At 70.6% G+C, this 52,260-nt stretch carries 68 protein-coding genes and 1 pseudogene (1 of these 69 only partly in view); 26 read left to right on the top strand and 43 right to left on the bottom strand.

Annotated elements, in window-relative coordinates; translation table 11 throughout:
* The 39 genes and pseudogenes from MFF64_RS26935 to MFF64_RS26755 form a co-directional block, all read right to left on the bottom strand.
* A protein-coding gene (locus MFF64_RS26935; RefSeq protein WP_238192831.1) for a hypothetical protein crosses the window boundary here: on the bottom strand, positions 1-992 show its 5' portion. It extends 238 nt beyond the left edge of the window; only the first 992 of its 1,230 coding nucleotides appear in the window; it begins with the start codon at positions 990-992; its stop codon lies beyond the left edge, outside the window.
* Positions 993-1,016: 24 nt separating this feature from the next.
* Positions 1,017-1,775 (bottom strand): hypothetical protein, encoded by a 759-nt coding sequence (locus MFF64_RS26930; protein WP_099900433.1) that lies wholly within the window; start codon positions 1,773-1,775, stop codon positions 1,017-1,019.
* Between the two features lie 18 nt (positions 1,776-1,793).
* Positions 1,794-4,208 (bottom strand): SwmB domain-containing protein, encoded by a 2,415-nt coding sequence (locus tag MFF64_RS26925; RefSeq protein WP_238192830.1) that lies wholly within the window; start codon positions 4,206-4,208, stop codon positions 1,794-1,796.
* A 15-nt stretch (positions 4,209-4,223) separates the two neighbouring features.
* Positions 4,224-4,481, bottom strand: a complete 258-nt coding sequence (locus MFF64_RS26920; protein ID WP_099898691.1) for a hypothetical protein — start codon at positions 4,479-4,481, stop codon at positions 4,224-4,226.
* Positions 4,478-5,917: a hypothetical protein gene (locus MFF64_RS26915; protein WP_099898693.1), complete on the bottom strand. Its 1,440-nt coding sequence runs from the start codon at positions 5,915-5,917 to the stop codon at positions 4,478-4,480. The genes MFF64_RS26920 and MFF64_RS26915 overlap by 4 nt, the downstream gene beginning before the upstream one ends.
* 10 nt (positions 5,918-5,927) lie before the next feature.
* Positions 5,928-6,944 carry a hypothetical protein gene (locus tag MFF64_RS26910; RefSeq protein ID WP_099898695.1) on the bottom strand — a complete coding sequence of 339 codons (1,017 nt, stop codon included), beginning with the start codon at positions 6,942-6,944 and terminating at the stop codon, positions 5,928-5,930.
* Positions 6,945-6,983: 39 nt separating this feature from the next.
* On the bottom strand, positions 6,984-7,391 hold the full coding sequence (locus MFF64_RS26905) for a hypothetical protein (protein WP_099898697.1): 408 nt from the start codon (positions 7,389-7,391) through the stop codon (positions 6,984-6,986).
* A 5-nt stretch (positions 7,392-7,396) separates the two neighbouring features.
* Positions 7,397-8,101, bottom strand: coding sequence for a hypothetical protein (locus MFF64_RS26900; RefSeq protein ID WP_099898699.1), 705 nt, complete (start codon positions 8,099-8,101; stop codon positions 7,397-7,399).
* An 83-nt stretch (positions 8,102-8,184) separates the two neighbouring features.
* Positions 8,185-9,153 (bottom strand): putative phage tail protein, encoded by a 969-nt coding sequence (locus tag MFF64_RS26895; RefSeq protein ID WP_099898700.1) that lies wholly within the window; start codon positions 9,151-9,153, stop codon positions 8,185-8,187.
* Between the two features lie 19 nt (positions 9,154-9,172).
* Positions 9,173-10,297, bottom strand: coding sequence for a baseplate J/gp47 family protein (locus MFF64_RS26890; RefSeq protein ID WP_099898702.1), 1,125 nt, complete (start codon positions 10,295-10,297; stop codon positions 9,173-9,175).
* Positions 10,284-10,820, bottom strand: coding sequence for a phage GP46 family protein (locus MFF64_RS26885; RefSeq protein WP_099898704.1), 537 nt, complete (start codon positions 10,818-10,820; stop codon positions 10,284-10,286). The genes MFF64_RS26890 and MFF64_RS26885 overlap by 14 nt, the downstream gene beginning before the upstream one ends.
* Before the next feature lie 5 nt (positions 10,821-10,825).
* Complete coding sequence (locus MFF64_RS26880; RefSeq protein WP_099898706.1) at positions 10,826-11,314, bottom strand: phage baseplate assembly protein domain-containing protein; 489 nt, start codon at positions 11,312-11,314, stop codon at positions 10,826-10,828.
* Positions 11,314-12,408, bottom strand: a complete 1,095-nt coding sequence (locus tag MFF64_RS26875; RefSeq protein ID WP_099898708.1) for a phage baseplate assembly protein — start codon at positions 12,406-12,408, stop codon at positions 11,314-11,316. The genes MFF64_RS26880 and MFF64_RS26875 overlap by 1 nt, the downstream gene beginning before the upstream one ends.
* Before the next feature lie 12 nt (positions 12,409-12,420).
* Positions 12,421-13,161 (bottom strand): hypothetical protein, encoded by a 741-nt coding sequence (locus MFF64_RS26870; protein WP_133122952.1) that lies wholly within the window; start codon positions 13,159-13,161, stop codon positions 12,421-12,423.
* Between the two features lie 13 nt (positions 13,162-13,174).
* On the bottom strand, positions 13,175-13,672 hold the full coding sequence (locus MFF64_RS26865; protein WP_099898710.1) for a DNA circularization N-terminal domain-containing protein: 498 nt from the start codon (positions 13,670-13,672) through the stop codon (positions 13,175-13,177).
* A 1-nt stretch (position 13,673) separates the two neighbouring features.
* On the bottom strand, positions 13,674-16,475 hold the full coding sequence (locus MFF64_RS26860) for a phage tail tape measure protein (protein WP_099898712.1): 2,802 nt from the start codon (positions 16,473-16,475) through the stop codon (positions 13,674-13,676).
* A 115-nt stretch (positions 16,476-16,590) separates the two neighbouring features.
* Positions 16,591-16,935 (bottom strand): phage tail assembly protein, encoded by a 345-nt coding sequence (locus MFF64_RS26855; protein ID WP_099898714.1) that lies wholly within the window; start codon positions 16,933-16,935, stop codon positions 16,591-16,593.
* Positions 16,936-16,939: 4 nt separating this feature from the next.
* Entirely contained in the window at positions 16,940-17,308 is a 369-nt protein-coding gene (locus MFF64_RS26850; RefSeq protein WP_099898716.1) for a phage tail tube protein, read from the bottom strand.
* A gap of 76 nt (positions 17,309-17,384) precedes the next feature.
* Positions 17,385-18,929, bottom strand: a complete 1,545-nt coding sequence (locus MFF64_RS26845; protein ID WP_099898718.1) for a phage tail sheath C-terminal domain-containing protein — start codon at positions 18,927-18,929, stop codon at positions 17,385-17,387.
* Positions 18,930-19,005: 76 nt separating this feature from the next.
* Entirely contained in the window at positions 19,006-19,236 is a 231-nt protein-coding gene (locus MFF64_RS26840; RefSeq protein ID WP_099898719.1) for a hypothetical protein, read from the bottom strand.
* Positions 19,237-19,249: 13 nt separating this feature from the next.
* The gene (locus MFF64_RS26835; protein ID WP_099898721.1) at positions 19,250-20,032 is read right to left on the bottom strand and encodes a hypothetical protein; all 783 of its coding nucleotides are present in this window, start codon (positions 20,030-20,032) and stop codon (positions 19,250-19,252) included.
* Positions 20,029-20,442 (bottom strand): hypothetical protein, encoded by a 414-nt coding sequence (locus MFF64_RS26830; protein WP_099898723.1) that lies wholly within the window; start codon positions 20,440-20,442, stop codon positions 20,029-20,031. The genes MFF64_RS26835 and MFF64_RS26830 overlap by 4 nt, the downstream gene beginning before the upstream one ends.
* Before the next feature lie 5 nt (positions 20,443-20,447).
* Positions 20,448-20,786 (bottom strand): DUF2190 family protein, encoded by a 339-nt coding sequence (locus MFF64_RS26825; protein ID WP_099898725.1) that lies wholly within the window; start codon positions 20,784-20,786, stop codon positions 20,448-20,450.
* Positions 20,787-20,887: 101 nt separating this feature from the next.
* Positions 20,888-22,942: a prohead protease/major capsid protein fusion protein gene (locus tag MFF64_RS26820; RefSeq protein WP_238192829.1), complete on the bottom strand. Its 2,055-nt coding sequence runs from the start codon at positions 22,940-22,942 to the stop codon at positions 20,888-20,890.
* A 19-nt stretch (positions 22,943-22,961) separates the two neighbouring features.
* Positions 22,962-24,494, bottom strand: a complete 1,533-nt coding sequence (locus MFF64_RS26815) for a phage portal protein (protein WP_099906375.1) — start codon at positions 24,492-24,494, stop codon at positions 22,962-22,964.
* A 3-nt stretch (positions 24,495-24,497) separates the two neighbouring features.
* The gene (locus MFF64_RS26810) at positions 24,498-24,698 is read right to left on the bottom strand and encodes a phage head-tail joining protein (protein ID WP_099906377.1); all 201 of its coding nucleotides are present in this window, start codon (positions 24,696-24,698) and stop codon (positions 24,498-24,500) included.
* A 13-nt stretch (positions 24,699-24,711) separates the two neighbouring features.
* A complete protein-coding gene (locus tag MFF64_RS26805; protein WP_099906379.1) occupies positions 24,712-26,769 on the bottom strand; it encodes a terminase gpA endonuclease subunit in 2,058 nt (685 codons plus the stop codon).
* 5 nt (positions 26,770-26,774) lie between these two features.
* Entirely contained in the window at positions 26,775-27,362 is a 588-nt protein-coding gene (locus MFF64_RS26800; protein ID WP_133123658.1) for an ArsR family transcriptional regulator, read from the bottom strand.
* A gap of 122 nt (positions 27,363-27,484) precedes the next feature.
* Positions 27,485-28,069, bottom strand: a complete 585-nt coding sequence (locus tag MFF64_RS26795; RefSeq protein ID WP_099906383.1) for a phage tail protein — start codon at positions 28,067-28,069, stop codon at positions 27,485-27,487.
* Entirely contained in the window at positions 28,066-28,239 is a 174-nt protein-coding gene (locus MFF64_RS26790) for a hypothetical protein (RefSeq protein ID WP_165795828.1), read from the bottom strand. Before MFF64_RS26790 ends, MFF64_RS26795 begins: the two co-directional genes overlap by 4 nt.
* Positions 28,240-28,406: 167 nt before the next feature.
* Positions 28,407-29,240, bottom strand: coding sequence for a hypothetical protein (locus MFF64_RS26785; protein ID WP_133123659.1), 834 nt, complete (start codon positions 29,238-29,240; stop codon positions 28,407-28,409).
* A gap of 375 nt (positions 29,241-29,615) precedes the next feature.
* A complete protein-coding gene (locus MFF64_RS26780) occupies positions 29,616-31,430 on the bottom strand; it encodes a DNA primase family protein (RefSeq protein WP_099899136.1) in 1,815 nt (604 codons plus the stop codon).
* Complete coding sequence (locus MFF64_RS38200) at positions 31,427-31,729, bottom strand: DNA methyltransferase (RefSeq protein ID WP_099899138.1); 303 nt, start codon at positions 31,727-31,729, stop codon at positions 31,427-31,429. Before MFF64_RS38200 ends, MFF64_RS26780 begins: the two co-directional genes overlap by 4 nt.
* Complete coding sequence (locus MFF64_RS38195) at positions 31,642-31,881, bottom strand: HNH endonuclease (protein ID WP_369010720.1); 240 nt, start codon at positions 31,879-31,881, stop codon at positions 31,642-31,644. The genes MFF64_RS38200 and MFF64_RS38195 overlap by 88 nt, the downstream gene beginning before the upstream one ends.
* A 538-nt stretch (positions 31,882-32,419) precedes the next feature.
* Positions 32,420-33,529 (bottom strand): annotated as a pseudogene (locus MFF64_RS38190) (DNA methyltransferase); the annotation flags it as partial.
* Entirely contained in the window at positions 33,526-35,004 is a 1,479-nt protein-coding gene (locus tag MFF64_RS26770) for a DNA cytosine methyltransferase (RefSeq protein ID WP_099899132.1), read from the bottom strand. The gene MFF64_RS26770 and the pseudogene MFF64_RS38190, both read right to left, overlap by 4 nt.
* Entirely contained in the window at positions 35,001-35,282 is a 282-nt protein-coding gene (locus MFF64_RS26765) for a hypothetical protein (RefSeq protein WP_099899130.1), read from the bottom strand. The genes MFF64_RS26770 and MFF64_RS26765 overlap by 4 nt, the downstream gene beginning before the upstream one ends.
* Positions 35,283-36,482 (bottom strand): DUF7146 domain-containing protein, encoded by a 1,200-nt coding sequence (locus MFF64_RS26760; protein ID WP_133122981.1) that lies wholly within the window; start codon positions 36,480-36,482, stop codon positions 35,283-35,285. It abuts the gene before it with no gap.
* 4 nt (positions 36,483-36,486) lie between these two features.
* Positions 36,487-36,972, bottom strand: coding sequence for a hypothetical protein (locus MFF64_RS26755; RefSeq protein WP_133122979.1), 486 nt, complete (start codon positions 36,970-36,972; stop codon positions 36,487-36,489).
* Positions 36,973-37,507: 535 nt separating this feature from the next.
* On the opposite strand from MFF64_RS26755, the gene MFF64_RS26750 reads away from it, so the two are divergent.
* From MFF64_RS26750 to MFF64_RS26640, 23 genes are all read left to right on the top strand, one after another.
* Positions 37,508-38,308 carry a LexA family protein gene (locus MFF64_RS26750; RefSeq protein WP_099899122.1) on the top strand — a complete coding sequence of 267 codons (801 nt, stop codon included), beginning with the start codon at positions 37,508-37,510 and terminating at the stop codon, positions 38,306-38,308.
* Positions 38,309-38,404: 96 nt separating this feature from the next.
* Positions 38,405-38,920, top strand: a complete 516-nt coding sequence (locus MFF64_RS26745) for a hypothetical protein (protein WP_133122976.1) — start codon at positions 38,405-38,407, stop codon at positions 38,918-38,920.
* Positions 38,917-39,192, top strand: coding sequence for a hypothetical protein (locus tag MFF64_RS26740; RefSeq protein WP_099899118.1), 276 nt, complete (start codon positions 38,917-38,919; stop codon positions 39,190-39,192). Before MFF64_RS26745 ends, MFF64_RS26740 begins: the two co-directional genes overlap by 4 nt.
* Entirely contained in the window at positions 39,192-39,806 is a 615-nt protein-coding gene (locus MFF64_RS26735) for a hypothetical protein (RefSeq protein WP_099899116.1), read from the top strand. Before MFF64_RS26740 ends, MFF64_RS26735 begins: the two co-directional genes overlap by 1 nt.
* Positions 39,807-39,845: 39 nt before the next feature.
* Complete coding sequence (locus tag MFF64_RS26730) at positions 39,846-40,190, top strand: hypothetical protein (RefSeq protein ID WP_133122974.1); 345 nt, start codon at positions 39,846-39,848, stop codon at positions 40,188-40,190.
* Between the two features lies 1 nt (position 40,191).
* The gene (dnaN, locus tag MFF64_RS26725) at positions 40,192-41,328 is read left to right on the top strand and encodes a DNA polymerase III subunit beta (protein ID WP_238192827.1); all 1,137 of its coding nucleotides are present in this window, start codon (positions 40,192-40,194) and stop codon (positions 41,326-41,328) included.
* A 47-nt stretch (positions 41,329-41,375) separates the two neighbouring features.
* Complete coding sequence (locus MFF64_RS26720) at positions 41,376-41,954, top strand: hypothetical protein (protein WP_165795500.1); 579 nt, start codon at positions 41,376-41,378, stop codon at positions 41,952-41,954.
* Positions 41,948-42,358 (top strand): helix-turn-helix domain-containing protein, encoded by a 411-nt coding sequence (locus MFF64_RS26715; RefSeq protein WP_165795499.1) that lies wholly within the window; start codon positions 41,948-41,950, stop codon positions 42,356-42,358. The genes MFF64_RS26720 and MFF64_RS26715 overlap by 7 nt, the downstream gene beginning before the upstream one ends.
* Positions 42,358-43,395, top strand: coding sequence for a hypothetical protein (locus tag MFF64_RS26710; RefSeq protein ID WP_099899110.1), 1,038 nt, complete (start codon positions 42,358-42,360; stop codon positions 43,393-43,395). Before MFF64_RS26715 ends, MFF64_RS26710 begins: the two co-directional genes overlap by 1 nt.
* Positions 43,395-43,610, top strand: a complete 216-nt coding sequence (locus MFF64_RS26705; protein WP_099899108.1) for a hypothetical protein — start codon at positions 43,395-43,397, stop codon at positions 43,608-43,610. The genes MFF64_RS26710 and MFF64_RS26705 overlap by 1 nt, the downstream gene beginning before the upstream one ends.
* Positions 43,601-44,053 carry a hypothetical protein gene (locus MFF64_RS26700; protein ID WP_238192826.1) on the top strand — a complete coding sequence of 151 codons (453 nt, stop codon included), beginning with the start codon at positions 43,601-43,603 and terminating at the stop codon, positions 44,051-44,053. Before MFF64_RS26705 ends, MFF64_RS26700 begins: the two co-directional genes overlap by 10 nt.
* Before the next feature lie 67 nt (positions 44,054-44,120).
* Complete coding sequence (locus tag MFF64_RS26695) at positions 44,121-44,552, top strand: nucleoside triphosphate pyrophosphohydrolase family protein (protein WP_238192825.1); 432 nt, start codon at positions 44,121-44,123, stop codon at positions 44,550-44,552.
* Positions 44,549-45,193: a hypothetical protein gene (locus tag MFF64_RS26690; RefSeq protein ID WP_133123608.1), complete on the top strand. Its 645-nt coding sequence runs from the start codon at positions 44,549-44,551 to the stop codon at positions 45,191-45,193. The genes MFF64_RS26695 and MFF64_RS26690 overlap by 4 nt, the downstream gene beginning before the upstream one ends.
* A 2-nt stretch (positions 45,194-45,195) precedes the next feature.
* Positions 45,196-45,414 carry a hypothetical protein gene (locus MFF64_RS26685; RefSeq protein ID WP_099905138.1) on the top strand — a complete coding sequence of 73 codons (219 nt, stop codon included), beginning with the start codon at positions 45,196-45,198 and terminating at the stop codon, positions 45,412-45,414.
* 64 nt (positions 45,415-45,478) lie between these two features.
* Positions 45,479-46,021, top strand: a complete 543-nt coding sequence (locus MFF64_RS26680) for a 3'-5' exonuclease (protein ID WP_099905140.1) — start codon at positions 45,479-45,481, stop codon at positions 46,019-46,021.
* Complete coding sequence (locus MFF64_RS26675) at positions 46,018-46,206, top strand: hypothetical protein (RefSeq protein WP_099905142.1); 189 nt, start codon at positions 46,018-46,020, stop codon at positions 46,204-46,206. Before MFF64_RS26680 ends, MFF64_RS26675 begins: the two co-directional genes overlap by 4 nt.
* A complete protein-coding gene (locus tag MFF64_RS26670) occupies positions 46,206-46,445 on the top strand; it encodes a hypothetical protein (RefSeq protein WP_099905144.1) in 240 nt (79 codons plus the stop codon). The genes MFF64_RS26675 and MFF64_RS26670 overlap by 1 nt, the downstream gene beginning before the upstream one ends.
* On the top strand, positions 46,442-46,675 hold the full coding sequence (locus MFF64_RS26665; protein ID WP_099905145.1) for a hypothetical protein: 234 nt from the start codon (positions 46,442-46,444) through the stop codon (positions 46,673-46,675). The genes MFF64_RS26670 and MFF64_RS26665 overlap by 4 nt, the downstream gene beginning before the upstream one ends.
* Positions 46,676-46,728: 53 nt before the next feature.
* Complete coding sequence (locus MFF64_RS26660) at positions 46,729-46,962, top strand: hypothetical protein (protein ID WP_133123610.1); 234 nt, start codon at positions 46,729-46,731, stop codon at positions 46,960-46,962.
* Between the two features lie 125 nt (positions 46,963-47,087).
* A complete protein-coding gene (locus MFF64_RS26655) occupies positions 47,088-47,507 on the top strand; it encodes a hypothetical protein (protein ID WP_133123611.1) in 420 nt (139 codons plus the stop codon).
* Positions 47,504-47,659 carry a hypothetical protein gene (locus tag MFF64_RS26650; RefSeq protein ID WP_165795793.1) on the top strand — a complete coding sequence of 52 codons (156 nt, stop codon included), beginning with the start codon at positions 47,504-47,506 and terminating at the stop codon, positions 47,657-47,659. Before MFF64_RS26655 ends, MFF64_RS26650 begins: the two co-directional genes overlap by 4 nt.
* The gene (locus MFF64_RS26645; protein ID WP_099905151.1) at positions 47,644-47,913 is read left to right on the top strand and encodes a hypothetical protein; all 270 of its coding nucleotides are present in this window, start codon (positions 47,644-47,646) and stop codon (positions 47,911-47,913) included. Before MFF64_RS26650 ends, MFF64_RS26645 begins: the two co-directional genes overlap by 16 nt.
* A gap of 55 nt (positions 47,914-47,968) precedes the next feature.
* Positions 47,969-48,226: a hypothetical protein gene (locus MFF64_RS26640; protein WP_099905153.1), complete on the top strand. Its 258-nt coding sequence runs from the start codon at positions 47,969-47,971 to the stop codon at positions 48,224-48,226.
* 54 nt (positions 48,227-48,280) lie between these two features.
* Here MFF64_RS26640 and MFF64_RS26635 read toward each other — a convergent pair whose 3' ends face one another.
* The gene (locus MFF64_RS26635) at positions 48,281-48,475 is read right to left on the bottom strand and encodes a hypothetical protein (protein ID WP_099905155.1); all 195 of its coding nucleotides are present in this window, start codon (positions 48,473-48,475) and stop codon (positions 48,281-48,283) included.
* A 274-nt stretch (positions 48,476-48,749) separates the two neighbouring features.
* On the opposite strand from MFF64_RS26635, the gene MFF64_RS26630 reads away from it, so the two are divergent.
* Positions 48,750-48,959 carry a hypothetical protein gene (locus tag MFF64_RS26630; protein ID WP_099905157.1) on the top strand — a complete coding sequence of 70 codons (210 nt, stop codon included), beginning with the start codon at positions 48,750-48,752 and terminating at the stop codon, positions 48,957-48,959.
* Positions 48,960-49,167: 208 nt separating this feature from the next.
* Here the strand turns inward: MFF64_RS26630 and MFF64_RS26625 are convergent, their stop codons facing one another.
* Together MFF64_RS26625 and MFF64_RS26620 are read right to left on the bottom strand one after the other, a co-directional pair.
* Entirely contained in the window at positions 49,168-49,356 is a 189-nt protein-coding gene (locus MFF64_RS26625; RefSeq protein ID WP_238192824.1) for a hypothetical protein, read from the bottom strand.
* Between the two features lie 49 nt (positions 49,357-49,405).
* Positions 49,406-49,984: a recombinase family protein gene (locus MFF64_RS26620; RefSeq protein ID WP_238192823.1), complete on the bottom strand. Its 579-nt coding sequence runs from the start codon at positions 49,982-49,984 to the stop codon at positions 49,406-49,408.
* Positions 49,985-50,326: 342 nt separating this feature from the next.
* Between MFF64_RS26620 and MFF64_RS26615 the strand changes: the two genes are divergently transcribed.
* A complete protein-coding gene (locus MFF64_RS26615; RefSeq protein ID WP_238192822.1) occupies positions 50,327-51,004 on the top strand; it encodes a nucleotide-binding protein in 678 nt (225 codons plus the stop codon).
* Positions 50,997-51,296, top strand: a complete 300-nt coding sequence (locus tag MFF64_RS26610) for a hypothetical protein (protein ID WP_238192821.1) — start codon at positions 50,997-50,999, stop codon at positions 51,294-51,296. Before MFF64_RS26615 ends, MFF64_RS26610 begins: the two co-directional genes overlap by 8 nt.
* Before the next feature lie 91 nt (positions 51,297-51,387).
* Here MFF64_RS26610 and MFF64_RS26605 read toward each other — a convergent pair whose 3' ends face one another.
* On the bottom strand, positions 51,388-52,137 hold the full coding sequence (locus MFF64_RS26605; protein WP_238192820.1) for a hypothetical protein: 750 nt from the start codon (positions 52,135-52,137) through the stop codon (positions 51,388-51,390).
* Positions 52,138-52,260: the final 123 nt, after the last annotated feature.

The raw sequence follows: 52,260 nt of genomic DNA, 5'->3' as shown, positions 1-52,260 counted from the left end.
ATCGGCGTGCCGGTCGAGGCCGCCCTGAACACCGAGTAGTCGTAGAGCGTATTGGCGGAGCTGTTGGCAAACGTGGCAAGCGCTCCTTGGTCGCTCGCAAACGTAACGCTTCCTGTTCCCTTGGCTGCGAAGTAGCACCCGACGTTTGCGTTGACGCCGTCACAGCGCAGGCGCCCCGCATTAGTATCCGATGGCGCAAACTCGACCCACGAATTGCCCGTTGTCGCGCTGGTCGAGTTCCGGACCTTGCCGGCGAGTACGCCGTTCACGGAAAATGCGGTTTCCTTGCCGGCCGGCGCATCGATCTGGAGACCTTCGGCCGCGTCGATCTTCGCCTTGCCACCGGTCACGCCGGACAACACCCGAAGCGGGTTTACTGCGGGCGCGCCAGGATCAAGCACCTGCAATCCAATCCCGGACCCATTGCCTACGTTGATCCGCCCGCGACCCTGAGCGATTACGTTGCACGCCGCGTCGGCGTTGGCATCGTCCTGGCAGGAATAGGTCGCCCCAGTCCCCAGGTTGCCGCCGATGGCGTGCGTATAGGCGGTTGCGGCAGGAAACCATCCGATGCGCATCTGCTCGGCGTCGTCTGGCCCGCGGAAATGAGCCGCGCCCGATGCTACGCTGTGATCGCCGTGGTTAGCTTGTGTTCCGCCGTTGACCACTGTCTGCGTGCTGCCAGCGATGGTGCTGTTGGGCGGAGAGAGGATGCTCAAGGCGCCGGTGAACGCCGGGCTGGCGAGCGGGGCCTTGCCCCCCAGGATGGCCGAAATCGCGGTCCCACCGACGGTCATCCCGTCGGCCGGATCGGTCGGCCGCAGCACCCGTGTCCAGGTCTCGCCTTGGCGCACACACGGCACCCGCGCCCCGCTCCCGCCCTGGGCGTAACACAGCCCCGACGGGGCATCGCCGACGGGCACGAGGCCGTCGGCACGGACGGCGCCCAGGGACGCGATCAGCAGCAGAGCTGCCGCAATCTGGCGGATCATGGTGATGTCCTGCACTGGAGACGGTCAGACGAACAGGCCGTTTCGCTCGTCGAGGTACTGCGCCATGAGCGTCCGCAGGTCGGCGTTGGCTGCGTCGAGCAGGCTCGCGTTGAAGAGCGCGATGAGATCGATGCTACCCCCGAACGGGATGAACTGGTTGCCGACCCTGAAGACGGTCGCCGTCGAGTTGTTGTTGTTGCCGGCCGGCGCGCCGGTCGCCACTGGTCCTTCGTTGGCCTGTGCGATCGGCTGCCCCAGACCGATATTGATGCCCATGATCCGGTTCCAGCCCTCGCGTCCCGTGACGTCGACGGCTGCGCCGCGCGCCTGAATGCCGGTATGGACTTGGTAGGTGATCCGGTCGTTGACGGTGTTCAGGCCGACGAAATTCGGGTCCAGGAACTCTCCGGCGATCATGTGAAAGTCGGCCGTATTCGTGCCGACGGTGGTCTTGACGATCGCGATCATCGTCCACGGGAAATCGCTGTTCCACGTGAGCCCCGTCGCCGTGAGGAACTGGCCGCCCGCCGGGTTGAACGCTAGCACCTGCCGGCGCAGCTCCTGATCGTAGACCGTGCCCGGGCGACGCGCCGAGTCCGTCTGCACTAAAGGCACCCCGCCGGCCTTGAAGTTCTCGACGCGGCTGACGCCGCCCACGTCCTGGGTGACGTCATCCGCCGTCCAGATGCCGTGGCATCGGACGTCGTTGGCGATCAGGGCCCGGTAGTCGGTCAGGCCCGCATAGCCCGCCGCGGCGTCGATCTTGCTGTCGATGATGATCATGGGTCAAGTTTCCCAAGTTTAGGCCGCGGTGACGGTCTGGCGGAACACGGTCAGCCACGTGTCGATCGTGTATCCGCTGAGGATCAGGCTCGGCGGCCCGACGCGCTTGACGTTGCCCCACACGCCGCTGTGGACGCCCGCTGTCGATCCGGGGCCGTAGAACGCGTAGGACACCTCGGCAGAGGCGCCGGACGCCACGGGCGTCGCGAGCGTGAGCGTGACGGTGTCCGCCGCGACGGCGACGGCGCTGACCGCGATCTCGCTGCCGCCGACCCGGACGTGGAACCCGAGCTGCGGCGCGGCCTCGATGATGTCCGCGTCGATCGCGAGATCGCCCATGCCGTGGGGCCGGGCGACCGTGATGGTGACGGTGCTGCCGGAGACCGCGATCGCCGTGGGGCGCGCCGGGGTCCAGGCTTGCCCGAGGTCGAGGACCACGTGCTTGACGTAGCCCTCGAGGTCGCCGATCAGCGCCGTGCCCATCGCCGTGTGGTGGATGTTGTCCTGGAACGGGTACGGGTAGCGCGGCCCGATCAGGTGAACGCGGCCCGCATTGGCGAGCGCGAACGCCGCCTGCTGCAGGATCGCGGTCGGCGCCACCGTCTTCTCACTTACCGGCGCGGTCTGGTCGGTGAAGAAGTGGAGGAGCTTCCCGCCCGCCCCAAGTTGCTGGGCATCGAACGACGCGACCATCTCCGTCAGGGCGGCGTAGTAGTCGATCACGTTGCCGGCGCCGTCGACCCCGCCGTCATCCGGCGCGCCATGGGTCCAGCCGACGGCCCGATAACGCAGGCTCGCGCCGTACATGGCCGCGATCTGGGCCGCCCGCGCCCGCATCGCGATCCCGCTCGCCCACGGGTCGGTGCCGGGGCGGAGCTGGTCCCAGCGATACCCCGGGTAGCTCGGGTTGACGTCCACGATGGCGGCCACGTGGAGACCCGCCCGGCTGCGCAGGCGCTGCCGGCTCATCGCGGCGACGAGCCCGATGGTCATCCGGGCGGACGGCGCGAGTCCGAAAAGCGTCTGCATCACCTCGACGCCGTAGGCCGACCCGATATTGGGCGACTGGGTCAGGGCGCCAGTCGCGTCGATCTGGCCGAAGGTCATGACGCGCCGAGGCTCAGCCGCTCCGATCAGCGGCACGGCCGACATGTCGAAGTCCATGCCGCGCCAGCTTTGCCCGTAGCTGTGCGTGGCCTCGATCACCGGGCCCGGCATCAGGACGTGCGGACCCTGCGCGAGCAGGTCGCGCCGCAGCACGTAGGGCGCCACCGGGCCGTCCGCGTTGCTGCGGTAGGTCATCAGGCGGCCGGGCGTGCGGGGGATGATCTCCACGTCGCTGATCTGCCCGACGGCCCCGAGGGCGATGGCATCCTCCGGCGGGCGGGTCGCGGCGCGCCTGGCCTCGACGTAGCTCGCCGGGTCGAGGGCGAGGCGGACCCGGCCCGAGCGCAGGAACTCGACGAGCGGGACGTGCGCCTGCGCGGCGACGATGCGGCCCGCCACCTCCGACATCGCCGCGCGCGCGCCGGCCACCCGCAGGGCGCGGGTGCACGCCTCGAGGCGATCGTTGAGCCAGAGGATCCGCTCGTCGCGCGGACCGAAGAACCCGCCGAGGAGCCCGCCGAACCGCCGGCCGATGCGGTCCGTGCGCAGCGCGCGCGCCCGCGCCTCGCCGCGCTCGGAGAGCCACAGAAGGCGCTCGCCCCGCGGGCCGAAGAACCCGCCGAGCGCCGCCGCGTTGCTGCGCGGCAGGCGCAGGCGCCGCGCGCACCAGTCCTGCGCCGCGTTGAGATAGGCCAGCCGCTCGCCCCGCGGGCCGAGGAAGCCGCCGAGCGTCCCGCCGTATCGCTGCGGCAGGCGCTCGAGGCGCAGGCGGTGGATGAGCCAGTCGCCCTGCGGCGACAGGCGCAGCAGGGCGGCGAGCGCGCCCGCGCCGACACGGCCGGCGATCGTCCACAGCGGCACCGTGCCGTCGGGGCGGAGCTGGGTCTCGGCCGTGCGGGCGTCGGTGGCCTGACGCGCGGCGACCTCGAGGCCGAGCCGCGCATCGACGGACGGCAGGGTGGCGGTCGAGTACCGGGACCACGAGCCCAGGCCGCTCGGACCCGACTTGCGGTAGCTGCCCGCCTCGTCCCCGGTCAGCACCTGGGCCGTCGCGCCGTCGGGCGGAGCGACGTTGGCGGCCAATTCGGCGAGCGTGGCGTAGGACAGCGAGCCGGAGACCTGGCCGGCCTCGACCGCCGCCAGGCGTTCGGTGATCGCGGCGACGCGCCCCGCGACGTCGTCCTGCGTCGGCCGGCGGCCGAGCGCGTCGATCAGGCCCGTGTCGCCCTCCGCGAGGGGGAGGGTGATCCGGCTGAGGAGCTGCGCGCCCTCCTCCTCGATCGGCCGGCCGCTCTCGTCGATGGCGGTGAGGAACAGTTTCGCCATGCGGCAGGCCTCGGGTCAGGGGGCGGGGGACGGTGCGGGCGGTGCGGAGGCGGCCTTGAGCGCCTCGCGCAGGCGGGCGATCTCGGCCCGCGCGAGGCTGGCTTGCGCCGCCAGGCGAAGCCCCTCGTTCAGGGCCTGGTCGCGCTGGGCGATCGCGGCCTGGAGGGCGGCGCTCAGCATCTCGGGCGAGGCCTCGGCGGGGCGCCCGTCCTGCGCCCGGGCGGCGCAGGCAAGCCCGATCAGCGCGGCCGAGAGGGCGAGGGCGCGGATCACAGGCAGGCTCCCGGGGTCGTCTTGACGTAGACGGCGCCGGCCGTGTCGACGCACAGCGTGCCGCGGACGGCGCCGGCGGCGGTCGGCAGGCCCGGCGCGGCGATGCCGGCCGAGAGCGAGAGCGGCGAGACCACCTGCACGGCACCGCCGCCCTTGCCGCTGAGGTTGAGCGCGATGGTGGCCTCGCCGCCCGTCGGCTCGATCAACGGCCCGAACCCGGTGCCCGCCGCGGTCGCGCGCAGGCCGTTCGCCCCGTTCGCGACCGAGACGAGCTGCAGGACCGACTGGCCCTGGTTGGTGTACTGCATCGCGCCGCCGATGAACGACCAGCACCCGTCGAACGTCTTCAGGCAGACTTTCTGCTCTTCGCTGGCGACGACGGCGAACCGTGCGTCGTCGCTGGCGGTGTTCAGGCCGACGTGGTGCTTTCCGGCGACGGTGATCGCGTTGTACGCCGAGGTGTTCAGGGCGAGGTCGTTGTCCGACGCCATGTTCTCGCCCTGGAACAGGACGCCGTTGGCGACCATCGCGTTGTCCCACGACGCGGCGACGGGCGAGGCGTAGTTCGGGATCGCGACGCTCGCATCGACCCGATCCGGGTTCACGTACTGGACGCGGTAGAGGACGTTGGCGATCTTGAGGCGGTAGATCGCCCGGTTGAACGACTCGCCGGCCGTCCGGGTGACGACCCCGTTCGCGACGGTGACGGACAAGTGGCGGGTCTGGGTGGTGCCGCCGCCGGAGTAGAGCCACGCGGTGTTGGTCCAGCCGCCGATGCCGTTGAAGTACATCGCGGAGGACAGGCACGACGAGCCCGGGTAGCAGTTCTGGTTGAAGTTGTTGATGTCGTACTCGACACCCCAGGTCTGCACGCCGCCGGAGCCGGGGGCGATGTGGATGTCGACGTTGTGGCCCCAGGTCGAGGGCGGCTTCTCGCCGTCCGGGCCCGGGCGCTGCCGCACCGAGATGAGCTGGCCCGTCGTGTTGGTGTTGTCGAGCCCCGCGGCGCTCTGGGCGCCGCCCAGGACGTCGAGGTTGATGATCATGCCGTTCTGTTCTTTGTCGAGCGCCCCTGACGCCCGCGCCTGGATCATGAACGGCGCGTACAATTTGCTGTTCGGCACCTTCGGCGTGGCGCTCGGATCGACCGCGGCGGTGCCCCGGGTCAGGTTCGTGCGGACGTCCTGGCCGGGCGCGGAGAACACGCCAAAGCAGCTCGGCTCCCAGCTCTGGGTGCCGTCGGTCGCGTAGGCGCCGGCGGTCGAGGCGCAGCCCGGGCCGACCATGAAGCTGCCGCGCGCGAGGGCGCGCCCGCCGACGTCGAGGCTGTCGAGGTCCATGCCGCCGTAGCGTCCGGCGGAGGCCGGGTCCCAGGCGCGGGCGGGCGCGGCCCCGATCAGCCCGGCGAGGGCGAGGGCCAGGAGGAGGCGGAGCATCGGGGGTCCTCTAGAGCGAGAGCGCGAGGCGGTGCTGCGCCCGCCAGACGATGCCGGGCGCGATCGGGGGATTGAGCGGGAGCGTCGGCAGGGTCCCGGCGAGCCAGGGCAGGACCACGGCCCGCACCGCCCCGAGCGCCCCGGCGCCGCCGGACGGCATCAGGGTCACCGGATAGGGCGAGCCGTCGAGGGCGGGGGAGAGTGCGACGAGGCCGTTGTTGCGCCAGAGCACGCCGGCGCCGGCCGGCGGGCTGGTCGGCAGCGCGCGCAGCACGAGCGGCAGCGCGACGGGCAGGAGCGCCGAGACCGGGTCGAGGGCGCCCGCGGACCCGGCCCCGGACGGGGCGACGTAGGGCGCGCCGTCGAGGGCGGGCGACAGGACGACGAACGACCCGTTGCGCCAGAGCACCCCGGCGCCGACCGGGGGCGCGAGGCCCAGCGCGCGCACGGCCTCCGTCAGGGCCTGCGGCAGCGCCGCGACGAGATCGGCGAGCGCGACGGCCGGGACGCGCCACACGGCGGGAGCAAGCGCGAGCGCGAAGGTGCCCGGGCCCGTCGTCGTGCCGACCGACTGCACCCAGCCGCTCGTGCGCCGCACCGTCGTCGGGCGGCCGTCGTCGGTGAGGTAGACGGGCAGGCCCGCCGCGGTCCAGTCGGCGAGCGGCGCCGCGACCGCGCCGGCGACGCGGGCGCTGATCGCCGCCCCGTCGGCCGCCGCGCCCTCGAGGTAGCCGATCGCCCGGCCGGCCGCGCTCGCGCTGTCCGCGGGAGCGACGACGACCGCCTGACGGTCGCCGTAGGCCGCGAGGAACCGCCCCCCGGGAAGCGGCCCCCGGGCGGTGAGCGCGAGGGCCGCGAGCCCCTTGGGGACGATGTCGGCGAGATCGCCGACGGCGCCCGAGATGTCCTCGACGGCCGTCTTGAGGGCGAACGTGTTGGCGTTCGCCTTGATCCAGGCCTCGCGGGCGAGGTCGCCCTTGCCGTCGTTGGGGCGGTCGCCGACGCGGATCGGCGTGATGTCGACCATGATCGGCTCCTCGCGCCGGGCTGAAGGGTGGCGCGGGGATCAGGCCGCGATCGCGGCGGCCTGCCGGAAGAGGTCGTCGATCTCGCCCGCGGACAGACCGAGCGCGGCGCCGAGCGCGGCGACGTAGGGATTGCCGCGCTGCCAGGTCCGCGCGTCCGAGAACCAGATCTCGACCTCCGTCCCCGCCGCCGCGACCGCGCTCTTGACCGCCGGGAGCAGGCCGGCGCGGGCGAGCTGGATCTTCGCCTGCGCCGAGGACACGTCGGGCAGCGCCAGCGGTGCGACCGGGTGGGGGGCGCGCAATGCCGCCTCGAGGCGGTCGGGCGCGGTGACGAGATAGGTGCCGTCGGCCTGCGGGTGGGCGACGCAGGCCGGGCGGTCGGCGGCCGACAGCGCCGCCATGGCGTTCGTGACGGCCGCGGCCGAAGCAAAGGGGACGCTCACCATGATCATTACCCCGCGACCCGCACGCCGCCGAAGTGGCCGAGCGCTTGATTGAGAGAATTGGCGGGAGAATTACCGGGGTTGAGCTGGTAATACGTCGCCGTGACCTTGTCGCCGGGCGCGAGCCGGATCACCGCCGTGACCGACTTGTCGTTGGCGTTCGAGCCCGGATCGGGATAGGGCCCGCGCGAGGTGGCGATCGCCGTGGCGAGCGGGTTCCCGGCGTCGCCCTTCCACAGGACGATCGACTCGTCGGTGGTGGGAATGTCGACCGCGTTGGTGGCGGTCAGCACGTAGACCCCGCCGTCGTCCGGCCCGATGGTCACGACGCCCGAGAGCGCCGAGACGTCGGTGCCCGCGCCGACCGTCGCGACCCGGGTCGCGTAGTTCGCCAGCACGGTCTGGGCGGCGGCGGGGACCACCACCGTCGGGCTGTCGAGGCGCCAGTAGGTCCCGGGCTTGTCGTAGAATTGATTGATGATGTACTCGATGCTCTCGACGCTCTTTACGGCGATCTTCATCGCCTTCCAGAGCTGATGCAGATCCTCGTTCGTCGGCGACTGGCCGCTCTCGAGGATCGCGTTGACGATCTCGCGCTGCGTGAACTCGACCGCCGAGGGGGGGATGCGCGAGCCCTGCTGGCCGGCCGCGACGTTCTTGCCTTTGTAGCCGGCGTTCGGGTCGGTCGAGCCGGAGGGCGGGTTGTAGAGCATGGGGGATCGGGCTCCCGAGGGTGGGCGATCCCGCGCGCGGGGAGGCGGCGGGTCGGGCGGGCAGGGCGGGACGGGGCGGCGGATCAGCCGTCGTAGGCGATGACCAGGGCGGTATGGGCCGGGCTGACGCGGCGCAGGAGGCATTCGAGGTCGGCGGCCGAGCGGAACCCCTCGATCGGGTCGGTGTCGCACTCGCCCTCGTCGCACGCGAACCACGTGTCGCCCTGGGCCGCGACGTGCACGACCCAGAACTGCCAGGCATCCGCGTTCGGGTTGGTCGCATAGAACTCGAGGGGCGTGACGTCGCACATCCCCTCGTCGGCGACGCACCAGCCCTCGACGAAGGGGTCGCCGCCGACCTGGTCGGTGTCGTCGGCCGCCGGCGCCATCGCGAACCCCTCGATGGGGTCGCCGTCGCACTCGCCCCCGTCGCAAGTGAACCACGTCTCGACGAGCGCGTCGGTCCCGACCGCCGAGACGTCGCAGAGGAACTGCGTCGGCTCCTCGATCGTGATCGCGTACCCGAGCGAGGCGGCCAGGCAGATGAAGTAGGCGGGCGAGCTGCCGCCCCTGGCCCCGAACCGGGCGCGCACCGCGGCGATCCGGCTCTCGGTCGTGAACCCGCCCGGGGAACACGGATCGGGCAGGCCGTACTCGGCCTCCCAGTCGGGCAGGCTGTAGGTGATCGCCGAGGGCAGCGCTTGCGTCGCGAGCGTCCACTCGTCGGCGTTCTGACGCGCGACCCACTGGCTCAGCGCGCGCCAGACGCCGCGCATGACGGGCCCGGCCCCGCGGCCGTCGCCGGCCTCGTCGGTGCCCCAGGCCGGCCCGCGGGGCGTCAGGACGCCCGCGATTTGCGGATAGAGGTCGTCGGCGCTCGGCGCCGCCTGCCGGTCGGCGACCGAGGGCGGGGTCCCGGGCAGAGCCTCGCAGGGCCAGCCCGGTCCGCAGCCGTCGGGCACCGTGTCGACCGTCACGGTGCCGAGGTCGGCCGTCGGCAGCACCCGGTCGGCGGTGAGGCAGCCGAGCGCCCGGAGTGCGGCAGACAGCATGGTCGGCACCTCGTCCGGGTCAGTCGGTGTAGGAGATCGTCCCGAGGACCGGGTATTCCCCGGCCCCGAACACGAGGTCGGCGGCCGGGCTCGTCAGCCGGTGGCGGTCCTCGCCGGTCGCGCGGCTCACCGCCTCGTCGAGCCAGGAGCGCGAGAGGCTGAACGGTCCTTGCGTGGGCTTGCCCGGCTCGGCCCGGTCGGCGAACACCGCCGCGACCTCGGCGGCGATCGCCGCGCGGGTCTCCGGCCGGTCCGGGTCGAGGCCGGCGATGAGGAGCGGGACCGGTATCGGGATGAGGCCTGCGACGAACACCCGCGCGGTCACGGGCCGCCGCAGCGGGTCGTCGAGATAGGCCTGCGCCACCGCGATCTCGCCGGGCGTCGGCAGCCGGCTCGTGCCGGCGTCCGGGTCGTCGACGACCGTGAACGCGACCCAGACCGACCGGGTGTCGTTGGAGAACGAGTCGACCCAGACGCCGGCGGCATTCGGGATCGCCTCGCGCAGCCATTGCGCATAGTCGAGCGCCGACCCCCCGTGCGGGGGGTTGCGCTTGCGGGCGAGGACGCGGGCGCGGAACGCCTCGAGCGTCTCAGCCTCGATCCCGCCGGAGAGGCCGGCCTCGCCGGTGTCGCCGGCGACCACCGTGGCGGTGTCGCCGACCCCGTCCGGCGCGGGCGAGTCGGGCGAGAGCGCGAGGCTCGTGCCGATCGACGCGTTGCCGGCGGCGCCCGCGAGATCCGCCTCGACGTAGACCGTGACGAGGCCGGCGCGCGCCGTGCCGCCGGTGAGGCTCGTGTAGGCGACGCCGTCCCCTCGCGTGAACGACAGGCCGGCCGGCACGAGCACGCCCGTCGGCGCGGGGAGGCTCACCTGCCCGAAGGCGGGCGCGCCCGGCGCGCGGGAGAGGCCGAGCTCGAAGCCGTGGCGGGTGAGCCAGAGCTCGTCGGCCGACGAGGCAAAGATCTGTTTGAACAGCCAGGCCCGGCGCAGGTCGTGCAGGTGGTCGAGCTGCCCCAGAACCTTGGCGAAGACCGTAAACGTATTCGCCCACAGCGCGGCCACCGCGCCGTCCACGGCGCCGGTGAAGTAGCCCCGCGCGACCTTCGACAGGCTCGCGAGCGAGCGGATCTCATAGCCGGCCATCTGCTCGCTTCCACAGGAGGTCGAATTTCGCCGCGTAGGCCTCGGACCCGTCGCGGCCGTAGACGCCGACGGACAGGAGAACCCGGCCGCCCACCTTGTCGGCGGTGGCGGACGCCGTCACGGTCGTCGCCGCGCCCTGGTCGAGGAGGGGCTTTAACGCCCGCTCGGCCTCCGCCGCGATCTCGCGGGCGGTGAGGTCGGAGAGCTCCCGCCGGCGGTAGAGCCACAGGAGCGAGCCCAAGGGCGCCTCGCCGTTCGCGGTGTCGACGTCGAACCCGTCGCCGGGCCAGCCGCGGGCGTCGCCCCGGTGCTCGAAGCGCAGATCCCTCGGATCGGCGCGGGCGTCGGTGAACAGGAGAAGCAGGATCGCGGTCCGCAAGGGGTTCGCCGCGACGAGCCCGCCGACCGGACCGTCGGCCGGGTCGGTCGAGACCGCGAAATCCCCGACCGTGCCATTCCAGACGATGTCGGGAGGGAGCACCGCCACGCCGGCCTCGGCGAGGGGCGTGAGGGTGAACTGCATGGGGCCTACTCCTGCGGCACGTCGGTGTTCGCGCTGCCGGCCTCCACACCGCCGTGCTTGTGGTCGGCACCGATATTCTTGCCGTCGTGGGTGACCTTGCCGCCGCGGATGTCGAGGCCGTCCTTGGTGACGGTCAGCGTCACGCCCCCGACCGCGATCACGTGCTGCTTGCCGTGCACCACCCGCATCTCCCGCTCGACGATGGAGATCGCGTTGCCGTTGGCGTCGTAGATCGTGGTCGAGCCGGCCTCGGTCTTCTTCGGGCGGTGCTGCGGGCTCTCGAGCCCGAGGAACGCGGTCAAGCCGCGCTCGCCCGAGCCCGTGATGCCGATGCCGTGCGAGCCCTTCGGGGCGTGGCTATGGAACCCGAACTGGCGCACGAGGTGCACCCGGTCCATCTCCTCGCCCGCGTAGCCCCGGCCCTTGCCGAGCTGCAACTCGCCGTCGTCGTAGACCTTGTCGAGCTCGGCGCGGAACAGGTTGGTGCGGCTCATCAGACCCAATCCCCCGGATCGCCGGCGTCGAACACCGCGTCCGACCCTTTCGCGCTCTTGCCCTTCGCGGCCTTGCCGCCCTGCGCCTTCGGGTCGACGAAGGTGACGTAGGCGACCGTGCCCTCGTCGCCCTGGCGGAAATTCACGCTCGAGACCGAGAAATCCCCGTCGACGTCCTCAGGGTCGTTGACGACGGCCATCAGGAGGCCGGGCGTCCAGAGCTGCCCGCCCTCGTCGCGCCAGGTCGAGAGCTTGACCGAGATGGTCGTACCGTTGCCGGCGCGCCGCAGCCGCTCCCATTGCAGCCGCTTCTTCAGCTCCTTCTTCGTCCAGTCCCCTTCCGGGATGACGAGGAGGGGCCGGTAGCGCCCGACGCTCGGATCGTCCTCGCTCTCCTCGAGCCGCAGGGCATCCGTGCCGGTGCCGGTCGCGCGCTGCCCGCGGCCGACGATCTTCGAGAACTTCGCGTCGCACTTGAGCCGAATGTCCATCTCCTGGACCGGGGATTGCCCCAGCACCAGGGCGCCCGCGTGGCGCCTCACACCCGCCCGCGTAATGTTGATCGACCCGTCGGGCTCGCCTTGCAGCATCAGCCCGAGCCGGCGCGCCTCGCGCTCGACCGTCTGATAGATCGTGTCGAGCGGCTGGCGCTGCACCTTTGCCAGCTTGTCGAGCTGTTGATCGGTCGTGAACCCGACGTTCACCTCGTCGAGATCCTTGGCGATGTCGAGGAGCGTCTTGTTCTCGAACCGCCCGGTCTTGTGCTTGACCGGATGGCAGTCGATCGCGTCGACCGCCTTCGACTTGCCCTCGATCGTGATGGTCTTCGTGTCCGGGGCGTACTTCGCGCCGTAGCCGGTGACGTAGCCCTTGACCAGGAGATCGCCCCCGCCCCGACCGCCGGGCGCGGTGCGGATCTCGACCGCTTTCCCCCGCCGCAGGGTCTTGGCCTCGGCCGACCAGCTCGGGTTGGTGGCGGTGAGCGAGAACGAGATCTCGGCCGACTCCGCGGAGCGGTCGACGCTCACTTCCTGCCAGCCCCGGAGCCGGGTGCCGTCGACGGTGAGGCTCACGATCTCCTCGACGAACGGCATCGCGGGTCCTCGTCAGCGGTCGGGCGCCAGCGCCTCGTAGGTGGCGGGGAGGAAGAGCGGCGTGCCCGACGCCGCCCGTGCGAGCAGCTCCTCCGCCCGGGACGGGTCGCGGTAGAGGTGCCAGGCGGCGTAGGTCGCCGGGAACGAGCGGCCCGCCTCGACCCGCACGACGCTGCGCAGGGTCGCGGCGGTCTGGACGAGGTGTCCGGCCGCCTCGCGGGCCGCCGCCGCCATGATCTCGGCCACCGCGATCCCGAGCAGCTCGGCGATCCGGTCGAAGCTCGCATCCGCCGCCGCCCCGATCCGGGCTCGCGCCGCGAGCGCCGCGACCCGGTCGGGATAGGCGGCGCGCGCCTCGCACAGGAACGCCTCGCCCAAGGCTGCCGCCTCGATCGCGGCCGCGAGCGCCCGGGCGTAGCGGTATTCCCGCTTGAGCACCGGGGAGGCGGAGGCCGGGCAGGTGGCGCCGGCCTGCGCCGCCGCCGCGTAGAGGAGCGGGGCCGCCGTGCCGGGATCGGCCGCGCGCGCGAGCGCCTGGACCGATCCGACGAGGCTGCGGGCGATCTCCGCCACCGCCGCCCGGCGCGTCGCCCGCGGCGCGAGGATCGCGGCGATCCGCCGGCAGTCGCGGGTCGCGTCCTCGGTCACCTGAGGATCGCCCGGCAGCCGGCCGGCGAGGTCGAGGACGAGGGCGGCAAGCCCGATCGCCGCGACCGCGGCGCCGGGCAGCGCGCCCGAGGGGGCGATCGCCATGGGCGGATCCTGTCTACGGGGGGCCGAGGTCGCGCACGCCGTCGAACGTCGTGAGCGCGTCGCCGACGGCGCTCCCGAGCCCGTCGAGCGCGCTCTCGACGATCCGGTCGCCGAGCGCCAGCGCGGGAAAGCCGCCGCCGTCCTGGCCGGCCTCGACGAATTCGAGTTCGAGCGCGATGTAGCCGAGTCGGTCCTTGTGGGTCGCGGTCGAGCAGCCCTCGCACCGGACCTGGTCGGAGCCTTGCAGCGGCAGGACGAGCGTCCCGACGCCGGCGCGCCCGCACGCCGTGATGAGCGCGGTCTTCTCGGCATCGGCGGTGTCGCTCGCGAGGTAGGCGGTGATGCGGTACTCCCGCACCAGCCGGCCCATGTCCTCGGTCGCGTGGGTCTCGGACTTGACGTAGCGGTGCCGGACGATCGAGCGTCCGACCTTGCCGAGCTCGTCCTTCTCGACGAGGAACCGGGCGCCGCGGAACGACGCCGGCATCAGGCTCTGGCGCCAGTCGCGCATGTCACGCGCCTCCCGGGTTGCCCGCCGCTTGCGGCATGGATCGGCCGCGCGTGCCCGCGTTCGCCTGCACGTTGCCCGACGACGAGGCCGACATCCCCGTGACCTGCCCGGGGCCGTCGACCTTGACGGTCACGTTGACCTGCGCCTGACCCTCGACCTTCGCGGTGATCTGGTCCGGCTTCACGTTGGCCTGGATCTGGTCGGGCTTGACCGTGGCCTCGACCGGCTTGCCGCCGTTCGCCGCGGTCGCCGCGGCGCCCGTCGCCTTGTCCAGGGTGTTGGAGAGGGCGCCGACCTGGCCGGAGGGGTCGCCCCCGGCCCAGGTCGGCATGGTGCGCCGCCACCACGCCTGGAGCGGCGGCGCCGCGCCCTTCTCCCGGGCAAAGGCGCCGAGCGGGTTGGCGTCGAGCGCGCCGCCCGTCGCCGGGTCGGCCGCCCCGCGCTTGACCGCGTCCGGCAGCGCCTTCGCCGTGGCGTAGCCCGCGACCGCCGCGCCCGCGAGGGTCGCCGTCGCGACGGCCGCCGCGCCGAGCGTCGCGGCTCCGCCGGCGGCCGCAGCCCCGGGCAGGCCGCCCGCCGCCGCACCGGCCGCGGCCGCGCCGGCTCCGGTCGCCGCAGCCCCGCCGGCCGCCGCACCGGCGCCGGCTCCGGCTGCCCCCGCGCCGCCGGCCGCCGCGCCGCCGAGGCCGAGCACGCGGCGCAGCAGCGTGAGCGTGCCCCAGGCGCTCGCCGCGGTGAGGCCGGCACCGGCCCCGAGCGAGAGGCCCTGCTGCGCGCCCTCCGGCAGCTTCGAGAACTGGTCGAGCCCGGCGCCGAGCTTGTCGGCGCTCCACTTGATCAGCCCGGCATTGGCGTTGCCGATGGTGAGCACCAGGTTCTCGAACGAGCCGCGCAGGTTCTCGACCGCGCCGCCCAAGCCTGCGAACACCTCGTCGGCCTTCTTCTTCGCCCAGTCGGGGTCGTCGGCAGCGTGGCCGATCTGCTGGCGCGCCTGCTTGAACTCGTCCCACTGCCGCTGCGTGATCGCGCCCTTGCCGCCGTGCTTGTCGGTGAGCCAGGCGTTGAGCTGCGGCAGCGTCATGTTCTTCGACATGGCGTCGTCGAGGAGCCGCTCGCTGTCGACGCTCAGCGCCGAGACCTTGTGGAAGCCCTCGACGGCCTTCGCCGCCACCCGCGCATCCTGCGCCTTGACGGTGCCCTTCTTGTTCTTCCCGAGGATGTCGCCGACCGCCGAGACCACGGCCTCGGTGTACTTGCCGCGATCGCCGATCAGGCTGGCGTCGGCGTTGATCTTGTCGAGCTTGGCACGCACGGCCGGCGTGAACGACTTGCCCATCTTGAGCTGGAACTGCCCCTCGAGCGCGGAGGTCGAGAGCTGCTTGGGCATGGTCACGTAGTCCGAGAACTTGATCCCGGCGGCGTTGAGCGCGGCGAGCCCCGGATTGGTCGGCGAGACGAGCTTGCCGGCGGCCGAGCGGATGAACGTGCCCGCCTCGTCGCCGCGCAGGCCGCCGCGGCGGGCGAGCGCGGCGAGCGACATCAGCGTGTCCGAGGACAGCCCGGCGCTCGTGCCGGAGGAGGCCGCGAACTTCGCGTACTGGGCCACGTCCTCGCCGTTCATGCCGCCGAGCTTTGCCATCTTGACGAGCTGGTTCGTCGCCTTGTTGGCCTCGAACAGGGCCTTTTCCTTGGTCGAGATGTCCTTGCCGGTCTGCTGCAGGTAGCCGCGGATCGTCTCCGCGCCGTCCTTGAGATCGGTCTCCATCAGGGTCGAATAGTTGCGCACGTTGGCGACGATGCCCTGCGCGACCTCGGCCTTCAGCGTCGCCGAGAACCCGGCCGGCAGGCCCTGCATCGCGGCGGTCTGCGCCTTGACGACGTCGATGTTGGAGAACTGCGTCTCCTGGCCGATCTGCTTGGCCTGGGCGAGGAGCCCGGCCTGATCGGCGTCGGAGATGTCGGTGAACACCTTCTGCTTGCGCACCGCGAGATCGAACTCGGCCGCCGACGTGATCGCGTCCTTGGCGATCGTCTTGCCGTGATGACCCGCGACCACCGCCGCGCCCGCACCGAGCACGGTCGCGGCCTCGCGCCGGTCGTCGCGGCGGGCCTTGCGGGCGTCGGCCGCCTCCTGCGCGATCCGCTCGCGCTCGGCCTGCGCCGCCGCCTGGCGCCGCTCGCGCTCGGCGAGTGCGGCGCGGCCGGCCGCGCCCATGCCCTCGGCCACGTAGCGGTCCTGGGCGATCTTCGCCATCTGGCGCCGGCCATGATCGCTCATGCCCGCCGTCATGCCGCCCTCGGCGCGGGCGAGGGCGTGCTGGCGCTGGATCGCGGCGCTCGTCTGGTCGACCGCCTTGGCAAGCCGCTTCTGCTCGCCGATGAGGCTCGTGATCGCGACGCCCCCTTGCGCGAGGGTGGAGCGCGCCGCGAGCACGGCCGCCTTCTGCCGCTCGAACGCCGCGGCGGCGGCATCCGCCGCGGCCTGCGCCTTGCGCAGGTTCTGCTCGAGCGCCTTCGTGGGCTTGGCCGCATTGGCGAGCGAGCGCGCCGCCTCGTCGGCGCCTTTTCGGGCCGCCTGGAGGTCGGCGCGGGCGGAGAAGAACGCGTTGCGCTTGCCCTGGTAGCCGTCGATCGCCTTGAGGTTGTCCTGCGCGGCCTTGAGCGAGCGCGACAGGCGGTCGACCTCGGCCGCCACCTTCGCGCCCTTGCCGACGTCGCGGAACTTCCGGGCGATCTGGTCGAAGACCTTGCCGGTGCGGTCCTCGGCGGAGATGACCGCCTTGGCCTCGATGATCCGCCCCATCAGCGCCTCCCGCCGCCCCCCTCACGGCGGCGCTTCTCGGCGCGGGCGACCGCCCGGCCGTACCAGTGGATGATCTGCCGCGGGGTCAGGCGGCCGACGGCGTCGAGCGGCTGCTTCAGCTCGAAGACGATGTCGTCGGCGAGGTCTCCGAGGGTGCGCTGCCCGCGGCGGGCGCCTGGAAAAAACCCAGGATCGCCTTTCGCACCTCCCGCGCCACGCGCCAGTCCTGCCCGTCGAGGAGCAGGGTGTCGGGCGACACGATGCAGGTCGCCGCATACGCCCAGATCACCTCCGGCTTCTCGATCGTGAAGACGTTGCCGTCCTCGCTCTGGCCGATCGAGTAGGGCTCGCCCCCGCACGCGACGTAATCGTCGTAGGTCGGCTCGCGCAGGACGAGGTGAGTGTAGTCCTTGCCGTGCGCGCTGATCGGCCTGGAGAGCGGGATGCGGATCTCGGCCATGGCCTCAGACCTGCCGATACTTGTCGGTCTCGATCGACAGGCCCGAGACCTCGCCGGTCTCCGAGTCGATCGAGGGCGTGCCGGACCACGACGCCGCGGTGAACAGGTGCGTGACCTTGGGCTTCAGGTCGGTCTCGACGAAGGTGACGTCGATGTCCGCGAGGATCATCGCCTCGTCCCACTCCAGCCCGACGCCGCGGTCGAAGGTCAGGTCGAGCTTGGCGAGCTTCGGCTTGACCGTCGAGTAGCCGGTGCCGTCCATGTTGGCGCCGTTCTCGCGGCTGATCGTCGACGACTCGATCGTCGCCTTGCCGCGGCCCGAATAGGTGCGGCCGTTGATGTCGAGCGTGAACCGCCCGCCCTTCGTGTCCATGGCAGGTGTGCTCCGAGAAATCGAAGATCAGGGCGGCCGGGCGCAGGGTGGCCCGGCCTCGCGGGTGGGACGATCCTCAGAGCTGCGCGGCGTTCGCCGCGGTCAGCTCCTGATTGACCGTGATGTTGCTGGCGAAGACGTTGAGCTGGTTCGCCACGTCGATCGGCAGGTATGCGTTGAGCCGGTTCGGATCGGCCGAGCGCTCGACGATGAGGTACTGTGCGAACAATTCGACGTTCTCGACCACGCCGCCCACCTCCGAGAGCTCGGTGTAGGCGTGGATGATCGTCGTGCGCGCCTGATCCGGCGTGACGACGCCCTGCAGGCCGCGCGGGTTGTCGCTGCGCAGCACGTGGCGCGGGTAGGTCGAGGTGATCTTGAGCGCCATGTAGCGCCCGACATAGGCCGAGATCGCGATCGACTCGACCGAGATGAACGTGTTGTCGGGCTGCCCGTAGGCGTTCAACTGGTAGGTCGTGAACAGCCGGTCGATCGCGACCGAGCCGTCGGCGTTCACCGTGAGCCCCGAGATGCCGTTGTGATACAGCGTCTCGCGGTCGGCGAGGTCGAACCGGTCGCCCAGATCCGCCGCCGGGCGCACGCCCTGGAGCACGATGGTCTGGAGCGGGCGGGCGATCTCGATCGCCTCGGTCAGGGAGCGGCCGAGGTTCTTGGAGAACCCGACCACGCCGCCCAGCGCCGCCACGATCGACCACAGCGGGGTCGGGTGGTTGAGCACGCCGAGGATGGTGCAATGGCGATCGTTGCGGGTCGCGCCGAGCGTCGTCAGCGCCGAGACGTTGCCGTTGAGGATCGTGAGGTAGTGCCCGCCGAGGCCCACCGTCGGGCCCCAGGTGCCGCCGGCGTCGCTGAAGTGGTCGCGCGCCGCGTTGAGCTGGCTCGCCGCCGCGTAGGGGCTGATCACCCAGTCGAACTGGGTCGAGCCGAGCGCGGCCAGCGCCGCCGCCATGTCGACGTCGCCCGCGCCCCCGCTCATCGCCGTCACCGTCACGGTGACGCCGGCCGGGTCGATCTCGTCGCCGTCGAGGCCGCGCTCGATGCGGAAGCCGTTGCCCTCGGTGCCGGTGTGAACGGCGGTCAGGTTCACCTTGCCGGGCGTCGTGCCGTCGACCGCCGCCGTGACGGGCGCGTTCATGCGCCGCCCGAACTTCACGTATCCCCGGCCGATCGTCGCGACGAGAGCGGCGGCGATCGTCGCGGCGCTGTCGCCGTTCGCCACGCCGACGCTGTAGCGCTCGCCGCCGAGGTAGACCACGACCGTGCCCGACGCCGTCGCCGGGCCGGCGACCGTGATCGCCCCGGTCGCGGCCGCGCCGCCGGTCGGATCGCCGACATCCATCACCCACAATTCGCCCGTCGGGTTGTGGCGGCGGGCGTAGAGCAGCATCTCGGCGAGCATGGACCCGCGCCCGCCGAGCGCGTTCGGGTCGGTGCCGCCGACGTTGCGGGGCTTGAGCGCCTGGAGAAGGGAGCCCGTCGAGCGCCGCCCCAGCACGATCGAGCGCGACAGGCCCGAATAGGCCGGGATGCCGGCATTGAACTCGGCGTAGAACAGCGGCGCGCGCAGGTCGCCGGGCATGTTGTTGAACGCGACGACCATCGCTTCACCTCGAAACGCCAACGGCCGCCCTCAGGGCAGCCGTAGCAGGGGGGACGGGAGGGGTGGAGAGGGCGGATCACTCCGCCGGATCGGCCTCGATCGGGGCCGCCTCGGCGGCGGCCGGCGCCTCGGCGGTGGCCGGCGCCTCGGGCGGGATCGGCGTCGCCGTGATCTCGCCCCGGCGCTCGCGCTTCGCCCAGTATGGGCTCCACACGACGGGCGCGCCGTCCGGCGGCAGCGCCCGGCCTCGGGACGGATCGAGGATCACGGCGCCGGGCAGGCTCGGCGTCACGCGGGTGTCGAACATCGGCGAGCCTCGCTCAGGGATCGGCGTGGAGCGCGAACACCCGGTCGGCCGCGACGTCGGCGGCCTGGTCGGGCACGATCGCGGGCGACAGCGGCTGCGGGGCGACGATCATCCCGACGCCCTCGAAGAGGGGCGCGGGATCCGGCCCCGGCGGATCGGCGATCCCGGCGAGCATCAGGCAGGTGTCGCGCGCCGAGCCCGTCGCCACCGCGCACACGCTGCGCAAGGGCTCGGGCAGGCTCGCGAACTCGCCCGTCGGGGGATTAACGAGTTCGTCGCTCTCGTCCCAGCCCTTGAGCTGGACGGTGAGCGTGAGGAGCCGGATCGCGAACTTCTCGCCGGTCTCGTCGGTGGTGAACCGGCTCGACTTGACCTTGGTGATCCGCCGCGTGACCGCCTCGCGCAGCAGGATCGCCTCAGGCGTATCGCCGGCGCCAAGCACCCGCGGCACCCGGTCGGCGAGGAAGTCGAGGGCGGCCTCCAACTCCCGGTCGGTCGCGACGGGCCCGGTCGCCGTGACGACCTCGCCGCCCATCATGACATCGCCGGTCGCGGTCTGGGCGATCTCGAGGACGAGCTCGGCCTTGAGGTCGAACGGCGGGCCGCCGTTGTTGGCGGAGTAGGCGTCCCCGGCCATCTCCTCGGTCGTCAGCACGATCGTCGGCACCGGCTCGCGGTGGTCGAAATCGGCGATCCGCGAGTCGTAGATCCGGGGGCCGCAGAGTTTGGCGATCGCCGGATCGGCCAGCAGCGCCGCGATCGCCTGGAGGCGGAGCGCCGTGAGGGCGAGGCTCATCGCAGCTCCCGCAGCCAGATCCGGGTGCGGCCGTAATCGACCGCGGTGACGTTCGTGACCGCGTAAGAAGCCCCGGTGTAGAGCCGGGTGATCTTGTCGTCGGCGACGGGCGGGGGCACGAGCGCCCGGTCGTCGATATCGATCGCGAACTTCTCGCCCGCGATCGCCTTGGTCGAGGCGTCCGACATCGCCCGGCCGTGGGCGTTGAGCATCGCGCCGGGCGAGACCCACACCGCGTCGAAGTCGACCGGCGGGCTGCCGGCGCGCGCGACCGGGCGGGCGTTCACGTCGGGCCTGCCGCCCGTGACGGGCGCGGTCCGCCGTTCGAGCCGGAAGCCCAGGCGCTCGGCCTGCACCTGGTCGTGCGTGCGCGAGGCGACCCGGGCCGCGACGTCGAACAGCGAGCGCATGGCGCTTACGAGACGTTGCCGTTGAGGCGCACGCGGCCCGTGGTCTGGCCGGCCGAGCCGGCGACCGGCAGCACGGCGGCGCCGATCAGGGTGTTGCTCGTGGCGACCGTGGTGCACACCTTGGCGGCGTTGTCCCAGTAGATCTTGGCGCCCTGCGCCCAGGCCTGGCTGTCGGCCTTGGGCAGGTCGTAGACGCCTTCGATCGCCGCCTCGACGTTGCCGCCGGAGAGGGCGGCAAAGCTGGCGACGCCGAACAGGGAGCCGACGAGCAGGCCGGCGCCGCTCGCCACATCGTAGGGCGCCACCAGCGTGAGGGTGTGGCCCTTCTGAACGTAATTCTTCATCGTGGATGCCCCGGGAGCGGGAGTGCGGGCGAGCGACCGCATCCCGGGGCGCTCACGCCCCGGGGGGTCCGCTCAAGGAGTCAGGCGGGGTCCGGCGCCGTTCAGGCGCCGGGGTTCTTGTAGCCGCCGCGGAAGTCGATCGCGGCGAGGCCGAAGTCGTGCTCGAGCTTCACCTTCATGCCCTGCACGCCGAACACCTGCTCGGAGGTCAGGCGCGGGCCCTCGAAGCCCTCGAGGTAGCCGTAGACGAAGCAGGGCGCGATCGCCGGGTCGGCGAACAGGTACCAGCCCTTGCCGTCGATGTTGGCGTCGGCCACCGGCATCATCCGGCGGAACGACTCCGGCACCGCGTTGCCGGTGATCTGCGGGGTGATCGCCGTGAAGAGCTGCTCGGCGTTCGTCTGGATGTCGGGGCCGGTGAGCAGGATCTTCGGGGTGAAATTGGCCTTCATCCCGTCGAGGGTGGTCTGCTTCATCATCGCGGCGCGGCCGGCGCCGACGGCGTCGACGCCGATCGCCGTGCCGGCGCCCGCGAGGTTGTTGTGGCCGGCGTGGAACACCGCCTTGCCGTCGGTGATGAGCTGCGGGTTCGCCGCGAGCGTCGCGAAGGCCTGCGCGTTCTCCCAGTCGGTGACGCGCTCGCCGACCGAGCCGAGCACCTGGTCGATCGCCCCGAGATGATCATTGACGATCATCTGGCGCGAGAGGTTCACGGAGACGCCGTAGGGGTTGACCCGGAACACCTCCTTCGACTCGGAGAAGGTGCCGGCCTTGATCTCGCCGGCCTCGTTCACAGGCTGCAGCGACGGGAAGTCGCCGGCCCGCACGACGTAGGTCGGGCGGAAGTCGGTGGCGGTGTAGGGCGCCGCGAACATCCGGTAGGTCGGCTGGGCCAGCCGGTAGCGGGCCAGAAGCCGGACGTTCAGGGCGTCGATGAAGATGCCGGGGAAGTCCGACACGGTGTGGAACGCGCGCTCCATCACCTCGGTCACCTGGCGCGAGGTGCGCAGGTCGCCGCGGTAGCCGATGCACTCGGCCGCCATCTCGGCCACGCCCATCTCGCCGTAGGCGCGGGCATGCGCGGGGATCTCGGCGGCGCGGTCGCCGCCGTGACGGGCGAGGCGGGCGACGAGCGCGTCGGTCATCGCGCGGCGGCGGGTCTCGGTCTCGTCCTGCCCACCGAAGGCGGCGCGGGCGTGGCCGATCCGGTTCTGGGTGGCGTCGGCGCGCGAGGCCATGAACTCGAAGGCGCGGGCGCGGAACGCCTCGACCGCGTGGCCGCCGTCGAGGGCCGCGGTCACGGCGTCGTCGGCCATGCCGGAGCGCCGGCCGATCTCGCGGATCTCGGCCTGGCGGGTGCGCTCGGCGCGCACGAGCGCCTCGGTGTCGACGGCCGGAACCGGAGCGGGCGCCGGCGCGGGGGACGGAACCGGGGCCGGGGCGGCCGGGGTGGCCGGGGCCGCGGCACGGGTCTCGGTGGCCTCGGGGGCCTGGGTCTCGACGGGCGCCGGGCCCGCCTGCGGCGAATGACGACGCAGCACGTCGCTCTCCTCGGTGTGGGCCTCTGCCCGGTGGGTGGGGGTGGTGTCGGGAGCCGTGGAGCGCACGGCGGCCCGGGGATCGGCGGGGACGGTGACGAGGGAGACCTCGAGGAGCTCCCAGCGGTCCGCCCGCCAGATTTCGGTGTCGTCCTCGACGCTCGTGAGCGTCCAGGCGGTGACGCGGTAGCCGACCGAGATCGAGGACAGCTCGCCGCGGGCGACCATGCCCTCGTGCAGTCGGCCGTCCTCGGTGTCGGCGAAGCGCAGGCGCCCGCCGAGCTCGCCGCCGGCGACCCGGGCGATCTCGACGACGCCGATCGGCCGGTCCTGGTCGTGGTTGAACAGGAAGGCCATCCGGCCGTCCGCCGCCCGCGTCAGGTCGATCGCCTCGGGCGTGACCGCGAGCTCCTCGTAGGCGCCCCAGCGGCGCACCCGGGCGCCGGTCGAGAACACCGCCTCGACCGTGCGGGATGCCGCGTCGTAGGTGCCGGCCCGGAAGGTCGCGGCGCGCGTCGCGGTCGAGCCCGGCTCGAAGCCGTCGGGGCCCATGCGCGGGGTCGTCGCGGCGCGCGTGCGCCGTCCGGCGGCGCCGGGCGCCGCGGGGGATGCGATCATCGGGTGAACCTTCCCGGGGTTAGTCGGCGCCGGCGGTCGCCGGTTTCGCCGCGGCGGCGCCGTCGCCCTCGGGCGATTGCGCGACGCCGAGCTGCGAGGTGCGGCGCGGGTCGATGTCGAGGACGAGGTCGCCCGGCAGCGCGTCGAGCACGCGGAAGAAGTCGGCGGTGTCGGCGAGCCCCTTGCGCCAATCCTGGCCCCAGGAGCCCAGAAATTCCTGGGGCGAGAGGCGGCCGGAACGGACCGCCAAGATGTCGGCCTGCAAGTCCTTCAAGGGGTCGATCGGCTCGACCGCCGGCATGATGTACTTCCAGCGGTACCCGGCCTTGCGGGGCTTGAGGGCCCCCGACAGGATCGCCGCGTCCGTGAACCAGCCGGTCACGCGCCGCATCATCTGCGGCACGAGGATCAGCTCCTGCTCCTGCTCGGTCAGGCGCCGCCCCTCGATCTTGCCGGCGCGCAACGACGAGTAGTTGGCCTGCCTGAGGTCGCCGGTGAGCTGGTCGTAGGTGACGCCCGTGCCGGCCGCGAAGGCCATTTGGGCGGCGAGGTAGACCGGTTCGAACTGCCCGGCCGAGGACGGGTTGACCGTGACGACGTCCTCGCCCGGGTTGAGGTAGCCGATCATCCCGGGCGCGAGGCGCTCGAGCAGCCGGCGGGCCGTGCCGCTCTCCTTGACCACGGCGCCGAGCGAGGCGGCCTGGTCGCCCGTCGTCTTCACGAACAGCGACAGGCAGGCCTCGGTCTTGGCCTTCATCAGGACGGCGTCGAACAGGTCGGCGGCGTCGCGGGCGTTCAGGAGCACCGGCGTGAACACCGGCACACCCCGCACCTGACCGGGGCGCAAGGGGTGGAAGAGGTGGATGACGTCGCCGGCCGGCACCCACTTCGACACGTAGGCCGTGCCGCGGTAGGTCAATTCCCCCGGGTGCTCCGGGTGCAGCCAGTAGCCGGTGCGCTCGTCCCAGTCGCCGAGCGTGACGCCGAGGCGCGAGACGTGCCCCTCGAACACGGCGCGGTCGCGGAAGGCGTCGATGTAGTCGCCCTCGAGCACCTTGAGCTTGAGGGGGACGCGCTGGCCGCCGTCGAGGCGGCGCGGCACGCGGCGGATCACGCTGTCGCCGCCCTCGAGCATCGCACTGTGCGCGGATTTCTGGAGCCCGGCGAAGTCGAGGATCCCCTCGATGTCGGCGGTCGGGCACCAGTCGTCCCATTCCTGCTTGGCCGCGTTGTCGACGCGGTCCGAGCCGTTGTCGGGCACGGCAATGATGCCGGTGCCGATCGCGTGGCCGGTGCGGATGTCGAGGACGCGCCGGCCGGCCGGCGTGTTGCGCGCGAGATCCCGCGAGCGGTTGCGCAGGCGGCCGAGGACCGCGCCGATCTCGACGTTCGCCGACGAGTTGCGGTCGGTGAAGCTCTCGCCCCGCCGGCCGGTCTTCGCGCCGTCGTAGGCGCGGGCGTCCTCGACGAGGCCGAGGGCCTGGGCCCGGGCGAGTGCCGCCCGCGGCGCCACCCAGGCCAGGGCCTTGAGGGCCCGCTTGGACAGCGACATGGGTCAATCCCGCGTGAAGGTGGCGAAGGTGACGCGCGGCGCCTCGGCCTTGAGCCCGAGCGCCGCCGCGATCTCGTCCCGGATCGAGCGCATGTCGGCGAGCGTCCGGTACTCCACCTCCCGGTTGTCCGCGAACCGGACCTTGCGGGCCCCGGACGCGATCGCGGCGTTGATCGCGTCGAGGTCGGCGGTGGTCCAGGCCATCGGGCGGGGTCCTTCAGAACCAATCGTTGGTCGGTCGATCGAACCAAGCCGGCGCCTCCGGCGGGGGAGGCGGAGGCGCCGGCTCGGGCGGCGGCGGGGGCGCCGCCGGTGGGGCACCGGACGAGCCCTCGTCCTCCGTCGGTAACCTCCGCGCAGGCGTGAAGAGGTCGACGTGCGAGAGCTCGTCCGGCAGTCCGCGGGCCCGCGCGAGCGCGGCCCATTCGTCTGGGCTCATCGAGGAGAGCCCGAGGTATTCGGCGAGCGCCAGGTTGTAGACCCGGCAATCGAGAAGGTGGTTGTCGGTGGTCTTCGCCCACTTGCGGGTCGTGACCTGCCCCTTGACGATCACGTCCTCGAGCCGCTCACCCGTGAGCTGCTTGAAGTACGTCTCGTCGAGCCACATGCCGAAGTGGCAATAGCCGGGCGGATCGACCCGCTCGCCCGAGCGGATGCCGGCCTTGTGGAGCGCGTTGTAGAGCCAGGACTTGAGGCCCCAGGTCCCCACCGGATAGATGTGCACGCCGCCCTTGATCTTGCGGCCGTCGAGGTCGACCTCGACCTCGCGGCGCTGCCCGATCGGCGGCTTCTGCCAGCCCGGCACGCCGTCGAGCGCCAGGATCGTGTCGTGCCCGGTGTTGAGGTTGATCGACTGGTTCAGCCGCACGAAGCCGTAGACGGCGTTCGAGAGGTAACCGGTGTCGATCCCGAGCACGTCGACCCGCCGGGTGCGCCCGAAGGCGTCCGGAAACTCGCGCCGCAGCGTCCGGTCGAGGAGGAGGCCGTAGACATCAGCCCGCGAGTCGGAGGGGTCGCCCGGGATGTAATCCGCGTCGACCGTCCAGCTCTGGCCGTCGGGCGCGAAGGCCGCGACCTCGTACCAGATCCCGCGCATCTGCACGTCTGCGGCTGCCACCAAGAGCAGCCCCTGCGCCGGAACGTGGAAGCGCTGCAAGCCCTCCTCGCGCCGCTCCATCAGGCGGGTGTGGTCGGGCGCGTCGCCGCGCTGGCGGTAGGGCCGCCCGAGCGTCAGGTTCGCGAAGTCCTTGGCGCCCTTGTCGCCCTTCTTGGCGGCCTTGAGCCAGTCCTCGGCGATCGCCTCGTAGCTCATCATGAGGCTGATGAAGCTGTCGATGTGGAAGCCCGGGTGCCGGCCCTCGCCCTCGACCGACGGGATCCAGCGCCCGGCCCGCACCGCCTCGACCCGCTCGGTCTCGGTGATGTGGTGCCCGCACCGGCACTCGTAGCGGGTGCGGTGCGGGTGCGCCGCGTCGATCCGCAGCCGCTCGAAGTCGTGGACGAACAGGTTGCCGCAAGCGGGGCAGGTCAGGTTCCAGAACCGCTGGTCCGAGCGCCGGAACGACCGGTCGATCCGGCAATGGCCGGGCTTCTCGCCCGTCTCGTCGCCGGTGTCGATCTCGGGCGTCGAGATCTCCAGGATCTTGAAGTCTTTCGTGCGCCGGAACGCCGTGAACCGGCCGAAGAACAGGGTCTCGGGATCACCGAAGCCCGGAATGTCGGCCCACTTCGACAGCTCGTCCTTGACGCCCTTCTTCGTGGTCTTGGACGAGAGGTCCATGACCGAGTTGGCGTTGCCGAGCGCAATGTAACCGCCGGCGAATTTCTTCTCGTAGGTCGTCGAGCCCGCCCCCGACCGGCTGGTCTGCGGCTCGATCACGACCCGGCCGGCCCGCTTCTGCCACGCGTCGATCAGCGGCTGCAGCTTCTGGCCGTTGATGTCGCGCAGGAAGTCGATGCCGGGCACGCCGTAGAGGGTGTTCGCCGGCTCCTGGTCGGCGATGTAGAGCATCCAGCCGAGCGCCAGGATCGAGGCGCCCGTCTGCTGGCTCTTGCGCACCGTGACGAGGTTGCAGGGGTGGTCGTCGCCGAGGCAATCGGCGATCTCGGTGAGGTAGGGGGCGCCCGCCGGGTTCCAGAGCTGGCCGGCAAGGGGGCCGTCGATGAGGACGAGGTTCTCGGCGAGCCACTGCGAGACGGCGACCGGCGGGCGCGGTTCCAGGACCTGGCCGATCCGGCCGGTCACCAGTCTCGCCGCCCCGGGAAAGCCGCTCATCCACGCTACTCCGCCGGCACCTCCTCGTCCGTTGCCGGCGCCTCGGCGGCCATGGCCTGGAACGACGCCGCGATCTTCGCGCGCATCCGGACCGCCGCCTTCTTCAGTTCGATCCGCAGGGCGTGGACGTTCTCGAGGCCGAGCGCTCGGCCGATCGCGTCCGCCTCCTGGGGCAGTTGGTCGATGAACCGCGCCATGTCGGCGGCGGACTTCGCCACGGCCGCCTCGTAGCGGTCGCGGCGCAGCAGGGTCTTGCGCAGGTCGCCGACCTCGAGCCGGCGCTTCTCGACCTCGTGCCACGCCTTCTGGCGCAGCGCCTCGTCGTAGCTGTCGCCGGGATCCGTCGCCGGAGGCGGGAGGGCTGCCTTGGGCGCCTGCGCCTTCGACGGATCGCCGAAGCGGCCGCGCAGGTGATCGTACTCGACGACGTTGAGCGCCGCGATGCGCCCGCGTCCGTCGCGCGCGACCGCGAGGCCGTGCTGCGCGACGAGGTCCCGGGCGATCTTGAGCACCGCCTCGCGGGTGACGCCGTCCCGCTCGGCGATCCGGGCGGCCGTCCACATCACCTCAGGTGTGGCAACGTCGGTTGGCACGTTTGACAACCCTGGCAACCCTGATTTCGAGGGAGCCTCACTGGCAAGATCCCGGGGTCTCCCGCCCGTGGGGGCCGATCGACCGGGGAGGGACCCTGGCTGACGCAGGGGGAGGCCGGGGGTCACCCCCCGAGCACCCGCCCCAGCTCGTGGGCGAGCCGGTCGGGCAGGTCGCGCTCCACCGCCGCCTCGAAGGCCGTGCGGCTCGCGCCCTGCACCATCTCGTCCGGGATGTAGAGGCCCGAGCGCTTGACCTCGAACCGGTCCATGCCGGAGTTCGTGCGCGAGCCCACCCGCTCGAAGACCTGCCCGTTCCAGTTCGGCTTGACGACCCGCTTGGGCCACCACCCCGCCTTCATGAACGTGCTCGGGTAGATGCTCCGCTTCGACCAGGGCGCGGCCGAGACGCCGGTCGACGTCTCCCGCGCCCCGAAGTGTTTGAGCCGGATGTTCCCGCCCTTGCTCCGGATCGTGTAGGTCAGCCCGCCCTTGCCCGCCTTGTCGACGCGCAGGGCCTTCACGATGGTGCGGCGCTTCAAGCCCGTCTGCGGGACGAGCGCGCGCGTCATCTGCGTCTTGGCTTTGTCGCCCGTGTGGTTGATCGCCCGGGCCAGCGCCGGACGGGCTTGCGCGCCCGCCGCCGCGATCTGGTTGCCGAGGCGGGCGATCGCCGCGGCGTCGAGGGTGACGATCAGGCCGCCGCTCATCCGCGCCTCCGGGCGGCCTGCGCCAGGGTGCGGGCGAGGTCGCGGGCATCCTGGCCCAAGGAGCGCCCGAGGGCGTGCGCGCTCTGCGCTGCGGTCCGCACGTCGCCCTGGCGGAGCGCCTGCACACCCGCCGCGAGGACGGGGCGGCGCTCGGCGCAGCGGCAACCCATGGTCGCCTCCTGTGTCCGAGGACCGCGTGTCGCCCGCGGCCGGCATGCTCAGGTGAGATCGCCTGCGGGCAACAAAAAACCCCGGCGGGGTGCGCCGGGGTGTTTTTGGCCCTTTCTAGGGTGGGTTGACTATGGTCAAGCTTTTGCTGGCCGTCAAGCGTCTTGTGTCAGGCCGCGATCCGTTCGGAATTCGCTTTATTCGTCCGTGCCTTGCGCCGGGTCACGGGTGCCCGGTCGAGGGCCTCGGACGACCAAATCGTCAGAGGCGCCGCCGGCCCGGTGACCGCGAATTCAGGGCAGCCGGCGCGGGCCGCGGCCAGCATCCCGAGGGCCGCGTGCCACGCCGCATACCGCGCGCGCTCGAAGGCGACGACGTCGAGGGGCGCGTCCGCCACGAACTCGAACCCGGCGACGTCACGGGTGCCGGGGCGATACACGGGACGGCGGCGCAGGCTCGCGTCCATCACGTCCGGCCGGCTCGCCTCGCGCCCGTGGGTGATGATGAGCACGCTCGTCGGCAGGGTCGTTAGGGGACGGGGCAGGCCGACCGGGACGCGGTCGTTGCGGCCCTCGCCGCGTCCGCCGCGGCGGCGCGTGGCCTGGATCGACGCCTTGCCACCCTTAAGCGTGATGACCTCTCCGTGGCGCTCCGCCGTCTCAGCGTCCCACACCAGGAAGTCGGCGCCGGCCCCGTACTCCACGTACATGTCGGGGAGGGCCAGAACCGCATCGTGCAGGGCGAGGAGGCCATCGGCCGTGCCGGCGAGCCGCAGGAACGCCTCGCGGGTGCGGGCGGCGCTGTTCGCGGCGTAGGACGAGGTGTCGACCCGCTCAGGGCCGCCGAGCTGCGAGCCAGGCGCCCGGGGGCCGGAGCCGAGACCGAGGGCGACTGCGCCCGCCTGCCGGCCGTCCTGGCCGTAGCGGTCGACGCGCTTCTCGCGGTAGGCGCGGACGAGAAGGGCCTCGATATCCACAGTTTCCCGGTTCGCGTTCTGGAGCATGGCCGACCCCTGTTCGGGAGGATTGGGAGGCTAGGGAGGCAAGCCTTGGCGCCGCGGCGCTTGCCTCCCAGAACTCGGGGCGCCGCCACGGCCCCGCTAAACCCTTACACCAGCTTCGCTTTTCTTTCTTTCTTTTCCGTTTGAACGATCAATTTGGGAGGCTAGGGAGGGTAGGGAGGATAAATCTTGGGTATGCATGAGACGCTTTTGAAATGAGCGGCCCCCTTGGACCCCGCATCTTACGCGCGCTCATTGGGAGCTACCCTCCCTAGGCTCCCTAGCCTCCCAATCGCCGGCTAACCCCTTGATCGCCCTCGCGCTCCCTTTGGGAGGCAAGCCGCCCCTCTCGTCGGCCTACCCTCCCTAGGCTCCCAACTAGCCGCCCAAGGGGGGCGGCGGGGGCGCGAATTCGGGGCGAACTCGGATGCCCGTGCACACGCTGACAGAGGATTTGCCCTTCTCAAAGCCGTGCTGGGAGGCGGTTTTGGGCAGGCGGCGGGTGAACGTGTTCTGCGCGAAGGGGGTGCGGCCGGTGCGGCGGCAGAAGACCTCGAACACCCGGTAGAGGTGGCCGGTCTCGACGACGTCGGCCGGATCCTTCGTCACCTCGAGGGCGGCGCGGGCAAACATGCCCATCAGGTCGCTTTCCTCGCGGTACTCCTGCGTCGCCTCGATCACCTCCTTCGGCGGGTCGAGCTGGCCGCGGGTGAGGTAGTCGATCGCCCCGGCGACGAGCCAGTTGAGGATGCCCGCGCGCTCGGCCCACATCTTGTCGCCGAGCTGCTTGTCGACGTCCTCTTTCGCGATCTGGACATCGAAGGGCACGAGCACCACCCTTCGCCAGATGCCGTCGTCGTTGCCCTTGATATCCGGCTTGCGGTTGGCCGAGATGACGAGCTTGAACGTCGGATAGACTTCGATGAACTCGGCGTTGAGGCGGCGCACGAGGATCGGCTCGCCGGCCGTGAGCTGCTTGATCAGGCTCTCGTCGAACCCGGCGCCTTCCTTCGGCTCGGCGGTGCGGACGAGGCGCGCGCCGGGCAGGCGGGCGAGGTCGGGCGTCGCCTCCGAGCCTTTTTTCTGCGCGCCGGAGTTGACGAGGCTGTCGATCGGGATCGTGGTCGAGTAATCGCCCATGATCTTGCCGATGATGTCGACGAGCGTCGACTTACCGTTGCGGCCCTCGCCGTGGAACAGGAGGAAACACTGTTCCCGGGTGAGTGCAGTCAAGCTGTACCCGAAGTACCGCTGCACGAAGGCGCGCATCTCGGCCTCGGGCAGGATCGTGGCGAGGAACTTGTCGAAGATCGGCGACTCGGCCGCCTCGTCGTATTCAATGTCGGACAGCTTCGAGATCAGGTCTTCGCGCGCGTGGTCGCGCCGCTCGACCGTCCACTGCGTGACCATCCGGACCTCGTCTGGATCTGGGCACTCGGGATCGGGCATCTCGACCTGAACGAACCGCAGCGTGCCATTCGCCACGTTATAGGCGAGCTGATCCGCGTCGAGGTCGCCGATCGGCCGCGACAGGAAGGGGATCGCCTCCGAGAGCATGCCGTCGAGCTTACCCTTGTTGCCCGAGGTGTTCGCGAAGCGCTTGCGCTGCGCCTGGCGCTGGGCGAAGGCCTTGCGGGCCTCCCGTCCCCGGTCGACAGCGTCCTTCGCCTCCTCGAGGCTCTCGCGGAGCGCGTCGGCCCGACGGCGCGTGTCGGCGTCCTTCTCGCTCGCCTTGAGGCTCGCCAGCTCGCGCTCGTAGGCGGCGACATCGCGCTTGGCCGCGTCGCCCGCCTCGATCGCCTCCTGCTCCCGGGGCGTGGGCTTGAGCACGTGCGCCTCGTAGGCGATCGCCTCGACGACCGCGTGGCAGACGGGCCGCGTGCCGACGTCGTCGATGTCCTCTTTCCAGCGCTGCGCGTCGTAGACGTGCCAGCCGATATTCTGGACGTGGAGGAGGTCGGCGCCGGCGCGGTGGCGCAAGCGGCGGGAGTTGCCGATGTCGTTCTGGGGCTCGGCGGCGCAGCGCTCGACGAGCGCCCAGTCGGTGTCGGCCGGGGGCGCTTCGTCGGGGAACTCATCGTCGAACCCGTACTCTTCCATCATGGGGGATGGCGGGGGCTGAACGCCCCCGGCCGGCGCCCCGTCGATCAGCCCGACGATGAGCGCGCTGTTATCGGTGGGGGTGGAGGTCATGACTCCTCGCCGAACAGTGGCGCAGGCTTCGGAGCCTTACCGCGGGCCTTGGCACGCTCGGCGCGACGGATGGCGGGGCCGGCGAGCGCCAACTCGATCCGACGCGCGATGTCTGGCAGGTACTCCGGATCGCGCTCGCACAAGATCGCGTTGAAGCCCTCGCGGAATGCCGCTTCGCCGGTCGTCCCGCTGCCCGCGAAGGGATCTAAAACTATGCCGGGTCTTTCACGCCAGGCGAGACGACCACCACACTTCGCACAGTATTGGACAGCTTCAGCGTCGCCGCGCAGCAGGGGCATTGGATCACTGACGACGTTGTCAGCTTCGGCAGTCGATCGTGATCCGCCTTCAGCATGACCTGTAGATTTTCGATCCTGTTGTCGTCCCGTACCCCGTTGATGTGATGCACCGCCTCCTCCGCCCGCAACGGCCGTCCGAGGTGCTTCGCCATCACCAAGCGGTGCTCCATCACGTAGCCCTGCTTCGACGCCATCGGACTGTCCGGTGCCAGCATTGCAATGTATCCGTGCACCGTCTTCGTCTTTTTGCGTTTGGCCAGCCCGTTCCCGATCGCCGCACAATTTCGGGAACAGTAAGTCCGCCCCCCGTCCTTCTTCGGAGTGAACGTCTGGCCGCAATGCTTGCACTGGCGTGGCGTGAGAGTTTTCGGAACCTTCATGCTCAGCGCCAAGCACGCCGGGGAACAGTAGACCTGCCTCGCTCGGTGAGTCGGCGCGCCGCACATCTTGCATGGCGTTCGCGGGATCACTGCTGCCGCATGCTGGCACGTCTCGGAGCAAAAAATCGTGACGCTGCGCCTGCTCTGAAATGGCGCCTCGCAATGCTTGCACGTCTTGTCGAACATTATTCCCTCTCGGCGCGCCGCATGGAGGGTTATGGCATGTTTCGCACACCAGTTCCCGCACTTTTGGCGGAGTCACCAAACGCACGAGCCAGCGCATGAGATCGACAGGCTTAACCGTGGGGTGCTTGGAGCCTATGCGATCGTCAGCGCCCGCCTTTGCCGAAAAAAAGAACCGGGCGGCTGACCCTGCATCTTGCGGAACGTCCCACGTCTTTCCCGCGCGCTGCGCGAACGCCCCACCCTTGTTCCCAGCTATACCCTCAAAATCGCTGCGACGCGTTACGGTACCGCCAGCGCTCTCGCTCTGCGGGAATGCCCCGGCGACTTCTTCGGACGCGTCGTGAACGACGTTGGCCGGCCACCGCCCCATGGTCGTAGTAACCGCCTCGGCCTCGGCGCGCGCAAAGACGCCAAGGACGGGAGAGGCCTTCCCACCCATGCCGCCAGTTGTGGTTTGGCGCGGCTCGCCGCCGCCGATGCGGCAGGCGTCGATATTCATGGCCCCTGTTCCGTGCGCCAGGACATTCTCAGCCACAGTGCCAATAAGGGGCTTGCGTGCGACCGTAATCGGCTCGATCGCCGGCTTGAGAGCGGTGCCCCAGCCGCGCCACGCCTCGCCCTCCGGAGTGGCCGGGTCGTCCGAGTCCTTCTCATGATAGCCGCGCTCGAGCGCGGCCTCGATCCAGGGGCGAGTGGCGCCCTCCATCCCATCGCGACCGCCGGCGGTCGCCTTCGGATTGCGCACCTGCGCGGCGTCGACGACGACCTTCGTGCGCTCGGCCCCGAGGTGCTTATCGATCGCCTTGGAGACGTCGTGAGACTTGGGGAAGCCGCTTCCGTAAAGCCAAGCGATCATATCGCGGATTTCAAAGCCGGCATCTTCAATCGCGCAGGTAAGGCGATGGATCGTCCGTGTTGCGGAGAAGGCAACCACGAACCCGCCTGGCTTCAATACACGGTAGATCTCAGCCCAGAACTCGACGGCAAAAGCCCGTTCGCCCGTATCCCAGGACTTACCCATGAAACCACTGGACGCACGGGCATAAACGCCGGTCGCCCCGACCTTCGAGGGAGCCGCGCCGTCCTTCCCGAAGCGCTTGCTAATCGAGACGAGCGCATAAGGCGGATCGGTCACGACCGCGTCGATCGAGCAATCCGGGAGGGACTTGATCGACTCCAGGCAGTCGCCGGGCAGGAGACGCACCCGACCACCGTGAAACTCTACCGGGGTCATTGGAACTCCGAGGGAAACAGGGCCTCGACCATCTCAATTCTTCGGCCGAGCCAGCGCATGACGTTCACGGCCATGGAATTACCCAGGGCCTTGTACCGGGGACCGTCCGGCATGGTGCCAGAGCGCCAGGGGACGGCGGTGTGGCCGCGGGGAAATCCCTGGAGGGCCTCGCACTCCTCGGGGGTGAGGCGGCGGACGGCCCATCCCGAGAGCGGCGGGCCGCCGTTGTGGCCGACCATGGCCGCCGCGTGACCGCCGCCGTGGCCCTCGCCGCGCAAAGCGCCGGCCACGTCCCCGATTGAGAAGCCAGTGTCGCCGCCGGCCTTGCAGTCGAACGCGATGGCGGGAGGGTGAGCGCCCGCCGCGAGGGGGTGGCAGGGGCCGCCAGGCTCGGGATTGGCGCGGTTCTCGCGGCTGGTGATCTGGGTCGTGTCGAAGGCGATGGCGTGCTGGGCGCCTGCCTGGAGCGTGAACATCGGGTCGCCCGGCTGGCCGATGCCAGTGCCGACCTTCACCGTCGACTGGTCCTCACCCTGGCGCTTCGTCGCCTCCAGGATCGGGATCGGCGCGGTTACGAAGGTCTCGGACTCAAAGTCGTACCGCCCGGCATGATGCGTCAGGGTTGCGGCGGCTTCGATTGGCCCACGAGTGTCATTGCTGCCGAAGGCGACAGGCACGACCATGCCTGCGGCAGCCTGATCGGCGCTGACGCCGCGATTGCCGGGCGTCAGGGCGGCGACGAGATGCCCTTCGGTGTCTCCGCCGTCAGGCTGCCCGCAGCGGCGGCCAAGGCTGCCTGTAAGGCTGGCGGCAGCGATCTGCCCCGCACCTCGGCGCGGCGCAGGATCCCCGCGCAGGCACGCGCGCTCAAGAAGTACCGCGGCGGCACGGCGCCAGTCTCCAAGATGTCCGACAACGAACACACGCCGGCGTCGCTGAGGGACAGCCCGTCCAAACCCGTCCACTCGGACGTACTGAGCGTCCAGCACTCGCCAGGCGAGGCCATAGGCGCGATGGTATCCGGGGACGACGCCGGAGTTCTGCCATCCGCCGGCGGGGACCTCGACGGATCGTCCGGCGAGCAGTCCCAGAACGCACGCAAAGTCGCGTCCTCCGTGGCTGGACAGGACACCGGGGACGTTCTCCCAAACGCTCCAGCGGGGCCGGAGGCGCCGAGCAAGACGACCAAACTCGAGCGTGAGGTTGCCACGCTCGCCATCCAGGCCCGCTCGGAGTCCGGCGACGGAGAAGTCCTGGCAGGGGGTTCCTCCGACCAGAAGGTCGATTGGGTCGTAGAGCCCCGCTTCGATCGTCGTGAAGTCGCCATGCAGGGGCACCTCGGGCCAGTGATGCGCGAGGACGGCGCGCGGCGCCGGCTCGATCTCGGAGAAGAAGGAGGGGCGCCAGCCGAGGGGATGCCAGGCGACGGAGGCCGCCTCGATCCCGGAGCAGACGGAGCCGTAGCGGAGGGTCACGCCGCCCTCGCCAGGATCGCGTGCACCTCGGCCTCGTGGGGCGCGAGCGCCGCGAGGGTGGCGCGCAGCTCGGTCAGACGGTCGACGGTGAGGCGCAGGTCGTCGCGGGCGTAGCCGAGGCCGGTGTCGCGGCCGTTGGGCCGGCCCTCGGCCATCATCCGCTCGACCGCCGCGAGCGCGTTGATGTCCCGGGACAGCGAGGCGTCGAGGGCGCGCACGAAGTCCTGGAACGCGAAGGTCGCGGCCGACGCCGCCGGGGGTGCGGGAGGGGGCGCCATCTAGAGGCCTCTGAGGAGAAGGGAATTGAAGTCGGAGCCCTCGGGGGCGAAGGCGGCGCGCACCCGCCGCCCGTCCCGCGCGTAGCGGGCCGCCGCCCGGTCGTGGGCGTAGCGGGTGAGGACCGGGTCGCTGTCGCCGTCGCCGAGGGTCAGGACCGAGACGACGGAGTCGGGGATGGCGATCGCCGGGCCGTCCATGTCGGGGACCGGGCCCGGGATCATCCACGGCCGCTGATGCCCGCGCTTGTCGGCGTTGCGGATGGTGGGGTGGGCGACCGTCTCGGCCGCCGGGCCGCCGAGGCCCCCGAGGGAGAGGGCGCAGGCGAACGCGGTGCGGGAGGTGTCGCGGTCCTGGCGTTCGAGCGCCGTGCGGACGGAGAGCGTCGTTTCGATGCCCTCGCCCATGCACCAGCTCAGGGGCTCGGCGGGGCGGGTGAGCGGGATGTAGCCGCCGCGGACGGAGCCGCGCATCTTCTTGGCCGGCGCGACCTCCCCGGTCTCGGGGTTGAGGATCTGGGCCTTGCCCGACGGGGCGTCGAGGTCGAGCCAGGTCAGGTGCACGCCGGAGAACAGGCCGTCGGGCCCGACGATGCCGCCGACCATGGCGGGGCCGGCATGGACCTTCACCTTGCGCGAGACGCCCTTGACCGTGCGGTCGTCGAAGAAGGCGAGGTTCGGGTGGAACCGGATCGCGCAGCCGTGGCGGGGGAGATCCACGCCGCGGATCTCGCGCAGGTAGGTCTCGACGGGGGTGCCGGGGGCGGGCTCGGACTGGGCGTAGATCCCGCGGGCCTTGCGGCGCTCGTCCTCGCTGATCGCGGCGGAGCGGGCGTCGTGCGCGGCGCGCTTCTCCGCCCGCTCCGCCTCCAGGGCGGCGCGCTCCTCGACCGACAGGGTCGAGCCCTCGCCGCGGGGCGGAGCCTGACCGGTCAGGATCTCGCAGGCGGCGAGGAAGTCGCAGCCCTCGACGAGCATCACGAGGGCGATCGCGTCGCCGCCCTTGCCGCAGCCGCGGCAGAGGAAGACCCCTTTCCGCAGGTTGATGCCGAACCGGTCGCGCCCGCCGCAGACCGGGCAGGGGCCGACGCGCTCGTTCGAGCCGCGCAAGGCGAGATTGTACCGGCTCGCGACCTCTGCGAGGCCGACGGCGCGGGCGGCCTGCGTCCAGTCGTCGAAGGCGGCGTCGCGGTCCCGGGCCACGGGCTCAGCCTTCGAGGCAGGCTGCGGCCGGCGAGAGGCCGAGGCCGAAGTGGGTGACGGGCGGGGACGTGATCCCGCGGCAGGTGCCGTCCGAGCCGATGCGGTAGGACGGGTAGAAGGTCGGGTGGTGCTCGGCGAGGTCGGAGAGGTGGAGGAGCGTCGAGCGCTGCGGCCCGGAGGGCAGGTCGGCGGCGTAGGCGCGCAGGCGGTCGACGAGCGTGGCCCGCTCGTAGGCCTCGGGGGTGAGGCGGGGGGCGGGAGGCGCGTCCGGCACCGGCGCGGGGGCACAGGCGGCGGCCGCGGCAGCGATCCGCCGGGCGCGCTCGGCCTGGGCGAGCGCGATCACCTTAGCGCCAACCCCGAAGGAGGCGCGGACCGCGCCGGGCGCGAAGCCGCGGTCGAGCTGCAGGATGATCGCCTCGACCTGGCGGGCGGCGGCGGGAGAGAGGCCCGGACGCGGCGACGCGCCCGGCGACACGGGGCCGGTCATGGGGAACTCTCGCTGTCGTGGCGGCCGGAGGGGCCTGAGGAGGGATTCAAAGAGCCGGCGGCGCGAGCAGAGGTCTCGGGGATGCCGCGCCGCCGGTGGCCGCGATGCCGTCAGGCCGGGGGACCTGCGGCGGGAGCGGCCGAAGAGGGGACGGGGGTCGGAGGGCGCGGGGCCGGACGCGGGACTTCACTCGGCCACACGGCGCCCTCCGGCCACCGATCAGAGAACCACTGCAAGCCGTCCTCGATATTGGCGCTCAGCATGTCCTTGCCCTCGCGCAGACGGCGCAGGCGGTCGCCCGAGCCGTACACGAGGGTCGACACGCGGCCGTCCGAGAGGCTCATGGCCTCACCGAAGGCGTCAGCGACCAGGAGGAGTTTCGCTTTCAGTCTCATGATGCGCTAAGCGTGCGCTAGAATTAGCGCAGACGCAAGGGGGGTTGTGGCGCCCAAAACGCGCTTAGTTTGGCGCGTTTCGCCTTGCGCCCACGCTTGGAGTGCGCTAAGTTTAGCGCGTTTTCAGGTTAGGTTTTGCCATGTCCGACACCTCCGCCGCCGCGGTGCTCGCGCGCATCCAGCAGCGCCTCGACGCGGTCGGCCTCTCCGAGCGCGGGGCCGAGCAGGCCGCCGGGCGCGCGAGCGCCATCCGCAACCTGCGGACCGGGCTGGTGCAGTCGGTCAAGATCGGGACCCTCGAGGATCTCGCGCCGGTGCTCAAGACGTCGGCCCTCTGGCTGCAGACCGGCGAGGGCGCGGCCGCGGTCGAGGCCCCGGCCGCCTCCACCGCGGAGAGCATCGCGCGGTTTCGCAAGGTGCAGACCCGCCTGCGCGCGAAGGCCGGCCTGCCGCCGCTCGCGCCCGACGTCGCGGCGATCGCCCTGCGGGGCGAGGTCGCGGCCGGGCAGTGGCTCGAGGTCGACCACGTCGACGCGCCGAGCTTCGAGGAGGTGCGCCTGCCGGTCGACTCGCGGTTCCCGGCCGAGGCGCAGTTCGGCCTCCTGGTGCGCGGCACCTCGATCAACAAGGTCGCCCCCGACGGCGCCTATCTGACCTGCATCGACACGATCGCGCTCGGCTACGAGGTGCGCGAGGGCGACCTCGTGATCGTCGAGCGCACGCGGGACGGCGGCCACCTGCGCGAGCGCACCGCCAAGCGCTACCGCCGCAACGGCGACACGCACGAGCTCTGGCCCGACTCGTCGGACCCGCACTGGACGAGCCCGATCGTCATCGACCCCGATCACGAGGCCGAGGACGTGAGCGTTCAGATCGTCGGCCTCGTGGTCTGGGTGCACAATCAGGTGCTCCAGGTGCCGAACTTTCCGACGCGGATCTAGCGCATCTTCGCGCTAAAATATTTAGCGCGCCCCTGTTGACGCGCTAGTTTTAGCGCATTAGCGTGCCCTCCATCGCCACCGATGGAGGGCACGCTGGTGTCCGGGGATCTCTCCCAATCGCCCGACGCCGTGCGTCGGGCCCTGATCGCGCACGTCTCGGCCAAGCTCGCCCATCTGCTGCCGCAGAGCGCGGACCTCGGCGCCTGGCTCGCGGACGTCCCGACCGAGGACATCGTCAAGGCGCTGCGCCTCGACGCGATGCTGACGGCCGAAGCGCTCGCCGACGTCCTCGTCGGCGCGGAACCCCGCGGCGGGTTCGCGGGCCAAGTCGCGGTCGCGACCTCCATCGTCTACCCGGCGATGCCGGCGCCCGAGCGCCAGCGCGTCGCCGAGTTCGCGATCACCGTCCGGACCCTCGCCCGTGAGGGCGACGGCGAGGTGACCGCCGCCCGCCTCGAGGCGGCCGGGTTCAACGGCATCCGCGTCGCGAGCCTGATGCCCAAGGCCGAGCGCGTGATCGCGTTCCTCGCCGGCCTCGAGTCCTCCGACATCCCCGGACGGCGGCTCGCGCTCTACGGGGCGCGGATGAGCGCGCAGAGGGCCGCGGCGTGACCTTCGCCCGGTCTCCCATCCTGGCCCCCGACGCCGACCTCGCCGGGGTCGTCGTCACCCCGCTCGCGATCGACGCGGCCCACTACTGGGAGGCCGGGACCCGCGGCCGCGCCAGTCTCGACGAGGGCCGCACGGTCGCCGCGCGGGACTGGACCCACGAGCTGCAGGGCATCGCCCTCGACCGTCACCCGAGGGTGCGCGCCCTGGCGCAACGTCGCTGCGACCAGCTCGACGCCGCCCTCACCCGCCATCTCTCCGACGAGGTCGCCTGATGACCTGGCTCCCCACCCGATCGGGGGTCCCGATCTCGCTCGTCGAGCCGACCGCCGCCGAGGTCGACTTCGCGGAACTCGCCTGGTCGCTCGCCAACCTCAACCGGTTCGCCGGCCATCCCCAGACGACGGTGTCTGTCGGCCTTCACACCCTGATCGGCCTCAACATCGCGCCGCCGCCCCTCAAGGCGCACTGGCTCCTGCACGACGCGCACGAGAGCCGCACCGGCGACGTGACGAGCCCGGCCAAGGACTCGCTCGATCATCTGGCCCGCCTTCGGTTCGGGCCGGAGGTGGCCGAGCAGATCCGGACGGTGCGCCAGCAATTCGAGCAGATCCACGACGTCGCGATCCACGCGGCGGCCGGGCTCGACATGCCGACCGCCGCCCAGCGCGAGACGATCAAGCAGATCGACCTCATCGCGCTCGCCACCGAGAAACGGTGGTTTTGCGCGCCTTGCCCGCGGCCGTGGTTCATCGACGGCGCCGGGATCCAGTCGCTCGCGACCAAGCCGAAATGGATGCCGCCGGACCGGGTCGCCGACGCGCTGCTCCAAGCCTTCCTGCGCCACCTGCCGGCCCTCAAGGGCAAGTCCGGCCGGGCGGTCGCGTAACCCTCACGCTTCGCCCGGGAGGGCGCCATGTCCGAAGCATTGATCAAGCGCATCGACGTCGAGGTCGACACGACTGCGACCGTCTCCGTCAGCATCGCGGTCTTCACGAAAGACGAGATTGTCGACGAACTCGAGCGCCTCACCGCGATCACGTCAGCGGAGGCCGAGTATCTTCGAGACGGTCGGTCCATCGAGCACCTCTACGATCCCGACGATCTGGAGATCGACACATCGCCTCAGATTGACGCCGATGCCTGGGAGAACGCCGTCGACGCGCTGCGCCGCGGCGACCTCGCCGAGGCACTGATCCAGCTCGGCCGCGCCAACCCCGACCTTGCCGACCTTCCCTATCTCGCCGGTCGCGCCGGCCTGGCCGGAGCCTGACATGCTCTCCCTCACGATCGCCCGCTCCGCGCTCCTCGACGCGCTGTCCTCGACCGCCAAGGTGGTTGAGAAGCGGAACACGATCCCGATCCTCTCGAACGTGCTCCTGCACGCCGAGGGCGACACGCTCGCGGTGACGGGCACGGACCTCGACATCTACCTGACCACGCGAGTCCCGGCGACCGTGACGGCGGCGGGCTCGATCACCCTGCCGGCGGGCGCGCTGCACGACATCGCCCGCAAGCTGCCGGGCGACGCGGTCGTGACGATCGAGGACGGCGGCAACGGCCAGGTCAGCGTGCGGGCAGGGCGTTCACGGTTCACGCTCGGGAGCCTGCCGGCCTCGGACTTCCCCGCGGTGCTCGGCATGGCCGACAGCCATGCGGCCGAGATCGCGATCGCCGGCGGCCTGCTCGCCAAGCTCCTGTCGCGCACCGCCTTCGCGATCTCGAACGAGGAGACGCGCTACTACCTCAACGGCACGTTCTTCGTCGGCGTCGAGACGCCGGAGGGCCCGGCCCTGCGGGCGGTCGCGACCGACGGGCACCGGCTGGCCCGCGTCCAGACCAGCGCCGCCTCCGGCGTGCGGACCGACGTCCCGGGCGTGATCGTGCCGCGCAAGGCGTGCGGCGAGATCAGCCGGCTCGCGGAGGCTGCGGGCGAGGTGGACGTGCGCCTCGTGATCATGGCCGCGCGGATCCAGATGACGGTGGGCGACACGGTCCTCACCTCGAAGCTCATCGACGGGACGTTCCCCGATTATCAGCGCGTCATCCCGACCGGGAATGACCGGATCGCGCTCGCCCCCGTCGAGGCCTTGAGCGCCGCCGTTGCCCGCGTCGGGGTCATCGCCTCCGAGCGGGGCCGCGCCGTGAAGCTCGATCTCGACGGGCGGGGCGGCCTCACCGTCATCATGCGCAATCCCGAGGGCGGCGAGGCGGTCGAGACGCTCGACGTCGAACACGAGGGCGCGCCCTTCGGCATCGGCCTCAACGGCCGGTTCCTCGCGGACATCCTGGAGCAGGTCGGCGGCGACACGGCGAGGCTCGCCTTCGCCGATCCCGGCAGCCCGGTCCTGATCCGGCCGCGGCAGGGCGACGACGCCCTGTTCGTCCTGATGCCGATGCGGGTCGCCTGATCCGACTCCTCTCCCCTTCGATCCTCCCGCCCGACGCGAGGCGCCTCATGTCCGAGACACGCGACACTGACACGGTGATGTATGGCGGGCGGATCCTGCCGAAGGTCATCGCCGACGCCCTGCGGTTCTATGCGCGGGCAGAGCTCTACACCTCCGACGACCCCGACCACTGCCCGGTCCGAGTGGACGGGGGAGCCCTGGCGCGGGCGGCACTCGCCGCCACCTGCCCGAGCGCCGCGGCGGTAGCGGCTCCAGCCCCTGAGATCCAGGCCCAGCCCGCCGACCGCCACACCCCCGTGCCGGCGGTCTACACCAACCACGAAGGCCGGACGCAGCTCCGCCAGATCGTCCCGGTCGCCCTCGGGTTCGACAGCCGATGGCACCCGGGACAGTTCCACATCTACGGCCTCGACGCGGTCAAGGGAGCATACCGGGAGTTCGCCCTTTCCGGGTTCCGGGCGATCGGGCAGGGCGCGGTCGACGAGCGCACCGAACTCCTCGTCGCCATGGGGCGGAGCATGGATCTCCTCGCCCCGATCTGCGACTTCGTGCCGGCCGTCCAGGTCGCCTACGAGATCCTGGCGGATGCGGGGGCTGCGGCTCCGGGGGAGGCGGCGTCATGCTGAGCCTCGACCCCATCACCCTGCGCGAGCGCGTCGAGGAACTCGAGGAGGAGGTGCGCCAGCTCCGCGCGATGATGAGCCCGCGCCTGCACCTGCCGGCGACCTGGAACCTCACCCCGGCGATGCGGCGGATCCTCTCGACGCTCATGGCCCGGGCGCCGGGGATCGTCACGCACGATCACCTCCTCGAGGTGTGCATGAGCGATCAGCGCCGGAACGATCCGCCGTCGATCGAGACCCCCAAGGTGCAGATCTGCAAGATGCGCCCCAAGCTGGCGCAGCTCGTCCCCGGCGCCACGATCGAGACCGCCTGGGGCGAGGGATACTGGATCAGCCTGGAGAGCGCGGCCCTCATCCGTGAGGCGATCGCGCGGGATCTCGCCGGCCCTGTGGCGGAGGCGGCGTGATGCGCAAGCTCGAACTCAACCTCCACGACACCCACGCGGGCATCTGGCAGGACAACGCCAACGATCCGACCTTCCGCAAAGAGATCTTCCTCGGCCTTTTGAAGCATCTCGGTCGCAGCGGGTGGACCATCACCCTCGATGAGGAGGTGCGTAAGTGCTACCGCAGCCTAAGCCCCAGTCACCGCCGCGCCCGCAAGGGGAACCTGCTCGCGAGCCTCCGCATTTCCGGGCGCGTGGTCGAGGTCGAGATCTGGGCGGAGACTTGGCAGAAAGATAACTCGAACGGTCACCGCTACGACTTCGACAAGCTGAGCCGACTCGATTACCTCGACCGCCTTCGGGTCGATCTGACGTTCCGACGGATTGCCCGCTGGCTGTCCAGCCTCGCGGCCGTCAAGGTCAAGGATAAAAATTGCCGGCCCTCTCTCGTCGCCCCGACCGCCCTTGAGCGGATCGCTCAACGCTATGCGGAGTCCTGTCACACCAACAAGGCACTCGGCCGCCCGGTCTGCGATCAGCCCTGCAACAGCCGCTCCGCCGATGGCGGTACAGTCAGCCATGGCGCCACGGTGTGGTTCACCGACAGCAAGGGCCGGATAGGTCGCGGGGTCGCGTACTACAACATCAACAATATGTGGTGGATCGCGGTCGGCCGCGACACGCTCCGCAATCAGGCGTCGTTCGAGATTTACGTCTCGCCGCCGAGCGACCTCCGCGCGAAGCGCAATGAGCGAGAGCGGCGCAGGCGGCTCGAAGCCGAGATGTCATCCGCCGTCCGCGCGCATAACTTTCGTCGCGCGGAGACGATCCGGAATATCCTGTTCGGTGACCAGCCGCTGTTCCGGATCAGGTCGAGCAAGAACGACGCGTTCTATGGCTCGAACTATTCCGGCTACACCTCCGACACGGCGCGGGCCGGCCTCTACACGCGCACCGAGGCCGAGGATGAGGTGCGGCGCGTCCCGCACCTTCTGAGCGCCTTCGATCTCGCGGGGAAGCCGCTCGTCATCCCCACCGACCCCGACCCGGTCGTCTGATGACCACGCCTCACCCCGACCCCGCCCACGTCGAGATCCTCGCCCGGATCATCCACGACCAGACCTGGATGGAGAGGGCCGACTCCGACCGCTTCGACCGCATCCCGGATGTCTGGAAACGCCCGTACCGGGCGAGCGCGGTCAAGATCCTCACCCAGGTCGACACCCTCGCGGCGAAGGTCGCCGTGATTGCCGGAGAGAGAGCATGCCCCTGATGAACTTCGGCCATTGCTGGCGCGGCCGCACCGATTGCACCAGCTTCACGTCCGTCGAGCACGTGCCGCCGGGCACGACCGAGGATCAGTTCTACGATCTGGCCTTCACGCCCGAGTCGTTCGTCTGCTGCGGCTGTGTTGCCCCGGAGGCCCGCACCCTGCCGCAGGACGCCTACCGGGTCTGCTTCAAGAACGCCGCCTCCGACGAGATGACGGACAACGATGAGCAGGACATCGCCCACCTGGCGCACGTCCTCAACCACACGCTCGCGACGGTCGCGACGCGTCGGCTGCAGCAGCCGACGATCCTGGTCCCGCACGAGATGGGGATGACGGAGGTGCCGACGGCGCAGCATGCCGAGGCGACCAAGGCCCCATCATCCTCTCCCTCCCCCGTCCCGTCCTCGGCCCTGCCGCAGGCGGTGAGCCCGCACGCAAGTTAACTCAGTTCCAGAACTGACATTACGCGACAGCCTAAAAGTAAAAGCGATCCGATTAAGGGGAAAATATATGACCGATTACAACGCCTTGGCTGGCGGGATCCTCGCGCGCGCCATAGACAGAGATGCCCTGGCGCTTCCGGCGCTACATCCTGGCCTTAACGCCTTAGCCGCCGCCTGCCACGCCGCCAACGCCAAGTGGTGGCAGGACCCCGCAACCGGCCAACCCATCCCCCGCAACAAGGGCGAACTCCTCATGCTCGTCGTCTCGGAGATCGCCGAGGCGATGGAGGGCGAGCGCAAAGATCTGATGGACGACAAGCTCCCTCACCGCCGGATGGCGGAGGTGGAGCTCGCCGACGCGCTCATCCGGATCTTCGATTACGCCGGGGCCTTCGGCTACGACCTCGACGGGGCGGTGACGGAGAAGCTCGCGTACAACGCGACCCGGGCGGATCACACGCACGAGGCTCGGCTGCGGGCCGGCGGGAAGAAGTGGTGACGACCATGATCGTCACCCCCTATCCGGGCCGCACCGGCGAGCCCGTCGCCACGCACGAGGGCGTCCTCCTGCTGTTCGATCGGCGGGCGATGCCCCCACCGCTCAACTCGCCCGTCGAGGTCATGATCCTCAAGGCCCCGGGCCTGCGCTACCACAGCGACTATGCGGCGATGACCCCAGAGGAGCAGGAGCGGAACCCGCCGCGCTTCCCCTTCCTGTTCGTGCGGCCGGTGACCGACGACGATGCCCTCGTCGAGCATGACGGGTTCGAGTGCTCGGGGTCGATGTGCCGGACCAGCGCGAACCTCACGGCTGCATCGGATCATCTTCTCGCGACCCGATACGGCATCGGGCTCGGCTGGATCACGCCCGGCCGCACGCCGGTCCTCTCGGTCAGCAACGTCAACACCCGCTGGCCGGAGACGCCTCGCCCCCTCGTGCCGGGCAAGGCCTACCTCGCCGGCGCCGACGTGCGCCAGGGGTTGAGCCGGATCACCGGCGTCCCGGACCTCGACCAGCTCGACCCAGCCGTCGTCAACCGACTCACCCGGATCCGAGCTTGGCGGGAGCAGCAGAACCCGCCCCAGACCCGTCGCACCGTCGACACCCTCACCAGCCGGCGCGGACAGAGGAGCGCGTAGAGATGAAGCGCCGCCACGCCCCTGACGCCCGCGCCATACGGGCTCACAGCACCCGCCGCCAGGCGCAGCGGATGGCCGAGGCCCGCGCCCGGATCGAGGCGCACCGCGCCCTGGTCGCAGCCAGGACGGAGGACGTCCTCGACTGGATCTATCTCGGGGCCGGCATCGTCATCGCCGCTGTCTGTCTGGCGATCGCCGTACTGGTCGAACTCTCCCGATGACCTCCCGGCCGCGCTGCCGCCAGTGCGGTCACCCTCTCCAATCGTACCAGTGAGACCGCATCCCATGCGCGACATCATGATCGACCTCGAAACCCTCTCCACGCGACCGGATGCGATGATCGTAGCGATCGGGGCGGTGCAGTTCGGACCGGAGGGATTGGGGGATCTTTTCTACTGCGCCGTCACGCCGGATGGCGCGCTCGGGCACATCGACCCGAAGACGGTCGCATGGTGGATGGGACAGGGCGACGAGGCCCGCAGCGTCTTTCGGGATGACGGGCCGAACCGCGAACCCCTCGCCGTCGCCCTTCGGGACTTCCGGGCATGGCTGGACCGGAAGGGGAAAGACCTGCGGATCTGGGGCCACGGGTCGAGCTTTGATCTGCCGATCATCGAGTCGGCGTTCCGCGCCTGCGGCCATCCGATCCCGTGGTCGCATCGCGCCATCCGCGACACCCGCACGCTCTACGAACTCGCCGGCGTCAAGGTCGAGATGCCGGAGGGGGAGAAGCACCATGCCTTGTCGGATGCCAAGGCGCAGGCGCTGGCGGTGATCCGGGGCGTGCGGGCGCTCGCGGCGGATCACATTTGGTCGAGGTGCTTATGATGCCCTGGCCCTACGCCTTCCTCCTCGCGATGACGATCGTCTGTCGCTTCACGGTCCTCGCAGGCGGCGCCTACGTCGTCTTCGGCCTTGATCGCAGCATCTGGTGGTTCGCGGTCGCGATCGGCGCGACGTATCTGATCCCGGGCGAGTTCAATTTCTCGCGCAAGCCGCAGGGGAAGGCGTGATGGCCTGGAAGGACACCGGCAAGGCCGGCGTCCCCGTCCGCTACTTCGCCGTCACCTACACGCGCGCCGAGACGGAGGCGCACTTCGAGGCGATGCGCGAGCTGATCTGCCGCGGCGTGTTCGAGCGGGGCTTCGCTGTCGCACCCGGGCGACGGGAGGGCGAGACCTTCCTGTCGTTCATGATCGCCGAGAGCGAGGCGGATGCCTACGTCAAGCGGATCAAGGAGGCGAGGCCGTGACGAGCGCCGCCAGCCTCCGCCCCCACGAGATCATGGCCCTCGACTTCCTCGACCGGAACGGCCCCGACGCACCCGGCGAGGTCAACAGCGAGGAGGTGATGGCCGCGCACCTCCTGTTTCTCGACCTCAAGGACCGCGGTCTCGTCTCGACCACACCAGGGGATGACGGGCCCGTCTACGCGATCACTGCCGCCGGGAAGCAGGCTCTCGCGGTGGCGCGAGCGCACTGATCTCATCATTGATAACCCACGGCTTATCGTTGATTACCCAAAGGAGAGACACCGTGAACTGGCAGCCGATGAGCACAGCACCGCAGGACGGTAGGACATTCCTCGCCGGCTTGTGGGTCAATAAGAGCAGCGCGCGGGGAACGTGCGGTTACTGGGACGCGCATGTCATCCGGGCCGACGATGAGCACAAGGACACTGTTCACCCCGACTTTGAGAACGGATGGGAATGGGACGACTATAGCCACTGGTGCCCGATCGAGCCGCCGGCCGAGGGGCCGGACGCCTAACCACACTGATAAACGCAAGTTATCAGGTGTCAGCGCCCGGATGTGCAAGTCATCCGGGCAGTGGAAGCTAACGATCGGATCGGTTCTCTTGAGCCGGTCGTGGCGTGGAAATTCAGGGGGTTAGCATGAGCGAGGCGATCGAATGGAAGGTGCACCTGCCCGAGGTGGCGAAGATCCTGGCAAGCCATGGATACCATGTGGCAGCGCAGAGAGTTCGTGACGCACTGGCCGAAATGACCCGGCTGATGGCGGAGCGCGACGAGGCTGACCGCCGGGCCGGCGCGGCAGAGCGCGAGATGGCGAGCCTCAAAGAGGAGGCCCGCAAGCGCCGTTGGTGGCTTGACGACGCGAAGCGGTCGCGCGGCTATTCCATGAACACCTCGTTCGACGTGGTCTGGGCCGAGACGTGCGCCAAGGCGGACGAGGCCGATCGGCTGCGTGAGGCGCTACAAGCCATGCTCGACTTCCCCGGCGGGATGTATGCGCCCGCTCTGGAGGCTAAGGCCCGTGCCGCGCTCAACCCGGCCGAGGGAGCGGACGCATGATACGCGCCTACCTGCCCCTACGCTGGCGTATCGGGCTCGCTCGTCTGCTGATCCGCAAGGTGGACGACATCGTGCCGGACCTGACCGACGCCGAGCTGAAGGAGCTTCTGGCCGAACCGATCGAGGAGCGCATCGCATGGCGGATGACATGACCGTTCACCTCCACAGCCTCATCCAGGACATGCGCCGCTACCTGGACCTTGCCACCTTCGACGTCGTGGTGAACCTGCTGGGCGACAAACCCAGCTTCTCCGGACGCATCCGCATCCCGCAGAGCCGGGAGGACGAGGTCAGCCGCTTCCTGCTGCTGTTCGGCGTCGGCCCAGTCACGTGGGATAATCACCCCGTGAGCGGGTGGCGCGAGGTCACCTTCCCCGTGATCCCATACGCGGATCGGGGGCGCTGAGGGCGCCTTCTACTCAGGTCCCATAAGCGGCGATTACGCGACGAGGCATTCGACTATGGCGCTCAAGGTCTACGCGGTGCTGATGGTGCTCGGCCAGCCGGCAACATCCATCGGACCATGGCCGGGGGATGTGGAGGCGTGCCGGGCGCGCCTTCCGGAGTCGACGGCGAAGCTCGACGCCGCGTTCGCCGACCCGGCCACGCTCGCCAAGCTCCGATCCGGCTGGCCGGACGTCGAGCGGCACCAGGTCGAATGGGCCTGCGTCGAGAGCGAGCGGGCGCCGCGGATCAAGGATCCGGTGCGGCTGCGGTAGGGACAAAAGAAAGCGCCGGCCAGGATGTCCAGGCCGGCGTCTTGGGAGCCGCCCTCACTCGGCCCCGAAGAAGACTTCGGGGAAATGAGGGGCGTGCTCGGAGGTGCGCACGATCAAGAAGAGACCCAGAATGATGAGCTCCGCATCAATTGGGTCCAGGACGATATCCTGGGTCGCCTCCGCTTTCCGTGCGATCGCCAAAGCAAGAACGAGAGCCTTGCGAGCTTCGTCGAGCGTAAGAAACTTCATACGTATCTCCCGCGTTTCCAGAGGGCGGGAACTAAACGCGGCTTTTTCGATATTAACCGCATTAGCTCCCGTCTCGGGAGACACAGAGACATTCAGAAGCTTATCCGCCTCCTAGTACTTCTGCCCGGTTGGGCTGAGGCCGGTGTTAGCAGAAGCGTAGCCGTAATGCAACTCGGCTCAATCTTGTCAAAAATTGTTGCAGATAGGGCTTGCACTTCGTCGCGCGCATCCCCACCGCCGCGTTGAGCCCCCCTCGTCAAACCCGCGCCCCCTGATGTCTTCGACCCCTGAGACAGACCGCCTCCTCGCCCTCGCCCATAATCTCGGCATCGACGACGAGACGTTCGCGCGGGTGCTCGCCGAGGTCATGGCGAAGGCCGAGGCCGATCCCGACTGGGGCCGACCGCACGAGGTCATCGCCGAGATGCGCGCCCGGTTGCTCGCCCTGGCGACCGGGCCGGAGGGCGCCGCAGAGGCGCCTTGAGCGCCCGGAGCGCGCCGCTAGCCCTGTCGCCAGGGCGGCAGGTCGTGGCTCAAGGCGGCGCAGGCGAGAGCGATGTAGGGCGGCGCACCATTGACGCTCCAGATCGCGATCTGGTTCACGCCGCATCCGAGGCGGCGCGAACACTCGCGAGCCGACCAGCCTCGGGCTACCTTCATCGTGGCGACCCACGCCGCAAACTCTACTCCGGTCACAGCGCCGAGACCGCAGCCTCAAAGGCGTGATCAACGGCGCTCTTGGTGGCGTAGTCATCGGCATCCATCGCGGACACCGCCGCGAAGACGGTGTCGTTGATGTTCGCCAACGTCGCCTTGTCGTACTGGAAATCGGTGCTCTGCTCGGTGGCGCGGAACTGGGCGTCGAATTCGTTGCGAGTCATCTGCCATCTCCGTGTCGATGACCTTTTATGTCACTGATCAGTGACGCCGTCAACACGGATCGGTGACATTTTCCGTCGCGGGCGCAGGCGCCACCTTGAGCACCCGGTAGACGCTCGCCCGGCCGATCCCCAACTCGCGGGCGATCTCTGATGCGCCCTTCCCCTCCCCTATCAGCGCCCGCACAGCCTCCGGATCGACCGTGCGCGCCCGCTTGTAGACGCCGGCCGCCTTCGCCTTGGCAATCCCCTCGGCCTGGCGCTCGCGCCTGAGGTTAGTCTCGAACTCGGCGAACACGCCCAGCATGTCGAGGAAGGCCTTGCCGGCGGCCGTGCTTGTGTCGATAGGCTGCTCGGTCGCCATCAACCCGGCGCCTCTGGCGCGCAGCTCGCGCACGATGTCCTGGAGGTCGCCAATCGAGCGCGCCAGGCGGTCGACGCGGGTGACCACCAGCGTGTCGCCCTCGCGGATGAAGGCCAGCACCGTGCGCAGCTCGTCGCGGCCAAGGGTCGAGGACCCGCTCACCTTCTCGGACCGGACGATGTCGCAGCCGGCGGCTTTCAGCGCGGCGAGCTGCACGGTGAGGTCCTGGTCGAGGGTGGAGACGCGGGCGTAGCCGATCCGGGCCATGGAATGCCTCGTAGGGTCTAGACGATCCCTTGTAGCTGTCTCACGAGCCGTCCGACAACCCTGTGAGACAGGGCCCAGGCGTCTCACCGCAACCGTCTTACAGGGTGTACCCTGCGGACAGGGGGCGGGGCGTTCGGGGAAACGGATCCGGGGGTCGCGTTGGTGCCGTCTAATGACTTCATATGAAGTCACTTCACTTCACATAACGCCAAGTGGCGCTAAGCGCCTTGACGCCAAACCGCATCACGTCGCATCACGCCAAGGCGCGTCACGGCAATTAACTCGGCGTTGAGCGACGCCCCGTCACACTGCGCCACGTGACCGGAAGTGAGGTGACCCGACATGGCCGTAATTGCCGTCAGCAATCCCAAGGGCGGGACCGGCAAGAGCACGACCGCCCTCGTGCTCGCGACGACGCTCGCCCGCCACGGCGCGTCGGTGACGCTGTTCGACTGCGACCCGAACCGCAACCTCGTCGCCTGGAAGGACGGGCCGACCGCGAGCCCGGTCACCGTCATCGGGCACGCCGACTCGACCAACATCGGCCGGATGCTGAAAGGGGAGGGGGCCCGCAGCCAGTTCGTGATCGCCGACCTCGAGGGCACCGCCTCGCTCATGGTCGCCTCGGCGATCCTCGCGGCCGACCTGACGCTCATCCCCATGCAGGGCTCGGCGATGGACGCGACGCAGGCGCGGCGCGCGATCGACTACATCGAGGACCAGGCGGCGACCGTCGGCCCACGCGCCTACCGCGTCCTGTTCACCCGCACGAAGCCCGGCTTCGCCACCCGCGACGAGCGGGCGATCCGCGAGAAGCTGGCGGCGTCGGGCGTGCCGATGATGGCAAACGATCTCGCCGAGCGGGCCGCCTACCGCTCCATGTTCACCTACCGCCAGAGCCTCGACGAGCTCGACCCGCAGGCCGTCAACGGCCTCGACAAGGCCCGGGAGAACGCCGACGCGCTCGCCGGCGAGATCGTCGAGATCCTGCGCACCGCCAGAGAGCCCGCCCATGTCTAAGCCCACCCCCGCCGGCCTCGCGAACCTCGGCGACTTCAAGCCGGCCGCACCCGCGCCCGAGGAGATGCCCGCCGTGAGCCGCACGGCGGCCGCCGCCCACGGCTTCGTGGAGCGCGATCCCCCGAAGCCGATCAAGCGGCGCCGGGCATCCGATGAGCCGACGACGTCATTCACGACGCGGATCAACGTCTCCGACCAAGTCGACTTCATCGAATGGTGCGACCGCGAGCGCCTCCCCTACCGCGAGGGGTTCAAGCGGATGATGGACGCCGTCCGCAAGGGCATCGTCTGAGCCTGCCCACCCAATCCCGAATCCCTCACCAAGCGCCGGATCCTCACCAGGGTCCGGCGCTCTCGATTCCAGTGGTGGCGCCAGTCTCAGGCTAGAATCGATGCCCCGCGGCCGGCCGTCCTGCCGGTCCAGAGCCCGAATTCCCCCTCCGAAAACCCGTCGCGACGCTTCCGCGAGCCGCCGTCCTCGATTCTAGAGAAGAAAGAGAATCTTGAATCCCCGTGGAGGGAATCGGTTTGCACCCTGTCGGTCGACGCCGTTGAAGCCAGGCGGCCCATTCCCGCGACAGGACGCGCACGAGGTTCGTCTGGTGCTTCTGGCCCTTGCGGGGCCGCTCGGTGATGGTGACGAGCCCGTCGCTCTCGGCGAGGCGCAGGGCCATCTGCGCGTGGCGGTGGCACACGCCCGCCCGCGCCGCGATCTCGGCGACCGAGAGGCCGCACACGCCCCGCGCCGCGATCTCCTCGCCGACGATGAACAGGACGGCCCGCTGGCCTTCGGTGTAGCGGCGGGCGAGCGGCTCGGGGAGGGGGCTCGATCCGCCCAAGCCCCGGCGGCGCTCGCGGCTCTTGGCGCGGTCGGGCGAGCGCTGGCGGCGAGGCGCGAACTTCGTGATCCGGGCGGCGGTGGGCGCGATCGCGGCGGCGAGCGACAGGCCGGCCGGTGCGGGGGCCGCGGGGGCGGGGCCCTTGCGGCGCGCCTCGATCGCATCGTCGAGCTCGCCCGCGTCCCGGTCGCTGATCACCCCGGCGCCGTTGAGCGCGTAGAGCTGGTCGCGCAGGGCCGGCAGCATCGCGGGCAGCGCCCGGGCAATCGCCTCTTTCATCTCGGCATAGGTCATCGGTCGGCCTCGTGGTGAGGCCGCGGCAGATCGAGCCGGGTCACGCGTGAGCGCGCCCGGTTCCCGGACAAAGCGCCATCGTTTCCGGAACACGGGTTCCGGATTGACGAGACGGCAATTTCG

The organism is Methylobacterium frigidaeris, from assembly GCF_022179185.1.
Taxonomy (GTDB): domain Bacteria; phylum Pseudomonadota; class Alphaproteobacteria; order Rhizobiales; family Beijerinckiaceae; genus Methylobacterium; species Methylobacterium frigidaeris.
The sequence above is the reverse complement of the archived record's forward strand: the minus strand, read 5'-3'. Positions and strand labels throughout refer to the sequence as shown.

Bases quoted from the DNA above. Each gene is read 5' to 3' on its own strand.
- MFF64_RS26840 (WP_099898719.1), bottom strand. From the start codon at position 19,236: ATGTTCGACACCCGCGTGACGCCGAGCCTGCCCGGCGCCGTGATCCTC.
- MFF64_RS26880 (WP_099898706.1), bottom strand. From the start codon at position 11,314: ATGAGCCGCACCAACCTGTTCCGCGCCGAGCTCGACAAGGTCTACGAC.
- MFF64_RS26780 (WP_099899136.1), bottom strand. From the start codon at position 31,430: ATGACCTCCACCCCCACCGATAACAGCGCGCTCATCGTCGGGCTGATC.
- MFF64_RS26655 (WP_133123611.1), top strand. From the start codon at position 47,088: ATGAGCGAGGCGATCGAATGGAAGGTGCACCTGCCCGAGGTGGCGAAG.
- MFF64_RS26825 (WP_099898725.1), bottom strand. From the start codon at position 20,786: ATGAAGAATTACGTTCAGAAGGGCCACACCCTCACGCTGGTGGCGCCC.
- MFF64_RS26610 (WP_238192821.1), top strand. From the start codon at position 50,997: ATGTCTAAGCCCACCCCCGCCGGCCTCGCGAACCTCGGCGACTTCAAG.
- MFF64_RS26790 (WP_165795828.1), bottom strand. From the start codon at position 28,239: ATGGGTTGCCGCTGCGCCGAGCGCCGCCCCGTCCTCGCGGCGGGTGTG.
- MFF64_RS26850 (WP_099898716.1), bottom strand. From the start codon at position 17,308: ATGGACACGAAGGGCGGGCGGTTCACGCTCGACATCAACGGCCGCACC.
- MFF64_RS26860 (WP_099898712.1), bottom strand. From the start codon at position 16,475: ATGGGGCGGATCATCGAGGCCAAGGCGGTCATCTCCGCCGAGGACCGC.
- MFF64_RS26705 (WP_099899108.1), top strand. From the start codon at position 43,395: ATGACCACGCCTCACCCCGACCCCGCCCACGTCGAGATCCTCGCCCGG.
- MFF64_RS26625 (WP_238192824.1), bottom strand. From the start codon at position 49,356: ATGACTCGCAACGAATTCGACGCCCAGTTCCGCGCCACCGAGCAGAGC.
- MFF64_RS26820 (WP_238192829.1), bottom strand. From the start codon at position 22,942: ATGATCGCATCCCCCGCGGCGCCCGGCGCCGCCGGACGGCGCACGCGC.
- MFF64_RS26845 (WP_099898718.1), bottom strand. From the start codon at position 18,929: ATGGTCGTCGCGTTCAACAACATGCCCGGCGACCTGCGCGCGCCGCTG.
- MFF64_RS26615 (WP_238192822.1), top strand. From the start codon at position 50,327: ATGGCCGTAATTGCCGTCAGCAATCCCAAGGGCGGGACCGGCAAGAGC.
- MFF64_RS26735 (WP_099899116.1), top strand. From the start codon at position 39,192: ATGACCTGGCTCCCCACCCGATCGGGGGTCCCGATCTCGCTCGTCGAG.
- MFF64_RS26925 (WP_238192830.1), bottom strand. From the start codon at position 4,208: ATGGCGAAACTGTTCCTCACCGCCATCGACGAGAGCGGCCGGCCGATC.
- MFF64_RS26830 (WP_099898723.1), bottom strand. From the start codon at position 20,442: ATGCGCTCGCTGTTCGACGTCGCGGCCCGGGTCGCCTCGCGCACGCAC.
- MFF64_RS26895 (WP_099898700.1), bottom strand. From the start codon at position 9,153: ATGCTGTCTGCCGCACTCCGGGCGCTCGGCTGCCTCACCGCCGACCGG.
- MFF64_RS26720 (WP_165795500.1), top strand. From the start codon at position 41,376: ATGTCCGAGACACGCGACACTGACACGGTGATGTATGGCGGGCGGATC.
- MFF64_RS26605 (WP_238192820.1), bottom strand. From the start codon at position 52,137: ATGACCTATGCCGAGATGAAAGAGGCGATTGCCCGGGCGCTGCCCGCG.
- MFF64_RS26855 (WP_099898714.1), bottom strand. From the start codon at position 16,935: ATGGCCGAGATCCGCATCCCGCTCTCCAGGCCGATCAGCGCGCACGGC.
- MFF64_RS26685 (WP_099905138.1), top strand. From the start codon at position 45,196: ATGAAGCGCCGCCACGCCCCTGACGCCCGCGCCATACGGGCTCACAGC.
- MFF64_RS26670 (WP_099905144.1), top strand. From the start codon at position 46,206: ATGGCCTGGAAGGACACCGGCAAGGCCGGCGTCCCCGTCCGCTACTTC.
- MFF64_RS26900 (WP_099898699.1), bottom strand. From the start codon at position 8,101: ATGCTCTACAACCCGCCCTCCGGCTCGACCGACCCGAACGCCGGCTAC.
- MFF64_RS38200 (WP_099899138.1), bottom strand. From the start codon at position 31,729: ATGCCCCTGCTGCGCGGCGACGCTGAAGCTGTCCAATACTGTGCGAAG.
- MFF64_RS26710 (WP_099899110.1), top strand. From the start codon at position 42,358: ATGCGCAAGCTCGAACTCAACCTCCACGACACCCACGCGGGCATCTGG.
- MFF64_RS26890 (WP_099898702.1), bottom strand. From the start codon at position 10,297: ATGGCCGGCTATGAGATCCGCTCGCTCGCGAGCCTGTCGAAGGTCGCG.
- MFF64_RS26715 (WP_165795499.1), top strand. From the start codon at position 41,948: ATGCTGAGCCTCGACCCCATCACCCTGCGCGAGCGCGTCGAGGAACTC.
- MFF64_RS26885 (WP_099898704.1), bottom strand. From the start codon at position 10,820: ATGCAGTTCACCCTCACGCCCCTCGCCGAGGCCGGCGTGGCGGTGCTC.
- MFF64_RS26645 (WP_099905151.1), top strand. From the start codon at position 47,644: ATGGCGGATGACATGACCGTTCACCTCCACAGCCTCATCCAGGACATG.
- MFF64_RS26815 (WP_099906375.1), bottom strand. From the start codon at position 24,494: ATGTCGCTGTCCAAGCGGGCCCTCAAGGCCCTGGCCTGGGTGGCGCCG.
- MFF64_RS26870 (WP_133122952.1), bottom strand. From the start codon at position 13,161: ATGGCGATCGCCCCCTCGGGCGCGCTGCCCGGCGCCGCGGTCGCGGCG.
- MFF64_RS26810 (WP_099906377.1), bottom strand. From the start codon at position 24,698: ATGGCCTGGACCACCGCCGACCTCGACGCGATCAACGCCGCGATCGCG.
- MFF64_RS38195 (WP_369010720.1), bottom strand. From the start codon at position 31,881: ATGGCGAAGCACCTCGGACGGCCGTTGCGGGCGGAGGAGGCGGTGCAT.
- MFF64_RS26865 (WP_099898710.1), bottom strand. From the start codon at position 13,672: ATGCGCGACTGGCGCCAGAGCCTGATGCCGGCGTCGTTCCGCGGCGCC.
- MFF64_RS26785 (WP_133123659.1), bottom strand. From the start codon at position 29,240: ATGCTCCAGAACGCGAACCGGGAAACTGTGGATATCGAGGCCCTTCTC.
- MFF64_RS26695 (WP_238192825.1), top strand. From the start codon at position 44,121: ATGACCGATTACAACGCCTTGGCTGGCGGGATCCTCGCGCGCGCCATA.
- MFF64_RS26795 (WP_099906383.1), bottom strand. From the start codon at position 28,069: ATGAGCGGCGGCCTGATCGTCACCCTCGACGCCGCGGCGATCGCCCGC.
- MFF64_RS26675 (WP_099905142.1), top strand. From the start codon at position 46,018: ATGATGCCCTGGCCCTACGCCTTCCTCCTCGCGATGACGATCGTCTGT.
- MFF64_RS26755 (WP_133122979.1), bottom strand. From the start codon at position 36,972: ATGACCGGCCCCGTGTCGCCGGGCGCGTCGCCGCGTCCGGGCCTCTCT.
- MFF64_RS26635 (WP_099905155.1), bottom strand. From the start codon at position 48,475: ATGAAGTTTCTTACGCTCGACGAAGCTCGCAAGGCTCTCGTTCTTGCT.
- MFF64_RS26875 (WP_099898708.1), bottom strand. From the start codon at position 12,408: ATGCCGTTCGTCGAGGAGATCGTGAGCCTCACCGTCGACGGCACCCGG.
- MFF64_RS26930 (WP_099900433.1), bottom strand. From the start codon at position 1,775: ATGATCATCATCGACAGCAAGATCGACGCCGCGGCGGGCTATGCGGGC.
- MFF64_RS26915 (WP_099898693.1), bottom strand. From the start codon at position 5,917: ATGCTCCGCCTCCTCCTGGCCCTCGCCCTCGCCGGGCTGATCGGGGCC.
- MFF64_RS26630 (WP_099905157.1), top strand. From the start codon at position 48,750: ATGTCTTCGACCCCTGAGACAGACCGCCTCCTCGCCCTCGCCCATAAT.
- MFF64_RS26700 (WP_238192826.1), top strand. From the start codon at position 43,601: ATGCCCCTGATGAACTTCGGCCATTGCTGGCGCGGCCGCACCGATTGC.
- MFF64_RS26640 (WP_099905153.1), top strand. From the start codon at position 47,969: ATGGCGCTCAAGGTCTACGCGGTGCTGATGGTGCTCGGCCAGCCGGCA.
- MFF64_RS26910 (WP_099898695.1), bottom strand. From the start codon at position 6,944: ATGGTCGACATCACGCCGATCCGCGTCGGCGACCGCCCCAACGACGGC.
- MFF64_RS26905 (WP_099898697.1), bottom strand. From the start codon at position 7,391: ATGGTGAGCGTCCCCTTTGCTTCGGCCGCGGCCGTCACGAACGCCATG.
- MFF64_RS26765 (WP_099899130.1), bottom strand. From the start codon at position 35,282: ATGGCGCCCCCTCCCGCACCCCCGGCGGCGTCGGCCGCGACCTTCGCG.
- MFF64_RS26650 (WP_165795793.1), top strand. From the start codon at position 47,504: ATGATACGCGCCTACCTGCCCCTACGCTGGCGTATCGGGCTCGCTCGT.
- MFF64_RS26805 (WP_099906379.1), bottom strand. From the start codon at position 26,769: ATGAGCGGCTTTCCCGGGGCGGCGAGACTGGTGACCGGCCGGATCGGC.
- dnaN (WP_238192827.1), top strand. From the start codon at position 40,192: ATGCTCTCCCTCACGATCGCCCGCTCCGCGCTCCTCGACGCGCTGTCC.
- MFF64_RS26835 (WP_099898721.1), bottom strand. From the start codon at position 20,032: ATGAGCCTCGCCCTCACGGCGCTCCGCCTCCAGGCGATCGCGGCGCTG.
- MFF64_RS26750 (WP_099899122.1), top strand. From the start codon at position 37,508: ATGTCCGACACCTCCGCCGCCGCGGTGCTCGCGCGCATCCAGCAGCGC.
- MFF64_RS26680 (WP_099905140.1), top strand. From the start codon at position 45,479: ATGCGCGACATCATGATCGACCTCGAAACCCTCTCCACGCGACCGGAT.
- MFF64_RS26620 (WP_238192823.1), bottom strand. From the start codon at position 49,984: ATGGCCCGGATCGGCTACGCCCGCGTCTCCACCCTCGACCAGGACCTC.